We start from the raw sequence: 57,671 nt of genomic DNA, 5'->3' as shown, positions 1-57,671 counted from the left end.
GTCGATCATGTCGGGTCTCCGCCGGACTAAGGCCTTCCCGTAGGCAAGGCCGCGTCAATAACAGTCGACATTCAGGTGTAGTCGTCGGGATCGGATTGGTAGATGTCCAGAGCCCGATCGTGGCCTCGTTCGGTCGAAACCGGGATATCGTAGATCGCCTCGCGCAATACGTCGCGTTGGATCTCGGCCTGAGCCTTGCGTTTCATCGCCTCGGCGATCACCAGCGTGAGCAGGTCGGCCGACGGCGCGGCGAACAAGGGTCGCTGCCGCGCAAAGTGAAGTTGGTAGGAGAAACCGGCGCCGTGCGCCGTGGTGTGCTGGTCCAGCCGCAATGCAACCGGCTTGCTGATCGTTTTCATGACACCCCCCGCTTGATTCCGCTTGATGGGCCATTCAAGGCCGTATCCAGGTAAGCCGTGCCCGCGCTAGTGCGCGGGCACGGCGCCCGGTTCACCTCGTAGCGTGCGCCCCTCTATGGAGACTCAGGCCGTTCCTCCCCGCTTCTTCGCGCCGGCCGGTCCTTACCGTGCGCTGCCCCTTCCCTGTTTTGTACGTCGCGTGCCCGCAAATTGCCCGAGCGCGGTGCCTGTCATTCTTGCGGTCGACTTCGGCCATCCATTTCGGCCGTCGACTTCGAGTCCGTCCAATATGACGGAAAAAGTGGCGAGGTCAGTGCTTCACGTTGTCCGGTGACGAATGGCCGATACCCCGTATCGATCATTCACCCCGTTTTTTTTGACATCCGTTTTTCAGTGGCCCCGCCGCACCCTCGCAAGACACATCGGCTTCCCCGGCCGTGCTCACGAAGACTATGTTTGCCGCCGGGCTCCGGCTGCTGCTTCCCCGAGCCTCAGGAACCAGGCGGCAACGCATTTCCTTGTGAGGCTCCTATTGCAATGGCTGTGCCATGCACCTTCAATCCCTTGTCGCACCGTGATTTGTGCTGCAACGCGTCTCGCCGGACCCGGCCTTTCGTCACACTTGATTCGGATTCGACACGCGAGGGGTTCACCCTCTAACGCAGTGCGGAAGGATCTCCCTGTTTGCAGGACCGGATGCTCGCTTCTTCGGACCACGTCCGGCCGCGCTTTGCGGCGTAGCCCGGTCAAATATGCCGATGCTTCGGGCCACGAAGCACCCTTGGCAGCCGCTGCCCAATGTGTCGCAAGCTTGAGACACGCTGATTCGACGGCGCGGCATCCGTTGCACGATAACCGCTATGCGATTTGCTATTGCTATGTGGGATTCCGCACATAGTCGCGGTTGCCCCACCATTTCTGAACGGCAAGCACCCACGTCAAAGCGGGAAAAACGTTTCTGAATCCAGATTTGTTTGTATGGCGCTCGAAAGCGCTTTCGCTTATCGTTAAGCCATGCGCCACGTAGAGCGCCTCTGTCAGACCACAAGGCGAAACACGGCTTTTGTGATTCGGGGATGAAATAGTCGGGCGGTTTCAGCGTTGAACGCTGTTCTGCTAGCTGTCCGAAGTGCAGCGGCTCACGCCGCCGCATGCCCCCGCCATTGCCGCTACCGTGAAATTGTCATTGCCGGTCTGTCCAGTTCGTCGAAGAGCAGTTCTGAGAGCCGCAACAACCCGGGGGTCACATGAACACGACTTGCACGCCTGCCGACACCGAACGCACCGTTCTATACGTGGCGAACTCGCCCGATCGGGATCTGGCCAGCTTCCTTGCCGCATCCGGCTGGCAAGCGGTGCACGCCAAAAGCACGGCAATCGCCGAACGCATGATCGAGCGCGACAACATCAAGGTCGGCCTCGTCGAATTGCCCGGTGACTGCACGTCCCAGCATTTGTCCGCTCTCGCCTCCTGCATGCGTCGCGTCGAAACCAATTGGGTTGCGCAGATCGCGCCGGGCCAGTCGGACGACGAACTGGTCAGCCGCTTCATCCTCGACTATTGCTTCGATTTCGTGACCCGGCCCTGGCTGAACGAGCGGCTGGTATTCGCGCTCGGCCACGCGCACGGGCTGTCGAGCCTGCGGCATCCGCCGACCGCCCCCGAGCCTTCGCTCGGCCGGCACGGCATGGTTGGGCAATGCGAGGCAATGCAGCAGTTGTACCGGCGCATCGACAAATGCGGCGTGACCGACGCGCCAGTGTTCGTCGCCGGCGAATCGGGCACCGGCAAGGAACTGACCGCCCGTGCGATTCATGAGCGCTCGCCGCGCGCCGGCCGGGCGTTCGTCGCGATCAATTGCGCGGCCATTCCGCCGAGCCTGCTGCAAGCCGAATTGTTCGGCCACGAGCGCGGCGCCTTTACCGGTGCGTTGCAACGCAAGATCGGCCGGATCGAAAGCGCCAATGAAGGCACCCTTTTTCTGGATGAAATCGGCGACATGCCGCACGAATGCCAGGCGGTGCTGCTGCGCTTTCTGCAGGAAGGCACCATCGAACGGCTGGGCGGCAATGGGCAAATCAACGTCGACGCACGGGTGATTTCGGCGACCCACGTCGATCTGGACAAAGCCGTCGAAGACGGCCGCTTCCGCGCCGACCTGTATCACCGCCTGTGCGTGCTGCGGCTTGTCGAGCCGCCGTTGCGCGAGCGCGGCGGCGACATCAAGCTGCTCGCCAACTATGCGCTCAGCATGTACCGGCAGGACGGCGCGCGTAAATTGCGCGGGCTGTCGAGCGACGCGATCGTCGCCATGTCGAACTATCCGTGGCCGGGCAATGTACGCGAGCTGATCAACTGCGTGCGCCGGGCCGTGGTGATGAGCGAGGGCCGCTTTATCACGGCAAGCGACCTCGGCCTGCCGGAATCCGACAACGGACCGGCCGTGACGCTGGCGGAGATCCGCAGCAAGGCCGAAAAGGACGCCATCGAGCACGCGTTGCAGCGGCACGGCTACAAATTGTCCGAAGCCGCGGCCGAACTCGGCATTTCGCGGGCCACGCTGTATCGCCTGATGCATGCGAGTCGGCTGCATCAGGACCCGGCGGCCGGGCGCACGTCGAACGCCGACGGCGGTGTGGATGCCGACGACGAGGCAGAGCGGCAGGCGCCTTCGCTGGTTTGACCTCGCTGGTTTGACCTAAGGCCGCCTGGACGGGCAAACCCCGGCAAATATTGCCGCGACCGCGCCGCCTGGCGCAGCTCGGCCGGCCTTGCGTCGTAACCGCCTATCGGTTCTCCCTTGGCGTTGCTATGCTGAAAGCCGTTCATCCACCCTGGAGTGGACTTGGCCGATCAGCACGCCCCGGCGCTCGTGCGCCGCCCTTCCTCCACGCTCCCCGCCCAGGCGAGCCCGTGCGACGCGCTGACCATCCACGCTCAGCCCCTCAGCTTCGATCACCCGTGCCGGCGCAAAAAGCTCGCGCTCGCCGCGACCATTCTCGGTTCGAGCATGGCGTTCATCGACGGCTCCGTGGTCAACGTCGCGCTGCCGTCGATCCAGACCGAACTGGGCGCGAGCGTCGCGGCGATCCAGTGGGTCGTCAACGCGTATCTGCTGTTTCTCGGTGCGCTGGTGCTGGTGGGCGGTTCGCTCGGCGACAAGCTCGGCCGGCGCACCGTGTTCATCGCGGGAATCGGCTTGTTCACGCTGGCCTCGATCGGCTGCGGCCTGGCGCCTGGCGTCGGCGCGCTGATCGCGGCGCGCGCCGTGCAAGGCGTCGGCGCGGCGCTGCTGGTGCCGAGCAGTCTCGCCATCATCGGCGCGGTATTCGACGACAAGGAGCGCGGCAAGGCGATCGGCACCTGGGCCGGCGTCGGCGCGATCACGTCGGCGGTCGGACCGGTGGCGGGTGGCTGGCTCGTCGATGCGTTTTCGTGGCGGGCGATTTTCTTTCTGAACGTACCGATTGCGTGCGCAACCATCGCGCTGGCGGTCGTCGCCGTGCCGGACAGCCGGCAGGAAAAAGACCCATCGCACCTGGACCCTGCGTCCAAAGGACTAGCGCTGCCCGGGCTCGACTGGCCGGGCGCCGTCACAGCCGCCGCAGGGCTCGCCGCGTTGACCTACGGCCTGACCATCGCCTCGGCGCGCGGCTTCGGCGACCGCTGGGTGCTGGCGTCGATCCTCGGCGGCCTCCTGGTGCTGTCCGGTTTCGTCGTGCTCGAAGCGAAGACCCGCAATCCGATGATGCCGCTCGACGTGTTCCGTTCGCGTGATTTCGTCGGTGCGAATCTCGTCACGCTGCTGCTCTACTTCGGGCTGGGCGGCGCGCTGTTCTTCCTGCCGTTCACGTTGATCCGCGCGTATGGCTATAGCGCGACCGAGGCAGGCGCCGCCCTGCTGCCGGTGCCGGTCACGATCGGCCTGTTGTCGCGCTTCACCGGTGGCCTGACGAGCCGATACGGCGCACGGGCCTTGCTGGGCATCGGGCCGGTGATCGCGGCGATCGGCTTTGCGATGCTCTCGCTGCCCTGGGTTCGCGGCGAATACTTGCGTGGCTTCTTTCCGGCGCTCGTCGTGCTCGGGCTCGGCATGACGATTACCGTCGCACCGTTGACGACGACGGTGATGACATCCGTTTCCGCCGCCCGCACGGGTGTCGCCTCGGGCATCAATAACGCCGTCGCCAGGGTGGCGAGTCTGCTGGCGATCGCCGTGCTCGGGATCGTGTTCGTGTGGTCGCACGATGCGGCGCTCGACGCGCGGCTCGATGCGTCGAACGTGCCGCAAGCGGCGCGTGAGACTGCACGGTTGACGCAAGGCACGATGAATGCGAGTTCGGCGCCGCCGGGCGCAACGGACGCGACGACACGAGCCGAAGTAGCGCGCGCGCAAGCCGAGGCCCTCGGGGTTGCCTTGCGGGCGGTGGCGCTGGTATCGGCGATGTGCGCACTGGCCGGCGCGGCGCTCGCGATGTTGACGATCCACGAGGCTAGCGGAAAAACAGCCGCGCGAAGCTAAGGAGTGAGCCTCGAGACACGGCGCCGCTTGCGATCTGCGCGGGCTTTCATACCGCCATTGAACGCGGCCATTAAATGCCGCACGCGCCGCTCAACGACAGTTCAGACAGCAGTGAAACGTCGCAGTCGAGCAGTCTCCATACTGATACTCACCTGCTTCTAACAACCCCACCCGATCGGGAGCTTGCACATGACAATTACCTGCTTCATCCGCTATCAGATCGACCCATTCCAACGCGATGCCTTCAACGACTACGCTCGCAACTGGGGCCGCATTATTCCGCGCTGCGGCGGCCATCTGATCGGCTACTTTCTGCCCCACGAAGGGACCAACGACGTCGCCTGGGGATTGATCGCGTTCGACAGCCTCGCCGCGTACGAAACGTATCGGGCGCGGCTGCGCTCCGACGCCGAAGCACGGGAAAATTTCCTGTTTGCGCAGACGAAGCGCTTCATTCTGCGCGAGGAGCGCACCTTCACCGAGGTGGTCGAAGGCACGCTCGGGGTGGCGGCGAGGGATTCGGTGGAAGCAACGGAATAGGCATTGCCGGGCCTGCGCGCCCCTGTGGTGCGGAGCCAGTGTGTTTTCGCGCCAGCCCTTTTGCCGACGCAGCCCCGCGCAGGGCTGCGTCCGCGCATGGCCGCCTGTCACACGGCGCCTGCCGCCTCAAGCCGCGCGATCTTGCGCGCTACGCCGTGGACGGCGCCCCTGCCAGGCAAGCTTTCTGCTACCTGACGTTACAATTCGGACCAACTGGTCGAACCTCCGCGTGAACACCGATAGCCGCCGCAGATGGAACTTGTACGACTCAACGCGTGTCGGTCCAAGGTCACGCCGCCGCATCGACCCACGCGTCCCGGCACCGCCGTCCGCACCTGGTACCCCGCCTTACACCCTATGCGCAAAAAACTCCACGCCTGGCTTGTCATTTTTCTCCTCCTGAGCGCCTCGCCGGCCTTTGCCGCCGCGGCGCAATCCACCGCCTCCGCCTCTGCGGCATCTGGCGCCGCGCCCACCCTGACGCCCGAGCAGGCCCGCCAGGCCCTCAGCGTTCTCAATGACCCGACACGCCGCGCGCAAGTCAGCGACACGCTACAGGCGATCGCCGCAGCGGGCGCACTCAGCGCTCCACCTGCCTCGGCGGCCGCGGCTGCGTCGGCACCCACCGCGGCCAGCAGCGCCACCGCGCTCGTCCCAGCCGCCTTCCAATCCAATGGCCTCGCCTCGCAACTGGCGCGTCAGGGCGCGCATTGGGCCGTGCACCTCGGCAAGTCATTGCGCAGTTCGGTCGCCGCGCTGCTCGACGTCGCGTCGGTGCGTGCTTGGTGGCATTCGCAATCGACCAACCCGCAGGCGCGCGGCGTGCTCGGCCAGGTCGCGGGGTCGCTGCTGGCGGCACTGCTGCCCGCGCTCGCGCTTGAATGGCTCGCGCGCCGCCTGTTGCGCCGCGCGTACACCGCCCTCGCCGCGCGCCGCGAACGTGACGATGAAGACGGTGCAACGCAAGCCGACCTGCCCGCCGACGTCCTGCCGCAACCGGCCGATGCGCCGAATGCCGCGCCGCCGCTGCCCGATTCACCGGCTTCGCCCGATGCAACGGCGCAGGCGGCGAAACCCGGCGCGCCCATTACGACGCCTACGCCCGCCACCGGCACCACCGGCAAAGCCACCGAGGCCAAAGGCGAGCAGAAGGCCGTGCATCACCTGACGCTGCTGCAGCGCCTGCCGCGCGCGCTCCTGACGATGGTGCTGCGCCTGTTGCCGCTGGCGGTGTTCGTCGGCGCAGCGAGCGCGCTGATGTCGATCTTCACCGAGGACGGCACGCCGCAAGACCGCGCGCTCGATTCGCTGATCGACATCTACGTGCTGTGCCGCCTGATTGTGATAGTCAGCGGCTTCTTCCTGCAGCCGAGCGCGCCGCGCCTGCGCCTGTTGCGCATGAGCAATGCGTGGGCCGTTTTCGTGCAGCGCTGGATTGTACGGATCGTCGCCGTGGTCGGCGCCGGTTCGGCGATCGCGGAGATCGCACAGTCGCTCGGCCTGAACGACGCGGCGCATCTTGCGCTGATAAAAGTGGTCGCGCTCGCCGGCCACATCATGATCTCGATTCTGATTTTGAAATGCAGGAAGCCGGTCGGCGAATTGATCCGCAGGCGCTTTGCCGCGAGCGAATCGCTGCAAATGTTCGGCAACGCGCTCGCCGATGCGTGGGCAGGATTCGCGGCCTTCGTGGTGATGGCGCTTTGGTTCATCTGGGCGCTCGACGTGCAGAACGGCTATCGCACCCTGCTGCATCTCGGCGGCATTACGCTGGCGATTCTGGTGGGCGCGCGGGTCGTCGCGATCGTGATTTTTGGCGCCATGGCGCGGCTATTCAACGTACAGGGCGACGCGGAGAAGTCGCTCGTGCAACAGCATGCCTACCGCTATTACCCGCTGGTGCGGCGGGTCGTCGCGTGGATCATCGGCATCGTCACCGCGCTCGCGCTGCTGCAGGTTTGGGGCGTCGACGTGGGCGAACTCTTCAGGGCCGGCTCGATCGGCCATCGGCTGGCTTCGGCGCTGGTCACGATCGGGGTCGCCGCGGTGATCGCGCTGGTGGTATGGGAAGGCGCCAACGTGTCGATCGAACGGCGGCTGGACCGCTGGACCACCAGCGGTGACCTCGTGCGCGCCGCACGTCTGCGCACCCTGCTGCCGATGTTGCGCAGCGCGCTCTTTTGCGTGATCGCGCTGGTGGTGGTGCTCACCGGCCTGAGCGAACTCGGTGTGAACATCGGGCCGCTGCTGGCCGGCGCGAGTATTTTCGGCGTGGCGCTCGGCTTCGGCTCGCAAAAGCTGGTGCAGGATTTCATCACCGGCATGTTCCTGCTGATGGAAAACGCCATGCAGGTCGGCGACTGGGTCACGCTCGCGGGCGTATCCGGTACGGTTGAATATCTGTCGATCCGCACCGTACGCTTGCGCGGCAGCGACGGTTCGCTCTTCACCGTACCGTTCAGTTCGGTCACGACGGTGAACAACACCAACCGCGGACTCGGCAACGCGGCGGTGAAAGTGAATATCGTGTTCGGCGAGGACGTCGATCTGGCGATCGCCACGCTGAAGGAAATCGGCGCTGCGTTGCGCGAAGACGAGAAGTTCAAGGACGGCATCCTGTCCGACTTCAGCTTCTGGGGCGTGGATGGCGTGGATGGTTCAGCGGTCACGCTGGCCGGCCAGATCCAATGTCGCGACACCGCGCGCTGGGGCGTGCAGCGCGAATTCAACCGGCGCATTCTCGACCAGTTCAGCGCGCGCGGCATCGAGATCGCGAACCCGCAGCGGCATCTGCTGACGTGGGACCCTGAGAGCGTACCGGCCCAAGTCGAATCGAACGGCGCACCGGACGTTGGCCCCAACGCTGCAGCGAAAGGCGAACCGCCTTCAACAGCGCATGCCGGCGCCTCGCTGAAAGCGGCGGCCGGCAAGGCCGACGCGCCGGTTGAAGATCAAGTGCCGGTCGACCCTAAGCCGGCCGGTGGCCCAGGAACGCCAGCAAATCCTGGTTCAACTTCTCCGCATGAGTGAAGTACAGGCCGTGGCCGGCGCCTTCATAGACGTTCAGTGAAGCGCCTTGGATCAGCGCCGCGGTCGGCCGTCCGGTGAGCTCGAGCGGAGCAGAGGCGTCCCGGTCACCTTGCACGACCAGCGACGGCACCCGGATGCGGGCCAGCTCCGCGCGGAAATCGGTGATGGTCTGGATACGGGCGAGTTCGAGCATGGCCTGGTGCGAGGTCTGCAGCATCATGCGGATCGTCCAGTCCAGCGGCGCGCGCGACACACCTGGGCCGAAGTACGGTGCGGCATTCGCCTCGATCCAGTCGGGGAAGGAACGGCTCAGCGCGAGGCGGCCCTGCTCGAACAATGCGGCGTCGATCCCGTTCGGGTTGTCTTCGGTTTTCAGCAGATATGGCGTAGCTGCGGGCGCGATGAACGCAATCCTGGCCACGCGCTCCGAACCGTGCCGCGTCAGATAACGCACCACTTCGCCGCTCGCGATCGAATGGGCGACCAGTGTCACGTTGGTCAGATCGAGTGTGCTGAGCACGCTGTCGAGATCGTCGGCGAGCGTGTCGAAGTCGTAGCCACGCCCGGGATCGCTCGAACGGCCGTGGCCGCGGCGGTCATAAGCGATGCAGCGGCAGCCGAGGCGCGACAGCGGCTCCATCTGATAGGACCACATGTCGGAGTTCAAGGTCCAGCCGGACAGGAACACGAGCGGCGCGCCTTGCCCCCAGTCGCGGTAGAAAAGGCGCGCGTGGTCGGCGGTGCGGATGGTGTTGGGATCGTCGGTGAGATACGGTGCGGTCGCGTTCATGGAAGCCTCCTTACCTTGGGTCGGAATCGTTGTGCCGTGCCGCCACTTTGCCTGGCGGGTGTAGGCAGGTCGATTACCTGAGAGGTAAAGAGATGGGCTTGCAAGCCACCGACGAGGCGCTTATTGCAGCGGCTTATTGCAGCGGCTTATTGCATTGGCTTATTGCACCTGCCACCAGCGCGGCAACAAGCGCCGCACTTCCGGCCGCCGATACCGGTCATCGATCAGATGCACCACCCCCTGATCCTGCTCCGTGCGAATCACGCGGCCAGCGGCCTGCACGACCTTCTGCAAGCCCGGATACAGATACATGTAGTCGTAGCCGTTGCCGAACTTCGCCTCCATCGTGCGGCGCATCTGCTCGTTGACGTCGTTCATCTGCGGCAGGCCGAGCGTCGCGATGAAGGCGCCAATCAGTTGCTGCCCGACCAGATCGATACCCTCGGAGAACGCGCCCCCTAGCACCGCGAAGCCGACGCCCTGGTTCATGGTGCGAAAGCGCGCAAGGAACGCGTCGCGCGCCGCCTCGTCCATGCCCTGTTCCTGTGCCCATACCGGCAGTTCGGGATGACGCGAGCGCATCAACCCCATCACCTGTTGCAGATACTCGAAGCTGCTCAGGAACCCGAGATAATTGCCCGGCTGCGCGGCGTACTGCTTTGCGATCAGATCGACGATGGGTACGAGCGAGCGTTCGCGATCCCGCCAGCGCGTGGATACGTTGCCGGCCACCCGCACCTGCAACTGCTCGGCGCGGAACGGTCCTTCAACGTCCAGCCAGTTCGTCTGCTCCGGCAGACCCAGCGTGTCGCGATAGAAATGATGCGGATTGAGCGTGCCTGAAAACATCACTGTGGTGCGCGCGGCCGCGTAACGCCCCGCAAGAAACGGCGCCGGGATCACGTTGCGCACGCACAGCGTGCTGCTGCTTTTGTCGCGCGGCGCGTAGCGATCCGTGGTGAGCGTAATGTCGAAAATCGAATGCTCGCCGAATTGCTCCGCCAGCGCGACGAAGTGCATGGCGTCGAAGAAAAATCGCAGCGATGCTTCGTCGATCGAAAGCGGGGCTTCGGCGAGTTGATCCGTCACCGCGCCGATCAGATTCTGTGCGGCCGAAAGCAGTTTGCCGGGGACGTCGGCATAGACCTGATACGTGTCGGTCTGAGCGCGCTTGACGGCGTTCCACTCGCGCTGAAGCCGTTCAAGCGGCTTCTTCAACGTCGCAGGCGCGGTTTTGCGGGCGAGCCGGAACGCTGCCTGATCGAGCGTCGCGCTGTACATGCGCCGTGCCCGCTCGAGCAGGTTGTGCGCCTCGTCGACCAACACGCCGACGCGCCATTGATTGATCTGCGTGAGTGCGTACAGCATCGCGCTGCTGTCGTAGTAGTAGTTGTAGTCGCCGACCACCACGTCGGACCAGCGCGCCAGTTCCTGCGCGAGATAGTACGGGCAGACGTCGTGCCCGAGCGCCGCTTCGCGCACCGACGCCCGGTCGAGCCGCGGCCCGGCCAAGGCCGCGCTGCGGGCCGCGTCGAGCCGGTCGTAGAAGCCGCGCGCGAGTGGACAGGACTCGCCGTTGCAAGCCTTCTCGGGATGCTCGCAGGCCTTGTCGCGCGCAACCAGTTCAAGGGTTCTCAGCGGCAAGCGCCCAGAAGTCAACTCGGCGCTTCGATGGAGCGTTTCGATCGCATCGAGGGCAAGCGCGCGGCCCGGCGTCTTCGCGGTCAGGAAGAACACGCGGTCGATCTGATCCGACGCACACGCCTTGAGCAGCGGAAAAATCGTCGCCAGTGTTTTGCCGATGCCGGTCGGCGCCTGCGCCATCAAGGGCTTGCCGTCACGCGCCGCGCGATACACCGACACCGCAAGCTCGCGCTGACCACTGCGGAACTGGCCATGCGGAAACTGCAACGCACCGAGCGCGGCATTGCGCGCGGCGCGATGGGCCTCTTCCTGCACAGCCCAATCGAGAAAGCGCTCGCATTGCTCGACGAAGAAAATCTCCAGCTCACGCGCCGTGTGCGTTTCGGTCAGCAAGGTTTCCTTCTGACTGCCGACATCGAAATACACCAGCGCGACCGTCAATTCGGCGAGCCCGCGGGCCTGGCACAACAGGTGCCCGTACACCAGCGCCTGCGCCCAATGTAGCGTGCGGTGATTGGCGGGCATCCGTTCGAGCGCGCCACGATGGGTCTTGATCTCTTCCAGCCGGTTCGACACCGGGTCGTAACCGTCGGCGCGGCCACGCACGGTCAAACCGCGATGCGTGCCGGTCAGCGTGACCTCGGCTTCGTAGCTGCTCGCGCGCCGCCCGGCGACCGTCACATGGCCGGCCATGCCCTCCAGCGAGGTGGGCGCGGGCGTGAAGCGCAGATCCAGATCGCCGCGCCGCGCAGTGAATTCGCACATCGCCCGGACGGCGACCACGTAGGTCACGGCGTGATCTCCGTCACGACTTCCGACGCGACGATCTCTTCATCGGTCCATCGCACGTCGAGTACCCGCACCGGCATGCCGTGCTGCGCGCAGTACGCGAGCCAGCGGATCTGGTTGTCCTGCAAGCGGTCGCCGGGGCCTTTCACTTCGATCAACTCATAGCGGCGCTCGGCCGGCCAGAACCGAATCAGGTCCGGCAGGCCCGAGCGGTTGCCGCGGATGTCACGCAGCAGACGCTCGAACCATAGTTTCAGATGCGCGGCAGGCAGGCAGTCGAGCGCCAACTCGACCAGTTCCGGCGTCAGCAAGCCCCAGAATACGAACGGCGATTGCAGACCCGCCTTGCTTTGCAGATGCCGCAGAATCGTCTCGCGATAGGCATTGCTGTCGAGTTGCGCGAGACACGCGGCGAATTGTTCCGCGCGGCGCGCATGAAAATCCGGCGCATGCAGATCGGCCGGTCCGCGCTGGAACGGATGAAAAAACGCGCCGGGCAGCGCCGCGAACACCGGTTCCCAGCACAGCAAGCCGAACAGCGAGTTGATCAGCGCGTTTTCGACGTAATGAACCGGCGCCGCGTCGCAAGTCAAATGGTCGCGTGCAACGTATTCGACCGGTTGCGGCGCGTCCGGCCTCGGCAGCACCAGTGTGCTGCGCTCGACCGGCCGGGCGGCGGGCACACGCGACACCCGCTCGCCGCGCTTGCGCTGCAAACGCGGCAACATGCGCGCGACGCGCTGCGCCTCCTCTTCGCTTTCAGGTTTGGCCGCGGCTTGCGAAGCGAGGGCGAAGGCTTCGTCGAATCGCTCGCTGCGTTCCAGCACACGCAAGCGCCGATGGCGCGCGCCGGGCCATGCGCAACGCTCATAGACCGCGAGCGCGGCGGCCCAGTTCTGCTGACGCTCGCAATGCTGGCCGATACGAAACAGCAGTTTCGCGCGACGCGTTTCGAGCCAGGGATTCGAGGTTTCGATGGCGGCAATTGCGGCGACGAGTTCGTCGATCGCCTCTGACTCCGCGTCACCCGTGGGCAGCCATTCGAGCGCTTCGCGGCATGCATGTAACGCAAGATAGACGTCGACGTCCGCGCGTTGCTGGAATGCGCGCGACAACGGCGCGAATGCAACCTTCTCGTACTGGAACACGCCGAGATCGGCAAGCACGAACTCCGACCAGTCCTGCTGCAAATTGCCGAAGAACATCAGGCGCAGACGCTCGCAAAGGGGCGCGATGGCGACGTGGAAGACGCGGTCGGTGGTCTGGCCGTGCCATGTGGACAACGGATGCGCGGCGGCGCCTCGTCCGTCACATTCGCCCTCGCCTTCGCCTTCGTAAAACGGCCGCAGCGTTTCCAGCAGATCGGGTTTGCGCAAGCCTTTCGCGCCAGGAATCAACGCGATGGCGTCCGCAAAGATCAGCAGCAACTCGGGGCGCGTGGTGAGCGCGAACAGATCGTCGAGCGTCAGGCCCGGTTCAGTGTCGACCCAACCGAGCACTGCCAGGGGCGCAACCGCCTGCAAAGGACAACCAATCTCGTCGTAAGAAAGACGGCTGGAGCGGAACAACGTGCCCTTGCGCATCAGCATGCGAACCAGCAACGCGCGCGAGGGCTGCGGCAAGGCGGCGAAATCGAGCAGGAAGCCGTGTTCGTGCGCGTCCAGCAGATCGTCGTAACGCTCGGCGAGCCACGCCAGCGCACGCTCGAAGTTCAGCAGGTAATAGGGGACATCAGAACGGAGGTCTGACGGAGCATCTGTCGCCACGGGGTTTTCATGAAACCTGTATGTTTATACAGTGATGATATCAAAATCCGTGGGAGAGACGGCTGACAATGCGGCAAGGGAGCTAGATTCCTTGCGGTGCCGCCACCCACATGCCAGCCTAGCCCGCGCCCGCCGCATAGAAGCTCGCCAGGTCCCGCTTGAGCGCATGCAACGCGACATCGTCGAGATAGATCATGTGCCCGGTCGGGTAGTAGGCGATGCGCACGTTGGCGCGCAGCGGCGCATCGATGCCCAGATGCGCGAGCGCGTACTCGGTCGCATAGAACGGCGTGGCCAGGTCGAAATAGCCGTTCAGCGACATCACGCGCAGGTGCGGATTCTGCCGCATCGCTTCGGCGAGATCGCCCGCCGCATACGGCACGGACAAGTGTTCCCCCCACCACTCACGGTGTTTCCAGTCCCACTGCGTCAACGCGTCGTCGTTGAAGACGCGATAGCGGTCGGCAGGCGTGAAGTGCAGGTCCTGCGCAAAATGCTGATGAAGCGCGGCGTCGAAAGCGCTCGCCACACTGCTCACCGATGCGTCGTAATCGGGACGCTCGGACACGCCGTCGTATTCGAGTCCTTTAAAGCGTGCATCGAAACGGCCAATGCTGCGCGATTGATCGCGCAGCAATTGATTGCGAAAACGCGAGGGATAGAGACGCAGGCGGCTTCGCTTCACGTAATCGACGTCGAGCCCGGTGAACTGCGCGACGCGTGCGGCGATTTCGTCGCGCTGCGCGTCGGGCAACACGTCGCCCTGCGCGAGCGCTTGCGCATAAGGCCCGCGGGCGAACGCGCGGGCCTCGTCGAGGAAGGCCGGCAGACTGGCCGGCTTTGGCACGATCTTGTCGTGGTACCACGCGATTGCCGCGAAGCTCGGCAAGTAGCTCTCGCTCTTGAAATCGAAGCCGGGTGAAAACGCCGAGGAATCGAGCACCGACGACATCAGGATCACGCCATTCAACGCGATATTGTTTTGCCCCAGTTGATACGCGAGCATCGCGGCGCGCGCGGTGCCATACGATTCGCCGAGCAGGTACTTCGGCGAATTCCAGCGCTGGTTCACCGTCAGATAGCGGTCGATGAATTGCGAGAACGCGTCAAGGTCCTTGTCGACACCCCAGAAGTCCTTCCCCGTGCCATGGCCGACAACCCTCGACAGGCCTGCGCCGACGGCATCGATAAAGACCAGATCGGTGGTATCGAGCAGGCTATCGGGGTTGTCGTCCAGCACATACGGCGCGGGCGGCGTACTCGCGGGACTCGCCGTGCGCACCCGCCTCGGTCCGAACGAGCCGATCAGCAGGAACACGCTGCCCGCACCCGGTCCGCCGTTGAAAAGGAACGTGACGGGGCGTGTCGAGGGCGCCTTGGTCGCGACGGTGTAGGCGGTATAGAAGACGCTCGCATTGGCCTGCCCGGTTTTGTCACGCAGCAGCAGGTTGCCCGCCGTCGCGGTGTAGTCGATGTTGCGGCCGCCGAGCCGGATCGAATGCTGCGTCACGGCAGCGCTTTCCGGCGGTACAGGGATCGGCGAGGTCTCGGGTTTGACAGCGTGCGGCGGGTTGTCCTGCGTATCGTTCTGAGCGGCCGCGGAAACCCGTGGCGGATGGCCGGTACGAGACGGATTTGCGCGCGGCTCCTTGACTGGCTCGCCGTTCGCATCGACGGTCTGGCCGGCAGTCTCTGCCTGAGCGCTGGGTGCGCTCGGTACGCTTACCGAGCTAGCCGGCGCGGTGGCTGATTCCGTGTCGGCTGCCGCAGTGGCTGAGTCGTCCAGTTCGGCCGCCGCGCACATCTGACTGAACGTGGCGATGATGGCAAGAACCAGCGCCATCGCCACCAGCGCAGCCGCCATGGATCCTGCCATCAGTGATCGGCGCCACGAGAGATAGAAGCGAATGGCCATGGGGTATCCGGCTGCGAGTCGATAGGCGTCGATGTCCCGATTGTCCAGCTTAAGACGAATCAGGCGACTGATTCTTGACGCAAGCATCGAAGACGTCAATCGAAAACGGGCTCTAACGCGCGTCCCTCCCAAGCCGCATCGTTTCCTTGGGGAAAACGAAAGTAATACGAAATACTTAAGAAAGCCGCTCCGCTATCGCGGCGCCACGAGGACTTCGTCTGACGTTCGCGGCTTGGGCGGCTTTCCCTGTTCACAGCCTACGCCTTCATACGCACCGGCAATCCGCCGACGAACGCAGCAATCCGTTCGCACGCGTCGACCAGGCTTGCCTCGTCGACCACGAAACCCAGCCGCACGAAGCCATTCGCGGTCTCGCCGAAGGCGCTGGCGTCAAGCAGCGACACGCCTTGTGCGCGAAACAGTTGCCAGGTGAAATCGACCGTATCGAGGCCCGTGCCGCTGACGTCGACCATCATGAACATGCCGGCTTCCGGCAACAGGCAACGCAAGCCCGGCACGCGGTGCAAGCGCTCGAACACGACGTCGCGGCGGCGCCGGTAAATCTCGCGCATCTCGGCGACGATCGGCGCCTTGTTCTGCAGGGCCGTCAATGCAGCCTGCTGGATGAAGCCGGGCAAGCCATACAGCATCGCCAGCGCGAGCCGCCCCATATGCTCGATCAGCGTGGCAGGCCCGATCGCCCAGCCCACACGCCAACCCGCCATTGCATGTGATTTCGACAGACTGCCGAGCGTCACCGTGCGCTCCGCCATGCCCGGCAACGCGGCGATGCTCACGTGCTCGCGCTCGAACGTGAGATCCGCATAGACCTCGTCGGAGAGCACCCACAGATCGTGCTCGCACGCGATCCGCGCGATGCGTTCCAGATCGGCGCGCGGCATCACCACGCCGGTCGGGTTACAGGGGGTCGCGAAGAAAATGGCCTGGGTGAGCGACGTGATGGCCGCTTCGAGCGCATCACAGTCGAGGTGAAACGCCCGCGCCGGATCGACCGGCACCGGCACGAGCGTGGCGCCCGCCGCGCGCACGCAGGCCTCGTACGTGAGGTACATCGGCTCGGGGACGATCACTTCGTCACCCGCTTCCAGCAGGCACAGCGAGGTCGCGAACACGCCATTCTGCGCCCCCGCCGTCAGGATCACGTTGGCCGCGCTCACGGCGCAACCGGTGGTGCGCGCATGGTCTTCGGCAATCGCCGCGCGCACCGGCTCACGCCCGGACACGGCGCTGTAATGCGTATCGCCGCCGCGCAACGCCTCGACGGCGCGCTCCACGATCGGCGCGGGCGTCGCAAAGTCGGGGTCGCCGACGCTCAGCACGATCACGTCTTCGCCATTGGCGAGCGCCTGTTGAGCGACACGATGGATTTCCCACGCCGACGTACGCCTGCCCTGCAAACGCTCAACCAGATTCGAATACTTCATGGAACTCACCCCGTTTCGACTTGAGCCGCCAATGTAATGGGGCGCGTGCGAAACGTCCAGATACGAAAAAGCGCCACGCGAGTACTGAGTCTCGTGTGGCGCTTCGCTGAAGCCCTGGCCCCAAAGGGCAATGCGTTTAAACCTGGCGGCGCAATTCCGCCGGCGGCACTTTCATCAAGTGACGATATTTCGCCACGGTGCGCCGCGCCACCAGCACGCCCTGATCCGCGAGCATCCTGGCGAGTGTCACGTCCGACAGCGGATCGTGCGTGTTCTCCGCGGCGATCATTTCCTTGAGCAGCGCACGGACGGCCGCGGCCGAACAGGTGCCGCCGCTTTCCGTGCCGAGTTCACGCGGGAAGAAGTGCTTGAACTCGAAAATGCCGCGCGGCGTAGCCATATATTTGTTGCCGGTCGCACGCGAGATGGTGGACTCGTGCAGACCGAGCTCCTCGGCCACATCGCGCAGCACCATCGGCCTGAGCGCGATTTCACCGTACTGGAAGAAGGCTCGTTGATGCGCGACGATGCATTCGGCCACGCGTTGAATCGTATCGAAGCGCTGCTGCGCATTGCGGATCAACCAGCGCGCTTCCTGCAATTGCTGCGCGAGCGGCGAGCGGCTTGCACCGGCCGACTGCGCGAACAGCTCGGCGTACATACGATGGATGCGAGCGCGCGGCTGCACGGCCGGGTTGATCGTCACCGCCCATTTGTTGCGCACCTGACGCACGATCACGTCCGGCACCACGTAGTTGTCTTCGGTTCGGCCGTAGTTGTTGCCCGGCTTCGGATCGAGCTTGCGCACCAGCGCGCAGGCCACCCGCAGTTCCTCGGCGCTGCAGCCGATCTGCTTTTGCAGTTCAGCCTGTTCGCGGCGCGCGAGACGTTCCAGATGATGGTCGACGATTTGCCGCGCCACATCGCGTCCCGGCGTGTCGGCGGGCAAGGCGTTGACCTGCAGCGACAGACACTCGGACAGCGAGCGAGCGCCGAGACCGGGACGATCGAGCGATTGCACGAGCCGCAGCGCCACCAGCAATTCTTCTTCGGTCAATTCGGGTTTGAGGTCGACGCTATCCGCAAGCTCGGAGAGTTCCTGACGCAGATAGCCGTCGTCGTCGAGCGCCTCGATGATGAAGCGGGCCACCGCGCGGTCACGGTCGTCGAGTCGATACAGACGCAGCGAGTCGTGCAACTGCTCGCGCAAGGTCGGTTGGGAACGCGCCCATTCCGCAGGATCGCTACTGTCGGAGTCGCCGTTCTGGCGCGTCGAACTGCGGCTGCTGTAGTCGCCCGAAAAGTCGCCGGGTATGTCGTCCTGCCCCGCGCTTTCCATCGTGTCGCCGCTGCTGTTGTCAACCGGTGACGATTCGGGTTCGGCCGCGGCGACCGTGTCCGTGGCGGGTGTCGCGCCGGCATCATCGCCTGGCGCTGTGGTGGCAAGCGCGACGTCTTCCGTGTCTGTCGAGTCGTACTCGAGGAAGGGATTGGTGTCGAGTGCGGTGCGCAACTCCTGCTGGAACTCCAGAGACGACAACTGCAACAGGCGCACCGATTGCTGCAGACGCGGCGTGAGTGCGAGGGACTGCCTTGCGCGTAGTTCAATTGACGGCATTGTAGTGAGGTCCCGTTAATAGCTGAGAAAAGGTATCTCACCTCATTACAGCAACTGTCATACCAGCTCGCCCAACACCCTGTTTTTTCTGAGTTTTGCCTTTTCAGGCCCGCCGATTGCGCAGTGGGCGAGCGCCCTTTTTACAAGAACCCGGCAATTTCCGGTCGCGGGCCTTACGGACCATTGGACAGCACGCCACACGTGGCCGCCCCTCTATTCCTCAGCCTAAACGCATGCGCAGCAACGGCTTCTCCCGACCTCGGGCATTCGTGCGGTGTACCAGGCACACAGCTTGCGGGTCAACACTATTTATCAACACCCGAAGGAGAAACCATGAAGACCATTCAATTTCTGAAGACCGCAGGCAGCATCGCTTGCGTCGCATTCGCACTGAACGCTACGGCGCAAACCAGCGGCTCGGCCCCGTCGGCCGCATCCGAAACCATCGGCCAGCACGTCGACGACGGCACCATCACCACCAAGGCCAAGGCCGAACTGCTCAGCGCGAAGAACGTCAAATCGACCCACATCCATGTGAAGACCCGCAAGGGGGTGGTGTGGCTCACGGGCTCGGTGCCGTCGGCTGACGACAAGGCCGCAGCAGGAGAAGTCGTGAAAGGCATCGATGGCGTCTCGAGCGTGAGGAACCATCTGAAAGTCGTAGCGGAATAACGTAGCGGACTAAGCGCGGCATCTTCGCCGCTGTCCCGTTTTAGGAAACCAGCACGCCGGAATCGCGCTGAAAAATACGCGCGGCCGGCAGGCATGCGCCCGGACTACGCGGCGGTGCCGCGGACACGACGCCCCGCCGTCGACCTCGCTAGAATACGAATCCCTCGTGCTGCGACAAGCTCCTCCCCCTCCAATGACCGCTCCCGACGAATCAAGACGTGAAGCGCGGACGAACGCCGCCAATTCGCTGTTTGCTTTTCTCAAGGCGCTGCCGCTGGGCGACCGGCTGGCCGAAGGCAGTGTGATGGCCGCGCAGGCGGTGGCCGGCGGCAGCCTTGCTTTCGTGATCGGCCGTTGGCTGCATACGGAGCAAGCTTTCTGGGCCGCGATTACGGCGATCGCGGTCAGCCAGCACAGTTATATCGACACCCGCAATCTGTCGCGCGATCAGTTCATCGGCGCGATGGTCGGAGCCGTTTGCGGGCTCATCGGCGCAACCCTCGGCGGTGGCTATCTCGCCGCTTACGCCGCCACCGTTGCCGCGGCAATCGTGATTTGCTGGGTCGTGAACGTGGGCAGCGCCGCGCGTCTGGGCGGCATTACGGCGACCATCATGCTGCTGGTGCCGGGCGTCGGTTCGCCGTGGGACAAGGCCTTGCTGCGCCTCGGCGAAGTCACCTTGGGCACGGTCTGCGCACTGCTGGTGACCTTGATCATGTCGAGAATAGAGAAGCACTGGTTCGGCAGAACCGACAAAGCCTAGCCGGATTTCTGATCGTTCTCTTGCGGTTGACGCCGGTAACGCCCCGGCGTCGCGCCGACGCTCTGCTGAAACGCCTTGCCGAAGGCGGCTTCCGATTGATACCCCACTGCCTCACCGATCTCCGCGGCGCTGCGCTGCGTGCGTAGCAGCAGATCGCACGCGATCGTCATACGAATCTGCGTGAGGAAGTCCATCACCGTCATACCCGCACGCTCGTTGAAATGGCGTGCGTAAGTCGCGCGGGACATCGCCGCGCGTTCACCGAGCTCGGCAATCGTCCACGCCCGCTCGGGGGCATCCAGCATGCCCTGTACCGACGCACCCAGACGCGTATCGGCCAGCAGCGCCAGCACGCCTGCGCTCGATGCATTCTGTTCGCCATGCACGCGCAAAGCCATCGCGAAGAGCGCGTGGCTCAATGCGGTGACGATCGCGAGCGCGCCGGGCTGACGTTGTTCGGCTTCGGTTCGCATCAACGCAATCACTGTCTGCAACGCGCCGAGCGTTTGCACGCCGCCGAGCGACACATGAAATGGGTCGGGCAGCGCGTTGAGCAACAACGCGGAGGAACCGGGCGCGTAGACGAACCGGCCGCATAGAAGATCGAGATCGGCGCCGCCCTCGTGCTCGTCATTGCGCTCGTCATTGCGGCGCAACGGCAGCATGCCGTCATGACTCAACGTCAGCGGCGCGGTGGCAGCCGCTCGCCCGATATCGCGCACCCGATGCGCGGCGCCACGCGGGAACAGCATGAAATCCCCCGCCTGCAGCGCAACCTGCGCGCCACCCGCAGTCTCGACGACGCACGCTCCATCCAGCACCAGATGAAACGGTGCAATGCCCGCCTCCATCGGCGCGTGATCGATGTCGAAGCCGCCCGTGAGCAGGCAACGCAGATCGAGGCTGGCTTGCGGCCGGGCGAGGTCGATCAGTCGGCTGAGCGTATCCATGAGACGGTCGCGCTAAAAGTTGAGCGAATCGAGTATTCAGGATATCGCGGCACAGCGCAATACTTTGCCTAACGACACCGGCACCCGCCGGGGCGTGGCAAACAAAGGAGCACTGTCATGTTGAACTGGATCGATTACCGCAAGGAACTGTTCGGCCGCATCGGCGAGATCGCCAAACTGTCGCCGGATACGGTGAAGGCCTATCAAACGATGTCGAGCGCGGGCCAGAAGGCCGACCTTCTCGGTGCGAAGACGCGCGAGCTGATTTCGCTTGCGGTGGCCGTGAGCTTGCGATGCGACGGCTGTATCACCGTGCACACTGCCGAAGCGCTGAAACATGGCGCGACACGTGAAGAGATCGCCGAAGCGCTCGGCGTGGCGGTCGCCATGAACGCGGGTGCCACCATGGTGTACTCGGCACGCACGATGGACGCCGTCGCCGCTTATCAGGCGGATAGCAAGCAGGCAGATTGAGGGAAGCGGCGCCCACTACGCGCCGTTACGCCGAATGACGCGCCTCTTCAAGCTGCTTGCGGCGCACTTCGCCCTGGCGTTCCAGCATCCAGCCCGGGTACTCAGCCGGCAGCGTGCTGACCTGATCGAGCTTCGCAAGCTCGTCGGCGGTCAACGCGACGCCGGTGGCGGCAATGTTGTCGTCGAGTTGCTCGACTTTCTTCGCCCCGACGATCACCGAGCTCACCACGCGTTGATGCAGCAGCCACGCAAGCGCGATCTGCGCCACCGACACTTTCTTCGTCTCCGCGATATCGCGCATCACGTCGATACAGTCATAGGCGCGCTCGCGATTGACCGGGGGAAAATCGAAGGTCGTGCGACGGCTGCCCGCTTCGCCCTGCTGCTCGCGCCCATATTTGCCGCTCAGCAAGCCGCCCGCGAGCGGACTCCACACCATCAATCCAAGCCCTTCGCTGTGCAGCATCGGCACGAGTTCGCGTTCGAGGTCGCGGCCCGCCAGCGTGTAATACGCCTGGAGCGATTCAAAGCGCGCGAGGCCGAGGCGCTCCGCAATGCCCAGCGCCTTCACGATCTGCCACGCGGCCCAGTTCGACACCCCGACATAGCGCACATGGCCATGCTGAACCAGCGTATCGAGCGCGCGCACGGTTTCTTCGATCGGTGTGGCCGGATCGAAACCGTGGATCTGATACAGGTCGACGTGATCGAGTTGCAGGCGCTTCAGGCTCGCCTTGATCCCGTCGATGATGTGATAACGCGAGGCCCCGCGCGCGTTCGGAAACGCTGCCGTCTGGCCGAATACTTTGGTTGCGACCACAACCTTGTCGCGCGGCACTTTCAGGTTCTTCAACGCCTGGCCCGTGATCTGTTCGGACAGGCCATCGGCATAGACGTCGGCCGTGTCGATGAAATTGATGCCCGCATCGAGCGCCCGGCCGACCAGCCGCTCCGCGTCCCCCTGCTGCAGATCGCCGATCTGCTTCCAGATGCCCTCGCCACCACCGAAGGTCATCGTGCCCAGGCACGGCTCTGAAACAAACACACCGGTACGGCCTAACTGGTTGTATCGCATCGTCGAGACTCCATCGTGGATTCGTGAATCGGTGAGCCGTACAGAGTACTGCACCTGGAAAATTTCGACAGGACCCGGCGTGAGTTCTGACCAGCCATCCGGCGAACGTATGTTTCAAACCACTTACGGTTCCCGCAGTAGTTACCGCAGCTTTTTTGGCCCGGAAAAATTTCCTTCTTTGCCAAAAGCGAGGCGCCATGCGGGTCTCCGGCAAGCGTCGGCGATGCGCAACATACCCGTAATGTTATGCCGGGGGCATTTGGAAAGTTCTGGTAAGGCGTGTATAAGTCTGACCATTCCGCTCGTATGGTGCAGTGCCTTTAACAAGGACCGTGCGTATGAAGAAGAAGAAAACATTTGGAATCGGCCTCGGCAGCGTCGTGCTGCTCTCAAAGGCATTCACCCCTTCAGCGATGGCCGCGTGCAGCAATACCGCGCCGCCGAGCAACACCACAGTCACCTGCACGGGCACCGGCCTCGCCGCCGTCGTTGCGCAAACCGGCAGCACAGGCATGCGCTGGGTCTGGTAGTTTCGCGCCGTGCTGTGCGGTGCAGCGGGTGCTGTGCGGGCCGCACCCGCAGTGATTGCCGCCTTATTCCGCGCGATAGCCGCCACCCAGGCATCGGCAAAGCCGCCGAAAACCTGCCAGACTGATTGTTGATCCTTGAAACAGGCCGGCGCTTGCCGCCCTCTGGATATGGCACACCGCGTCCCCATCTATGCCAGCATGACTTCGGCCTCGACATCCGCCACCGCCCTGGACGCGCGCTCTGATTCTTCGCGCTTCGATGCGGCATTGCAGGCAACTTCAGATGCTACTTCGGGCCACGCTTCGGCCCCCGCTTCAGGCCCTTTCACGCCCGGCGCGCTGGATGATTTCCATCCGGCAGTAGCCAGTTGGCTCCTGAAGACCTTCCCCGCCCCCACCGACGCCCAGGCTGCCGCCTGGCCGCAGATTCGCAGCGGACGCTCGACCCTGGTGGCCGCGCCCACCGGTTCGGGCAAAACCCTCACCGCCTTCCTGTCCGCGCTCGACGAACTCGTCCAGCAAGGCCTGGCCAACGGCGGCGCGTTGCCGGACGAAACCCTGGTGGTCTACGTCTCGCCGTTAAAAGCGCTCTCCAACGACATCCGCATCAATCTGCAAGTGCCCTTGCAAGGCATCGCCGCGGAACTTGAGGCGCGCGGCCTGCCGCCGCTCGACATCCGCACCGCTGTACGCACGGGCGACACCACGCAGCAGGAACGCAATGCGCTGAAAAAACGCGCGCCGCATATTCTCGTGACCACGCCGGAATCGCTGTACGTCCTGCTCGGTTCGGATTCCGGCCGACGCATGCTGTCGACGGTGCGCACGGTGATCGTCGATGAAATTCACGCGCTCGCCGGCAGCAAGCGCGGGAGCCATCTGGCGCTCAGCCTCGAACGGCTCGATGCGTTGTGTCAGCGGTGCCTGCCACGGATCGGTCTGTCGGCGACGCAAAAACCGGTCAGCGCAGTCGCGCGCTTTCTGGTGGGCGGTGCGAGCATCGAAAGCGATATTCCGGCGGACTGCGCGATCATCGACGTGGGCCACATTCGCGAGCGCGATCTCGCGCTGGAGATTCCGCCCGTGCCGCTCGAAGCGGTGATGCCGAACGAAGTGTGGGAGCGCGTCTACGATCGCCTCGCCGAACTGATCGCGACGCATCGCACCACGCTGATTTTCGTCAACACGCGCCGCATGGCCGAACGCGCCGCGCGTCATCTGACCGAGCGGCTCGGCAAAGACGTAGTCGCCGCGCACCACGGCAGTCTCGCCAAGGAACATCGTTTCGACGCGGAGGAGCGCCTCAAACGCGGCGAGTTGCGGGTGCTGATCGCGACCGCTTCACTGGAACTGGGCATCGATATCGGCGACGTCGATCTGGTCTGCCAGATGGGTTCGCCGCGCGCGATCGCGCCGTTCCTGCAACGTGTGGGGCGCTCGGGCCACCACGTGGGCGGCATGCCGAAGGGCCGGCTCTTTCCGGCTTCGCGAGACGATCTGATCGAATGCGCCGCGCTGCTCGATTGCGTGCGGCGTGGCGAACTCGACGCGCTGCGGATTCCGCGCGCACCGCTCGATGTGCTTGCACAACAGATCGTCGCGGAGGTATCGAGCACCGAATGGAGCGAAGACGCGCTGTTCGAGATGCTGCGGCGCGCGGCCCCCTACGCGGGCCTCGAACGCGAGCAATACGACGCGGTGCTGCGCATGCTGGCCGTTGGCTATACCAGCCGTAACGGCCCGCGCGGCGCCTATATTCATCGCGACGTGGTGAGCGGCACCTTGCGCGGCCGGCGCGGTGGCAAACTGGTCGCCGTGACGTCAGGTGGCACGATTCCCGAGAACGCCGACTATGCGGTGGTGCTCGAACCGCAGGCGATCAATATCGGCACCGTCAACGAGGATTTCGCCGTCGAGAGTCTCGCCGGAGACGTGTTTCAACTCGGCAATGCGTCGTACCGGATTCTGCGGATCGAGAGCGGCCGCGTGCGGGTCGAGGACGCGCAAGGGCAGCCGCCGAATATTCCGTTCTGGCTCGGCGAGGCGCCAGGGCGCAGCGATGAACTGTCGTTCGGCGTCGCGCGCTTGCGTGAGCAGATCGGGCGCCTGCTCGATGGGGAAGAGCTCTTGACGGTGCGCATCCAACGCGCAACCGACTGGCTCGTCGACGCTCTCGGTCTCGACGAAGCCGCCGCGCGGCAAATTGTCGACTATCTCGCCCGCGCACGCGCCGCGCTCAGCGTGCTGCCGACGCAAAACACACTCGTGATGGAACGCTTCTTCGACGAATCCGGCGGCACGCAACTCGTGATCCATGCGCCGTTCGGCAGTCGCGTGAACCGCGCGTGGGGTCTCGCGTTGCGCAAGCGTTTTTGCCGGACCTTCAACTTCGAACTGCAAGCCGCCGCTACCGAAGACGCGATCATCCTCTCACTGACCGGCAGCCATTCCTTCGTACTCGACGAAGTATGGCGATACCTCCATTCGAACAGTGCCGAGCATCTGCTGATCCAGGCGCTGCTCGACGCGCCGCTCTTCGGCGTGCGCTGGCGCTGGAACGCGACCACCTCGCTCGGCCTGCCGCGTTATACCGGCGGGCGCAAGACGCCGCCGCAATTGCAGCGCATGCGTAGCGAAGATTTGCTGGCGAGCGTGTTTCCCGAGCAGGCCGCGTGCCTGGAAAACATCGTCGGCGAGCGCGAACTGCCGCGTCATCCCTTAGTCGACCAAACCGTCGACGATTGCCTGCACGACGCGATGGACAGCGAGAGCTGGATTGCCTTGCTGCGTCGTATCGAACAGGGCGAAGTGCAACTGATCGCCCGCGATCTGCCGGCGCCCTCGCCGCTTGCCGCCGAAATCCTCACAGCTAAGCCCTACGCCTTTCTCGACGATGCGCCGATCGAAGAGCGCCGCACGCAAGCCGTGCAGAACCGCCGCTGGACCGATCCGTCCAGCGCCGACGATCTCGGCGCGCTCGATGCCGACGCGATCGACAGCGTGCGCGACGAGGCATGGCCGCAGGCACGCACCGCCGACGAGATGCACGAAGCGCTAACGGGTCTCGCCTGCATCACCGCGGCCGAGGCGCGCAATGTCGAAGACTGGCCGGCATGGCTCGCGTTGCTTGCCGAATCCGGTCGCGCGACCCGTCTGCGGATCGCTGCCGACGACGCACTGTGGCTGCCTGCCGAGCGCCTGACCTGTTTCCAGGTGCTCTACCCTGACGCCCGGTTTGAACCGCCGCTCACCGCACCAAACGGCTACACCGATACGTGGAGCGCCGACGACGCCCTGCTCGACGTGCTGCGCGCCCGGCTGACCGGCTTCGGCCCGCTGCCGGTGCACGCGATCGCGCAGGCGCTGAGGTTGCCCGCGGCACCGGTCGAACACACACTGACGCGCCTCGAAGCGGAAGGCTACGTGATGCGCGGCCGCTTCTCGCCGGGCGCGACCGAGGAAGAATGGTGCGAGCGTCATCTGCTTGCGCGGATCCACCGTTACACGGTGAAACGCTTGCGACGCGAAATCGAACCGGTGGAACGGCACGACTTCATGCGTTTTCTGTTCGAGTGGCAGCATTTGACGCCTGACGCCCGCAGCGAGGGACGCGACGCTTTAGCCGCCGTACTCGACCAGATGGAGGGTTTTCAGGCCGCGGCAGCCGCATGGGAAGAAGACATTCTGCCCACGCGCGTGAAGGCGTACGCGAACATTTCGCTCGACGAACTATGCCGTGCCGGCAAGATCGTCTGGACGCGCCTGACCGAGCGGGCGCGCGGTGCCGCGGGACCGGTGCGCAGCACGCCGATCGTGCTTTTGCCACGCGCACAGGTACGCGTCTGGCGCGCGCTGATCGACCCGTCGAAACAACCGGAGCTATCGGCGCGCGCGCAGAGCGTCCATGACACGTTATCGCAGCATGGCGCGATGTTCTTCGACGAATTGCTGGCCGAGGTACACGGCTTGCGCATGGAACTGGAAAACGCGCTGGGCGAGCTGGTTGCCGCGGGCCTCGTGAATTCCGACAGTTTCGCCGGCTTGCGGGCGTTGTTGAAACCCGTCGCCAAACGCAGTGCGTATTCCAGTAGCCGGCGTGTCAGGTCGAGTGCATTGATCGGAGGAATGGACGACGCGGGCCGCTGGGCTCTGGTTAGCCGGCAGCCCGTTGTTGCTGCAGCCGAAGCATCGCCGGCGCGCCGTCAGCAGTTCGCCCCAGAAGTACTCGAACATGTCGCCATGACGTTGCTGCGCCGCTATGGTGTGGTGTTCTGGCGTTTGCTCCAACGCGAGGCCGAATGGTTGCCGCCGTGGCGGGACCTGTTGCGCGTGTTTCAACGGCTCGAAGCGCGCGGCGTCATTCGCGGCGGGCGGTTTGTGAATGGCCTCGCTGGCGAACAATTTGCTTTACCGGAAGCGATTCCGATCTTGCGCGAAGTTCGACGGCATGCGAACGATGGTGCTTTTGTGTGTGTCGCAGGAACCGATCCTTTGAATCTTGCCGGTACGTTGCTGGTGGGTGAACGCGTGCCTGCTATTGCCGGGAATCGGGTTCTGTATCGCGATGGAATCGTTATCGCGACGCTTGTTGCCGGGGTTTTCTGGTTTGACCCCACGGTGGAAGCGATTCCCACAGAGCGGGAGCACGCCCGAAGCGCGTTGGCCCGGCGGTTTTGAGGCAGTCCTGAGGTAATTCCACAGCAGTTTCAATGCCGTTTCGATGCGATTTCGAGGCTTCATACCAGCGCGCACGCCAAAATAAAAGCCTTAAGACGAAGGCCATCACGACCGTTAATGTTTATAGGCCCGAACGCCAGCCGCTTCGCTACAATGGGGCCAGTCTTTAAGTATGATGAAGACTGTTTGCCGCCACCCCACCTTCATGGTTGGCTCATCGGCACACTGCCCGGGGATCTCATGAACGACGACCAACACGATCAGGTGCTGTTTGCCCAGTTCGGCACAAGCAGCCCTTGCTGGCGTCTGTCGAACGACAGCAACGCGCTGGAACTCACGCCCGTCACCGGCGACGTGCCGGCTAATGTCGCCATTCCGCTGAATCCCCAACAGGCCTCGCAGATCCGCTGCCTCACCGGTGTCACCTCGCACCTCATCCTCGACGTGCGGCTGTTCGGCGAACCGCTGCGTCTGCACCTCGTCGGTAAAAAACTCGCCAGCAATACGTGGGCAGGCACCGCCTCGGCCTACGACGATACGGAATCCGTCGCACGCGACCTCGTCCACGGTCTGTCTTTCGCCGAACAGGTCGTCTCCGAAGTCAATTCGGTCGTGGTCATCGTCGACAGGCACGGTCGCATACAGCGCTTCAACCGTCTCGCCGAGGAACTCACCGGCGTCAAGGAAGAAGACATCGTCGGCCGCAATGTGTGGGCGCTGTTCATGAGCACCGAGTCCGGCGCGGCGTCGAGCCAGAACATCACAGGTTTCTTCAATCGCGGCGTCTCGTACGAAGTCGAGCGGCGCGTGAAAACCCTTCGCGGCGAACGGCTATTCCTGTTTCGCAACAAGTTCGTTCACAGCGGCAGCGGCGTCGAAGAACAGTTTCTGATCTGCTCGGGCACCGACATCACCGAAGAACGGCTCGCGCAGGAACGTCTCACCGAACTGGCGAACACCGATTCGCTCACCGGCCTCGCCAATCGCAACGCGATCCAGGACAAGATCAGTGCCGCGATCGAAGCAGCCGCGCGAGGCGAATCGGTCGGCGTGCTGTTCCTCGACCTCGACAACTTCAAGAAGGTCAACGACCACTACGGCCATGTCTTCGGCGACCGGCTGATTCGCGATGTGTCGTCGGCCATCAGCACCTGCCTGAACGAAGGCGACGTGCTCGCGCGCCTCGGCGGCGACGAGTTCATTGTGCTCGCCGCCCAAGGCACCGCCCACGATCTCGAAGCCACCGCGCAGCGCATTCTCGAACGCCTGCGCACGCCGTTCAGCCTGGGGCTCGTCGAGGTCTACACCGGCTGCTCGATCGGCATCGCGCGCTATCCGGAACACGGCAACGACCTCGAATCGCTGATCCGTTCGGCGGACACGGCGATGTACGTTGCCAAAGACGAAGGCAAGCGCACCTATCGCGTGTTCTCGCCCGAGATGAACCGCAAGGTCGCCGAGTACATGTGGCTCGACACCAACCTGCGGCGCGGTCTCGAAGAGGGCCAGTTGACGCTGCACTATCAACCCAAGATCGTGCTCGCCACCGGCGTGGTGCAGGGCGCGGAAGCGCTGGTCCGCTGGAACTCGCCGGAGCGCGGGCAGATCATGCCGACCGAGTTCATCCGCTATGCGGAAGAATCCGGGCTGATCGGCGTGCTCGGCCGCTGGGTCATGGAAACGGCCGCGAAGCAAGCGGCCAAATGGAAGGCGGACGGCTACAACCTGCGCATCGCGATCAATGTGTCGGCACGGCAACTGGTCGACACCGCCGTGGTGCGGCATTTCAGCGAAGCGCTGCAGCGCGCGAATCTCGATCCGTGTCTGATCGACCTGGAACTCACCGAAAGTTGCCTGATCGAGGACGAAGCGGCGGCCATCGATCTGATCAAGCAGTTTCGCCAACTCGGGGCGCAGGTTCATCTGGACGACTTCGGCACCGGCTATTCGTCGCTCTCGCAGTTGGGCCGCATTCCGCTCGACGTCATCAAGCTCGACCGCAGTTTCGTCCGCTCGATCAATGCCGACACCAAAGCGCAAGCACTCGTGCGCTCCATGGTGGTGGTCGCGCAGGAGCTGAATTTCAAGGTGGTCGCCGAAGGCATCGAAACCGAATCGGAAGAGGTGTTCATGAGGGGGCTGGGCGTCGAATACGTACAGGGCTTCCTGTACGGTCAGGCCATGCCGGTCGCGGAATTCGAACGCTGGTTGCAGGATAGGCAGAAGCTCAGACTGATTGCCTGAGCTTCCACGCGCCCGAAGGGCGTCCCCCGCTCCGAAGGAAGTCCCCTTGGGGGATTGGGGGGTTGGGGGACCCGCCCGCGGCGGCTCGATATCCTCGAGACCCGGGGCGATTCAGGCGAAATTGGCCGCGCTGGAGGCCGTCTGGCGCAGGTTCGAAGTACGGCGGTTCTGCAGCATCACCAGCCGCTCCATAAAGACGAGGTCCTTCTCCTCGATCGTGAAAGCGGCATTCACCCAGTCCTCGGTAATTTCCATCAGCTCGGCGCGCGAGAGTTGCAGCACCCGCTGACGCGCCCGCAGCATCGCGCGGATCCCGTTCATCTTCGGCCGGAGCGTATCGATGAAGGTGCGCGTCGCCATATAGGCGTCGCCAGGCTCGAATAGCTGATCGACCAGTCCCTTGCCGAAGTGCCACTCAGCGGTGTGCGACTCGCCCATGCCGATCAGTTCCTCGGCCAGACGCATCCCCACCTTGCGCGCGACCAGAGAATAGCCGCCCATGCCCGGGAACAGATTGAACGCGATCTCCGGAAAGCCCATGCGTGCGTCGTTCTGCGCCAGCAGGAAATGATGCGCGAGCGCCGCCTCGAACCCTCCTCCAAGCGCTGTGCCCTCCACCATCGCGATTGAAATCGCCCCCGTATCGAAACCGCGCGCCGCCGCGTGCACGCAATCGACGCAGGCGCGCGCGTACGCCATCAGCGCCTGGCGCTTGCCGGCGCGGATCGTGTCGGCGAAGAAATCGAGGTCGCCCCCAACGTTGAACATGGTCGGAATCAACGAGCCGGTCACCCAGAAATCGATCGGCAAGCCGGACTCTCGTGCTGCCTGCGCGAGACCCAGAATGTCATGCACCAGATCGAGATTGAAACAGGGACGCGGCTGCGCCCGCAGCATCATCCACATGATGTTGCGGCCTTCTTCGTAGTAGGCGGAGACTTGCGACAAATTGCCGGCCTCAAGGAACGGACGGCAGGCGTGGTGATTATGCAGGTTCATTTTGAACGGTCCTTTTAAGGTTAAACACTGGCATTGCAATGCGAGCCTAAAGCAGACCGGAATCGGATGGGAGCGGGGTAACCAACAGATGAATGCAACACGCGCGTGAAGCCTCGCCAGATGGCGCTCTGCGGGGCGGCGAACGGACGGACAAAAGATGCTGCGGACGCAAACGCTTGCGCACCGAAGAAGGGCGAAATTAGCCCGCAAATGAGCACCCGGCCGCAATCAATTAGCGAACGAACAAAGCTTGAATTTCTTGCCGGATTTGAAAGAAAAAGAAATAGTCGTCGATTAGGTAATGCAATCGAAAATATAGCTTGCGGAGGCTTGTTTTTTTATTTGTGGGCTAACAGACGGACTATTCAATTCGCATATTTAAACGCGGGCGCTCCGGAGCGCCCGCTGATTCGCCTGGAACGGTATTGCAGGAAAGCTCGAGGCAAAACGCTCGTCAAGGCGCGGCCGCGATCACCTGAGCAACCGCTGCCGTCAGCTTCTTGCCATACGGCACGTGCAGGAACTCGTTCGGTCCGTGTGCATTCGACTTCGGCCCGAGCACGCCGCACACCATGAACTGCGACTTCGGGAAGCCCGACTTCAATACGTTCATCAACGGGATCGTACCGCCCTGCCCCATGTAGGCAACGTCCGCGCCGTAGTGCGTGCGCGACGCGTCGTTAAGCGCGGTGGCGAGCCACGGTGCGAGATCGGGCGCGCTCCAGCCACTCGCCGCGCCGGCGTCCGGTTTGAAGGTGACCTTGGCGTTGTACGGCGGATCGAATTCGAGCAGCGCCTTCAGTTCGGCGACGGCCTTTTCCGCTTCGATCAGCGGCGGCAGGCGCAGCGACAGCTTGAACGCCGTGCGCGGACGCAGCACGTTGCCGGCGTCGGCAAGCGCGGGCAAGCCGGCTGCGCCGGTCACCGACAGCGACGGACGCCACGTCGAGTTGAGCAAGGCTTCCTGCGGATCGGTGGTGGTGGGCAGCACCTGACGGCCGTCCTGGCCGCAGGCCCACGGCAGCTTCTTCCAGACGTCGTCGCCGAGAATCTGCGCGGTCGCTTCCGCTTCGCGCAAACGGTCCGCCGGGATCTGAACGTGGAAACCCTTCGGCAACAAGGTACCGTTGGCGGAGTCTTCGAGACGGTCGAACAGTTGCCGCATGATGCGGAAGCTCGACGGCGCGATGCCGCCGTAACCACCCGAATGAATGCCTTCGTCGAGCACCTGGACTTCGAGGTCGCCGGCGACCAGCCCGCGCAACGACGTAGTGAGCCACAGTTGATCGTAGTTGCCCGCACCCGAATCGAGACACACCACAAGCCCGACTTTGCCGAGACGTTCACGCAACGCGTCGACGTACGGCAGCAGATCGTAGCTACCCGATTCCTCGCAGGTTTCGATCAGGCCGACGCAGCGCGGACGCTCGATGCCTTGCGCGTCCAGCGCGGCCAGTGCCGTGATGCTCGCGTAGATCGCGTAGCCGTCGTCGGCGCCGCCGCGGCCGTACAGCTTGTCGTTTTCGAGCTTGGGCGTCCAGGGGCCGAGGTCGTTGCGCCAGCCGTCAAATTCAGGCTGCTTGTCGAGGTGGCCGTACAGCACGATGGTTTCTTCGCTGCCCGATCGGGTCGCGGCCGTTTCAAAGAAAATCACCGGCGTGCGGCCCGGCAAGCGGATCACTTCGAGCTTCAGGCCACGTACGGGTTGCTGTTCGGCCCATTGCGCCGCGTCGGTAATCACGCGCTCGAGATAGCCGTGCTTGACCCACTCGGGATCGAACGCCGGACTCTTGGCCGGCACGGCAATGTAGTCCGTGAGCGCAGGAACAATCTCGTCATTCCATTTACGGTCTACGAATTCGCGTAGCGTGTCCTGATTGATGCGCTGGGTCTGCTGGGTCGTATCGTCGGAGATCATGGTGGCGGTCCGTGGCGGTTCTGTTCAGTCGAAACGTCCATCATAGTCCTGATGCGCGATGCGCTGAACCCCCTCACCGCGCATGCATGTTTCAGCGCGACGCAGCGCAAAGAAAACAATCGCGCGACAATCGGGGGATACATCACGTCCTGAGGAGCCAGGCTATGGGTGGCAACATCGTGGTACAGGCCATCGCCGCGGTGCTCGCGCTGGCGCTGTATTTTCTGCCGAGCATTCTCGCGGACCGGCGCAAGCGTCATGACGTGCTGACGCTGGCGCTCTTCAACGCGTGCCTCGGTTGGACCGGCTTTGGCTGGCTGCTCGCACTCTACTGGTCGCTACAGCCCAACCCGCCGAAGAACGTGGCCGGCGAAGTTGTAGAGACGCGCAAGATCGTGCGGATGCGCGCATTCTCATCGGCGCTTCTGGTGCGCGTGCAAAGGCGGGCCGCGTCGCGTGAGCACCCGGAAAACAAGCAACCTTGATTCGACAACAATGGTGCGCAGCAACCGCGGGCAGGCAGCTAGCGGTGCGTTTGCTGCCGCGCGTCATAGCGCTCACGCGCAGCGTCGAGTTCGGCCGCGTTTTCCTCGGCCCAATGATCGAGCGTCACCAGCGCGTCACTGAGCGTTCGCCCCAGTTCGCTGAGCCGGTATTCCACGTGCGCCACCGCGCCCGGCTGCTCCTCGCGGATCACCAGACCGTTCCGCTCGAGTTCCTTGAGCGTCTGCGTCAGCACCTTTTGGGAAATGCCGCCGATCTTGCGCAGCAAGGCGTTATTGCGCATCGCGCCGGGCAGCAGCGCCGGCATGATGAGCAGCGTCCACTTTCCTGCGATCAGTTCGAGCGCGAGGCGCGACGAACAGGCGGCGTCGAAAACGTCACCGCGATAGGGCTGTTCGGTCGAGGCGAGGGACGCGTTGGCGGACTCGGGAAATGCCATGGTTACCAGTGGGTAAGTAATGGTGAGCGCATCACTATAGCCCTAAGCTGGCCGCTCATTAACCACTCACCGATAGGGCTCACGATGGCATGGCTCATTCTGCTCGCCGCAAGCGCGGTCGAAATCCTGATGGCGTTGGCGTTGAAATATGCAAATGGATGGACACGCTTGTGGCCGAGCATCGGCGGCGTTGCGGCCGCGCTCGGCAGCGTGTTTTTACTGACGCTGGCGATGAAGCATTTGCCGGCAGGTACGGCTTACGTGGTATGGACAGGGATCGGATCGCTTGGCATCACGGTGCTCGGCGTGATGCTGTTCAACGACCCGGTTTCGGCGCCCCGCGTGATCTGCATGACCTTGATCGTGCTGTCAGTGGCGGGGTTGAAACTGATCGACGGATAAACCGGCTCGCGGGGCTAGTACGTGCGGCGGGCCGCTTCTCTCAGGCCGCCCGGCCCATTCTGCCCCACATCACCGAACCGGCGGGAATCGAGCGCGGCTCGGCCCGCACGCTCTCGTGCGCGAACATTTCGCGGCGCAGTTCGCCATGTTCGTCGAACCACTCGCAAATCAGCCAGTCGCCAGGATTGAGCGCCACCGGTCCCGCATACGTCACCGTCATGCGCGGACCGCCTTCCTTCAGCGTGACAACATTGCCGACATTGAAGCGTGCGGCTGCCGGTGTTTCGAATACGTCAATGGTAGCGGTCAGCATATTCAATCCCCTACGGAACCCGTTGAGCGGAATAAAGTCATCGCACCGTGCTTTGCAACATAGAACCCTGCCGAATGAAAACTCTAAAAGTTGGCCAAGATTAACAATCGAAATTAACCACGGCAAGCGCTTTTTATTGATACCGTTTTCATTGGCACTGGAATAGGCTTTCCACCCCGGCTATCGATGGGTAAAGCCGGGGAAAACCCTTTATAACGACGCCAGGCCACCACCCGTGCGGCATTGCACGATCGCAAAACTTACGGCGGCAAACCCGGTCCGCAAGTAGAAAATGCGCACTGGATTTGTCATATCTACACTGCCACCGACAAACCCGATTCGGGTTTATTCTGATCACTCACACGCGGAATTACCTATGAACGGGAAACTCATCGGTAAATGCAGCCACTCCAAAACCAGTTCTGTTTAAAGTGCATAATAGTTTTTAGCGACCACCGTTGAAAACGATTTCCCGTCCGCTATTTTCAAACCGGCTGGGCAGCCCGGCGCAGTGCGAGTTGTTGATGCCGCACGAGCAGCACGCTCAAACCGATACACACAAACATCAGACACGCGTTGATCGCGAGGCTGTACTGGAACGCGTGCGCATAGGCAGCCGGTGTCTCGCGGCCGCCGATCACACCGAAAAACGCACCGCTGATGGCCGCCGTGCCGAACGCCGAGCCGATCTGCAAAGTCGACGACACCACGCCCGAGGCAAGCCCGGCCTTCTCCGGCACGACTTCCAGCAGCACGATGCGCATGATCGACGGCAGGAGCAGACCGTGACCGACGCCCGCGCACACCAGTCCGCAGTAGAACAACAGATCAGGCGTAGCGGCATGGGTCGCGGACCAGCCGGTGACCGTGAAGCCGACGGTCATCATCGAGAAGCCGAGCGCCAGCACGTGACCGCCGATGCGCTTGACCACCGCCGGCGACGTCAGCGGCCCGACCACGAAGCCGATCGCGAACGGCATGATGGCCATACCCGAAGCGAGCGGCGTCCAGTGCAAACCGGTTTGCAGGAAGATCCCATAGGTCAGGAAAAACGCGCTGTTGCAATAGAACAGGAACGCGAGCACGAGGCCCAGTGCGAAGGCCGGGTTGCGGAACAATTGCAGATCCACCAGAGGATGGCCGCCGCCGCGCTCGACGCGCCGCTCGGTCGCCACGAATAGCGCGAATACGGGGACTGCCAGCGCGAACATCACGAAGGTCCACGTCGGCCAGCCGGCTTCACGGCCGTGCGTCATCGGATAGATGACCAGCAGCAGCACCATCGAGAGGAGCGCGACGCCCTTCAGGTCGATGCCGGTGTTCGTGGCCGGCTGATTTTCCGGCACGAACTTCCATGTGCCGATGAAGGCCACGATGCCGATCGGAATGTTGATCAGAAAGATGATGCGCCAGTCGAGCCCGAACGGGTGATAGGTGATCAGCGCGCCGCCGCCTAGTTGCCCGACGATCGACGAAAGCCCGAACACGAAACCATAGAGGCTCATGACCTTGGTCTGCCGATGCAGCGGCACGACCGCACGGATGGTCGCGAGCACTTGCGGCGCCATGACCGCGGCGGCGATGCCCTGCACGATCCGCGAGATCACCAGCATGTGGCCACTGGTGGCGAAGCCGCACAGCGCGGAGGCGACCACGAAGGCCGCCATGCCCGTCATGAACATGCGGCGCCGGCCAAACAGATCGCCGAGACGCCCGCCCGTGATCAGCAGCACGGCATAAGCGGATGCGTAGGCGGACACCACGAGTTGCAATTGCGCGTCGGTGGCGTTCAGGCCGGTGTGAATCGACGGCAGCGCGAGGTTGACGATGAAATAGTCGAGCGGTGCGAGGAAGGCGCCGACGAACAGCACGGCGAGCGCGAGCCCCTGGCGCTCGAAGCCGGACGCAGCCTTCCCGGCACTGGTGGCCGTCGTACCTGTGGCAACTCCGCTGGCGGCCACCGCACCGACGCCTGGGCAAGCGGCAGCGGCTCCGCCTACCGGTCCAGCAAATGCCGCCGGAGTGGACTTGATCGGGTCTCTATTCATGACCGTTCGTTCAAAAATTAGGTAAAAAAAAATTAGACGAGCGCGCGCATGGCGACGTCCACGATTCCGATCAGCGCATCTTCCTTGTGGGCGACTCGCCCCAATACGCGCAGTCCTTGCATCACGCACAGGAGGAAATCGCCGACGGCTTTTTCGTCGAGCGTGGAATTGAACGCGCCGCTCGCCTGGCCGCGAATCACCGAGGCCGCCAGCAACGTCGCCATGCGGCGTTGAATCGCCGCGACGCGGGTACGCAGTTCCTCGTCCCCGGGTTGCATCTCCAGCGTGGTGTTGGTGATGAAGCAGCTACGCTCGCCGGTCAGCGCGCACGCGACCCGGGCGTAATGCAGCAAAGCGTTGCGCAGTGCCTCTTCCGCCGACACCGGTGCGTTCAACCGTTCGGCCAACCGGGCGACCGAACCTTCCGCGTAGTGATCGAGCGCGGCGAGCATGATGCCGTGCTTGTCGCCGAATACGCCGTACAGACTGCCTCGCAACAGGCCGGTAGCCTTGCAGAGGTCGTCGATCGAGGTGGCGTGATAGCCGTGATTCCAGAAAACCTGGCTCGCGCTCGTTAAGACGGTGTCCGTGTCGAACTCGCGCGGCCGCCCGCGAGGGCAGGCCTCACCCTCTTTTTTCGCGAATTGTTTCGAATTGCCAGATTGCTTCATCCGACGGATATTATGACCAACCGTTCAAGAAAGCAAGGCGAGATTCGAAACGGGCACGACCGTCTATTTGCCCCACTTCTGCGCAGCGCTCGTGAAGAGCTGGTTGATCTCGTTGCCGCTGGCGGCCTCTGTCGTGTAGTTGAAGGTGCCGTGATCGCGCATTTCGTGCGCGGCGCGGAGAAACGCGCCCAACGCCGCGCGCGCCAGCGAACCGCCCACACTGACACGCCGCACACCCAGCGCCTGCAGGTCCTCGAAACTGAGCAGGACGCCCTGCAAGCCCATTAGCACATTGACCGGCCGGTCGAGCGAGCTGACCACGGTGGCGATCTCTTCGCGCGTCTTCAGGCCGGGCGCATAAAGCACATCCGCCCCAGCCTCCTGGTAAGCCTGCAGACGCCGGATCGTATCGTCGAGATCGGGGCGGCCCACCAGGTAGTTCTCGGCACGCGCCGTCAGCGTGAAGGGAAACGGCAGAGCACGCGCCGCGACGACTGCCGCGCGCACGCGCTCCACGGCAGCCTCGAACGGGTAGATCGGTTCGTCCGCGCGACCGGTTGCATCCTCGATCGAACCGCCGACCACGCCCGCAGCCGCGGCCTGCCTGATCGTCTCGGCGCAGTCTTCCGGGCTGTCGCCGAAACCATTTTCCAGATCGGCGCTGACCGGCAAATCGGTCGCACCCGCAATTTCCGCGAGGTGCACCATCATCTGCGCGCGGCCGATGGCGTTATCCGGCAGGCCCCGCGAAAACGCGTAGCCTGCGCTACTGGTGGCGAGCGCCTTGAAACCGGTCAGCGCGAGCAGCCGCGCGGTACCGATGTCCCAGGGGTTCGGGATGATGAAGGCTTCGCCCGCTGTGTGATAAGACTGGAATTGCCGTGCTTTTTCGGTTTGCGTTGTCATCGACGGTCCCATTGAAGACGGCGACCGGCGTTTGCGCCCACGCGCTGCCGGATCGTCGTTGTGCGTTCGTTAAATGGCAAATAAGCAGCAAATGAAGGAAATGAACGGAGAGTGGCAGCCGGCGGTCCGGCTACCCCCGCCAGCCAGCCCTTCATCTGTCCGCAATAGCCGAACCGCGCGCTCAGGTTTCGAGCTTCGCGTCCATCGTGATGGTGGCGTTCAGCACCTTGGAAACCGGGCAGCCCGCCTTGGCGTCCGCGGTCGCCTTCTCGAACGCGGCTTTGTCGCCACCGGGAATTTTCACGGCCACATCCAGATGCACCGCGGTAATCGAAAAGCCGCCGCCGTCCTTGTCGAGCGTGACGGTTGCCGTGGTGCCGATACGTTCAGGCTTGATGCCCGCCTTGCTCAGTTCGGCCGATAGCGCCATCGAGAAACAACCCGCGTGCGCAGCCGCAATCAGCTCTTCCGGATTCGTGCCGATGCCGTCCGCGAAGCGCGTGGCAAACGAGTATTGGGTGTCCTTGAGAACGCCGCTGTCGGTGGAAATCGAGCCCTTGCCGTCTTGCAGGCCGCCTTGCCAGACTGCTGATGCCTTGCGCTTCATCGCTCTCTCCTGTTTGTGCCCTGCTTCGCACCGCTCCTCAACCCTACGTGATGCCGCCCACAACGGTCCAGCCCGGGTATTCGTAGTATCGGCATCGGTCGCGAGTGCCCCAAGGGGTATGTCTTCGGGGCGTGCCGCGCGGCGCAAGAGGTGCGGGCGTGGACCGAACTTCATCATAGGCGCTTCCGCGTGCCAGTGTCGTGACGGCGCCGGGATACGGTTCGCCGATGCGCGCCGCAGTCCGTGCAGCAGACTCAGGGCACAGCCGCTACTCGGCGAACGGCAAGCTCTCCTGCCCCACTGCGCGCATGTCGAACACGTTCAGTGTCATCGCCACCAGGGCGTAGTAACCGAGCAAGCCCACCAGGTTGATCACCACCTGGTGGCCGAAGCGCCCGACCGCCTTTCTATAGGTGACATCCGACACCCGTTTGGTGTCGTACAGTTCGCTCGCGAAGTCATGGATCAATGCGTCATCGGCATCCGCGAAGGAAGGCTGATGACCCTGTCGGATTGCCTCGGCATCCGCTTCGGCTACCCCGGCATCGAGAGCGATCGGATAGTGGATATACCACTCGGCCTGCGCCTGCCAGCGCGCCGCGGTCACCAGAATCGCCAGCTCCGACAGGCGCAGCGGCAAGCCGGTGCGATAGCGGCAGAACGCGCCGAGTCGCTGCGCCTGCTGCGCCAGCTCCGGACTATGAATCCAGCCCAGAAACGGCCCGTTCAGATTGCCGCGAGGACCGGACAGAATCTCGTCGAGTACGGCCTTTTGCTCGGCTGTGGCTTCAGATAGTTCGAAGTGAGGCAAACGCTCGGTCATCGCGGATCTCGCTGAAAGGGAAAGGGTGTCAGATGGCGATCAACGCGCCTTCGATCGCATCGGTCAAGCGGCCGATGATCTCGCCGATGTCGCGCGCCGTGCAGATGAACGGCGGCGCCAGCAGCACATGATCGCCGATCTTGCCGTCGACCGTGCCACCCATCGGATACACCATCAAACCACGCACGAACGCTTCGCGCCGGATCGCCGCGTGCAGTTTCAGCTTCGCACCGATCGGTTGATAGCCGGCGCCGAGCCCCTTGGCAATCGTGAGGATGTCCGGCGCGACGCCGTCTTCTTCACACGCATACAGGTAGCCTGTGCGGCCCATTCCCGACATGATCTCGTCGAGGATCAGCAGCACGCCGTAGCGATCGCACACCGCGCGGATCTTGCGGAAGTATTCCCGCACCGGCGGCACGGCGCCGGCCGTTGCGCCCACCACCGTTTCCGCAACGAATGCCGCTACCGTGTCAGCGCCGAGTTCGAGAATCTTCTGTTCGAGTTCATCCGCGAGACGCTGCGCGAACTGCTCTTCGGTTTCGTCGATGCGCTGCTCGCGATACGCGTAACACGGGCTCACGTGATGCGCTTCGATCAGAATCGGCAGAAACGGCTCGCGCCGCCACGCATTGCCGCCGATCGCCAGCGCGCCCAGCGTGTTGCCGTGATAGCTCTGGCGACGCACGATGAAATGACGGCGCTGCGATTCGCCCTTCTCCACAAAATACTGCCGCGCCAGTTTCAGCGCCGCCTCCATCGCTTCCGAACCGCCCGACACGAAGTACACGTGTTCGAGCCCTTGCGGTGCGCTCGCCACCAGGCGGTCGGCGAGTTCCTCGGCGACCAGGGTGGTGAAGAACGACGTGTGCGCATACGGCAATTGCTGCGCATGCCGCTTGATCGCGTCGATCACACGCTGGTTGCTGTGGCCGAGGCACGAGACGGCTGCGCCGCCCGAGGCATCGATATAGCGCTTGCCGGTGGAATCGATGATCTCGATGCCGTCGCCGGCGATAGCCACCGGCAGTGGCTGCTTTGCTCCATGTATTCGGCGAACACCGGTCTGGCGAGTTCACCCAGCCGGTAACCGATGTCATACGGCTCACCGCCCATCTGAAAGATGGCTTAAATTCTGCTTCGACACCACGGCTCGCATCCATTCAACAATTGGTACGTATTTATACTTCTGAACAACATTTGTTGTAAAACAATGCGATGGTGAAGCAAACGGAGCGTCTGCGCTCCGTGACACGCTGCTGCCTGGTTCAGAGGAAAAACTTCAAGGTACGTACGCGCCCTTTTCATGCAGCGACTGCTCGGCGATGCCGAGTTGCTCGACGGCACCCGCCCCTTCCAGCGCAAGCAGATGCGCGACCAGCGATTCGGCAATCGCCGTGGCCGCCACCAGCGATGGAAAGAACGACGGGCTTTCGTGCGAAAAAATCAGCACCTTGTCGGCATTCAACGCGATCGGCGAAACCGCGCTATCCGTGATTGCAATCAGCTTGCTGCCCTTTTCTAGCGCGGCTTCGGCCACGCGTGCCGCTTCGACTGAATAGGGCGCGAAGCTGATGACGATGGTGGCGCTGTCACGCGCGACCGTTCGCAGTTGCATCTCGAGCGTGCCGGCTTCGCCGTTGAGCAGCGACACCGAAGAACGAAACAGCCGGTAGCCGTAGACAAGGCCAAACGCCACCGCATAACAGGAGCGAAAGCCTGCTACATGCACATGCGGCGCGCGCCGCAACATACGCGCCGCTTCCACTATCACGCGGCCGTTATGCGCGGCGGTGACCTCAAGATTGTGTTGTTGCGCGACCAGCAGGTCACTGGCCAGCGCATCTTTCGATTTGACGAGCGAACGGGCGCGACTGGTGAGCGGCTCGGGCCGCGTGCGCACGCGCGCGACGAACAGGTTGCGCAACTCGTTCCAGCCGGGAAAACCCAGTTGCTGCGACAGACGCACCAGCGAAGCCGGCTGCACCTGCGCGCGCTCGGCCACTTTGCGCATCGACGAGACCGCGACTTCATCGGGATGATCGAGCAGGAACCCTGCTCCCATCTGGAACTGCGGACTCAGTTCGGAGAAGCGCGCCCGGATCAGGGCGGCGAGCTGGTCAAAACTGTCTGGCATGCGATATACCGGGCGAACGGTCGATAAGAATGACAACAAATGTTACCACCCGGTGTATCGCATCCAACAGAACTTCCAGTTCGTGGTGGCTCGCAAACAATACCTGTCCTATCGCAATCAATTCTGTCCTGGCTAGCTTTTCGCAAAACAAACTGGCCCGACTGGGAGGGCTTCTCGTCCCATTCTCGCTAACGGGCTGATTTGATTGCGCAATGGCCACGCAAGCGCAACAACAAACATCCGAGCGGATGGCGTCTTCTAGGGCGTTGCAATAGTTACAATGGCAATTGGATTCAAGAGAGTCATATCTGCGCCAAATCTGACCGTTGCAAAATCAAAGGCTTAGCTCTCAGCATCGCAAACAAAGCTGGTCTGAAAAAAACCAGTTGCGAACAACATCTGGCCTAGCGACCTTACTCAATCAGTCGTACAGACGTGCCTCCTTCTCGGCCCTTGACTGCTGGGAGTCGTCAACAGAAGCGACCGCTTCGATGGCACGAATGTAGTCGGCGGGAAGACCTGCCTCCCGTGCACCGATGAGCACATGCCGCTTGTACCAGTGATACGGTGTGAGGCCGAAACGTTTTTTCGTGGCGAAGTATGTGAGCGCGTCTAAGCCGCAAACGTTGGTTTCAACATGTACTGTTTTAGGTTCATAACCGGCGCCGGCCCCTTCGAACCTGTCGAGCACGACACGGTCCCGAAAGGCCACCCCGAAAATGACGCCGTACACTCTGTCGCCAGCAACCCCAGTGTTCTCGCAATCGCATTTGCCCGACCCGTCGTTACTGATCTTGTCGAACGCGAGTCGGCATCCGCTTACGAATCCTGACGCGACGACCCTCGCGGACGGCACCCGTGCGACCAATCGGCGTGCCGACATGTTTGAGCCATATGCGAAATACGCGAATTCGTCGGTTGTGAACATGCTTGCCCCCTCAATAGAATGGCCGATGTCACAATTTCGCTAGTCGGCTTAGACGGTCGCCGTCGCTGCAAATAGTTCCGCGTAGAGGGTAAGTGAGACGACCAGCGCTTGATTGATTCCATCGTGAAGTTTTATCAATGTTCAACCGGAAATCCATAGATACTCGAGGAGACCAACGCATAATGCATCGCCTCGTGGGGTGCCAGAATCCCTCAATGTGCCTTACGATGACCAATGGAATTGAAGATCGGCACGCTCTCTAGTTAAATCAATCAAGGTCGCGTTCACTTCGTCAGTTTTCTGAACCCACTGCTCTGCTGCAGCCTGGTCCCGCCCGAAACCAATATGCCGGCTAACAAGACGCTGCCGTCGCAGGTCTGGGTCGACGTTGACATACCAAACTTCGTCGAGCAACGGTCGCGCAGCTTTCCAATGGCCATGCTCGAGAAGGAGGTAATTCCCTTCAGTGATTACAAGCGGCATATCAGGCGCCACAGGGATTGCGCCGGCGATGGGTTCTTCAATTTCCCGGCGAAATGTGGGAGCGTAAATTGTTTCGTCGTGACGCTGCTCACGCAGGCGCCTCAGAAGTGCGACATACCCCGCACTGTCAAACGTATCTTCGGCACCTTTGCGGGATGCGCGACCGAGCCGTGCGAGTTCGACATTCGCAAGATGAAACCCGTCCATCGGCACAACCACTGCCTTTCCGGGAAAAGCATCAAGGATTGCTTGCGCCAGTGTTGATTTGCCCGCACCCGGCGCACCAACCAAACCGAGGATTTGGCGCCGCCCGTCAGAAATTAACTGGTGGAGGCGACCGAGGTAGCGGTCTTCAATCGTCGACATAATCCAGGGTATTCCAAAAAAGTGGCGGTCGGCGAGCACTATTCTTATCCTCGCCGAGGCCCGATTGCCGAACCGCTCGCATCAACGTTTCTCAACGCATTGTGCTGTCGCGACACTTGCTTCACCCGGTGGGCGTCTAGTGGTGCGATTTTGCTCGCGCGGCGGCGTTGATGCCACCCGCGATGAACTCCCGCGCATGTTTCGCCAGGTCCATACCGTCGTCCCACAAGTTGCGCCAGATTGCCAACGCATTGGACAACTGCTCGTTGACGACCGTCGACGAGAAGCTCTCAAAAGTCACGACTCCCTTGTAGTCAATCATGGCGAGTGCATGGAAGAACTGAGAGAAGTCGATAGTCCCCGACCCGAGGTACCCGCGATTGCTTTCCCCGATATGAACATAGCCAAGACGCTTGCCACATTGAAGAACCGGTTGCATGAAATCGGATTCCTCAATGTTCATGTGATACGTATCGAGATGAACGACAACATTGGGCGCATCGACTTCGTCAATCATGGCAAGCGCCTGCGATGCAGTGTTCAGTAAATTGCTCTCGTAGCGATTTACCACTTCAAGCCCAAGCGTCACGTTCTTCTTCAGCGCGAAATCAGCAATGCGCTTGAGCGAATCAATCGCGTTGCGGCGGCCTTGTCTGGTAACCGGTGCGTTGTATTTTCCCATCGCGCCGTAAAGAATCCCGCCGAAGTAGCCTCCACCCAGCTCAGCCGTGACGCTGATACCTTCCTCCAGCATCGAAACCCCGCGTGCGACCGTAGCAGAATCCTCGCTGGACACGTCCGCATCAAAGGTGAGACCGCGCGAGCAACCGATATCCAGCTCATGTTCTTGCAGCAAATCCCGCGTGAGCGCCAGGTCCATGACCTTCGGACCATGCAAGGACAGTTCAGCCAGCTCGAACCCAGCGGCTTTGGTCCGGCTCAGAACCTTGCGAGTCGATTCGGGGGTGAGATCGCCAGCCCATACCAGTGCGTGTACGCCAAGCTTATTCATTGTGTCACTCCTTCAGATGCGGTCACGCGCCTGCGGACCAAAGTTTTCGAAATGCTGTTCGCCCATGCCCAACGGAAGAGCATCACGGCAAGCAAGAAGACACCCCACAACGCAGTCGCCAGGTGTTGGTTGGCACCGAGCAAATTGAGGCCTGAAGCGATAACCTGCAGAATTACCAGTGCAATCACGACCGGAACCACACGGCCAAAGCCGCCGAATGGGTCGACGCGGCCCAGGAAGCACGCAAGCACGGAGATGAGCAGAAAGGCCTCTCCATGGCCAACGCGAACCGAGTTGAACTGGGCCGCCATCACCACGCCAGCGACGCCGCACATCAGCCCCGACAGCATGTAGATTCGGGTGACGGCGCGTGTCGTCGCGATGCCGGAATATCGCGTTGCTTCCAGATTTGAACCAATCATGCGTGTGGCGAAACCTAGCCGCGACCGTGTCATGACAACGTGCCAAAGTAATGCGCAGCCGAGAAAAATCAGGAGGGGAATCGGTACGCCGAGGAAGACACCGTTGCCCATTTCGCGCACAAACGGCGGAAACCCGGAGATGTCGCCCCCACGTGTGAGGAACTCCCCTAATCCGCGCAAGAAAATCATCATCGATAAAGACACGAGGATTGGGCTTGCTCCGGTGCGCGCAATGACGGCACCCATCACCCAACCGGCTGCGGAGCCGGTGGCCAATGCAGCAGCAATGCCGAGGATGATGGCTACGGCGCCGGCGTCCGCTCCGCCGTACGTATGAAGCACCCACGCCATCGCCAACCCCGATATGTTCGCCGTGAAAGTCACCGCGAGATTGAAGCCACCGGAAATCAAGGGCATCAGCATGGCCAGCGTAAAGAACCCGATTTCCGGCAACTGGAACGCTACCGACACGAATGTGCTCGCTGAGAAAAAACGCTCAGATGCGAAGCTCAGGACTGCGATGACGAGCAGCAGAAACCCAAGCAAGCCGGCGACGTCTGCGGGTACGAGCGGCGCGGCCGCGCGTTGAGATGAGGACATTTTCATGACGAGGCCTTTACGCTTTGTGACGTGAATCGCGTTCCGACGAGCTTGGCGAAACCTCCGCTCGACAACGTAATGGCGATAAGAATGATGGCGCCGATAATCATCTTGAACGCATACGGCGAGATACCTAGCAAGTTCAGGCCGTTGGCGGTGATAGCGGTCAGGAGGATGCCAAGAATGGCGCCGAGGATTGTGCCGCGCCCACCGCCTAACCTTGCACCACCGAGCACCACAGCAGCGAGCACATCCAGTTCACGGCCATAAAACGCGTTCGGAACGACTTCCTGCACGTAGTGGGCTTGCATGAGTCCGGCAATCCCCGCCATCATGCCGAGCCAGCCAAAAGCGATGTAATGCATCGCACCTATGTTGACCCCCACGCGTCGCGCCGCCTCGGGGTTGTCGCCCATGGCGTAGAGCTGTCGACCGGTTGTCGTGCGCCGCAGCAGAAACCATGTTGCTATGACCATGACGATCATCACGGCCACAGGCAGTGCGAGATTCGCATTACCACTCGCGGTGTTGAAATTGATAATAGAGACTCTATTAGTCCACCAGTCCGGCAGGTCGTAGATGGACACCCCGCCCGTGAGAAACATCAATCCACCGAAAAACACGTTGAACGTGGCAATCGTCACGACAATCGAGACGATGCGAAATCTGTAGATAATCGTGGCGTTGATGGAGCCAAGCACGAAGCCGAAGCAGGCAGAGACAATGAAACCTAGCGCCCAGTTACCGCCACCGAGTCGCAACACTGTCAACGCAGTGAGGTACTGGACCACCGATGCGCCGACGGCGAATGAGATATCAATGCCACCGGCAATCAGCACGACCAGTAGCCCGACTGCGAAAATGATGTTGACGGAACTCTGATTAAGCAGGTCGAACAGGTTTGGAAGAGTAAGGAATGTCGAGGTTGAAAGGCTGAGGCCAATCACCATGATGGCGATAACGAGAATCAGCAGAGCCTCAATCGAACCGATTCCGAGTTTGCGAAAATCAGGCATGGACGTCTCGCTCGATTTGTTCCATCGTTGTCGTTCCCGGCACGTACTCTTTAACGATGCGGCCGTCGCGCATATGCAGAATTCGGTCGGAGTTGAAGTAAACCTCCGGAATTTCGTCCGATATCAGCAAGATGGCCATACCCTCAGCAGCGAGCTTGTGGATGATGGCAAAGATGCCGGCACGGGCGCCGACGTCGACGCCGACGGTGGGCGAATCCAGAATTAGAAGCTTCGGATTTGTTGCCAACCACTTGGCGAGCACGATGCGCTGCTGATTCCCGCCGGACAGTGTTGAGACCGCGTCGTCGGGTTTCCCGATTTTCACGGCCAGTTGCCGAATCCAGTCTTGAATCAGCGCGTTTCGTTTTTTGGAAGCGATGAGATGGGTGCCGTCCAGAAGGTTGTCCAACACCGCAGCGACTGTGTTGTCTCCGATTGATTGCGGCTGTACAAGGCCGAGTTGAAGTCGGTCTTCAGACACGTAAGCTATCCCTGCGTGGATAGCGTCACGATTTGTTCGCAGCGAAATCTCTTTTCCGTCGAGCTGGATGGAACCCGCACCGGGGCGCGTCATTCCGAAAAGCGACAATGCGACTTCCGTTCTTCCTGCGCCAAGGCGTCCCGTGACGCCGAGAATCTCGCCTCGTCGCACTTTGAACGACACGTCATGGTATTGACGGGCTCGTGACAACCCCTGTACCTCCAGCACAACCGGCGCTTTCGTCAGGTCTGTCGTGCGTACTTCATAGTCGAAAGTGCGGCCCGTCATCAATTCCGTCAGGCGGGTTTGCGTCATCCCTTCGGTGGGAAAGGTGCCGACGTACTGTCCATCGCGGAAAACGGTCACGCGAGTGCAGACGTCTAGCACTTCAGCGAGCCGATGGCTGACGAACACCACGGCAATTCCGTCCGCAGAAAGTCGCCGGACAATTTTCAGCAGAGCTTCGGTCTCAGCATGGCTGAGCGAGGCAGTCGGCTCGTCCATGAAGACAAGACGTGCGTCGCGAACAAGCGCTCTGGCGATTGCCACGACCTGGCGCTGGGCGATTGATAGCGAGCGGACAGAACGGTTGAGGTCGATGGAGACTCCGAGCCGCTCGAGAATCCGGCGTGCCGCCTCCTTCATCTTTCCGTATCTGACGATACGCGGACGAGAGCCCAGGTTCTGCTCGAAAGCAATGTTTTCCGCGACGGTCATTTCGGGGAAAAGCGCCAGGTCTTGCCAGATGACCTGAATACCGAGGTCACGGGCCCTGGCCGGGTCGAGTCCTTCGATTGACTCACCGTCCATGAGCATCACTGCGCCAGGTTCCGGCCGATAGACCCCACTGATAATCTTGATGATGGTGCTCTTGCCGCAGCCATTCTCGCCCGCAAGGCAGAGAACTTCTCCGGGCATGACGTCGAACTTCACGGCCCGCAGCGCCTTAACGCCACCGAAGATTTTGGAAATGTTCTCGAGCTTGAGCAGGGGCATGCCGCCGGTGTCGAGCGCACCCGGTGCCATGTGCGCATCACCTCGTTGAGAACGGAGGACGTTGATGGAAGCTGGTTGACTCATGGAAACGCTCCGATGGTACTTGCACGTGACTGGCTGGCGACCAGATGTGTCGTACCGTTAACTTCCGGGTAAGCGGCGCTACAACTGCGCTCACCCGTTCGGCAAAAGGATTGCGGTCAGAGGCCCATCTTTGCGAGGTCGTCAACGGTTTTGGCGTTGAGGTCCACCAGTTGGTCGACAATCAAGTTGTGACCGTCGGGATGAACAACACCCAGACCTGGGATGTTCGTGCCGTCCTTAATCGGCTGCCCCTTTACGAGCATCGTGCCCAGCGTCACAAACACTTCGCCAGCGACTTCCGGATTCCACATGTACCCGCCGCTCAACACGCCGTCGTGGACGAGCTTTCGGCCCTGTCCAGGCGAGAACGGCCCGAGAACCAGAACCTTTCCTTTCGCCTGCTGCTCCGCGACGGCGCGAGCTGCCCCAATCGGGCCCTGACTGCCGAACGCAAGGATGCCCTTCAAGTTAGGATGAGCGCGCATCAGGTCGAGCGCAGTCTTGCGCGACGCGTCCACGTCTTCAGCGACGCCGTAGCGGTCCCCGACGAGGGTCATCCCGGGATAGTTGGCCTTGATGTAGGCGATTGCCGCATCCGCCCAGGCGTTATGGAGCGGCACGGTCAGCGAACCGACGAAAACGGCGTATTCGCCCTTCCCTCCCAGCGCCTCGCCAAGGCGTTTTCCGTAGGCTTCGCCGAAACCTTTGGACGAGGCCAGTTCAAAGTCCCAGTCCACGTTCTGCTGCTTCGGGGACTCGTGGGTGATGACCTTGATACCGGCGGCTCTGGCACGCTGAAGAACGGGTTCCAAAACCTGTGCGTCGTTCGGCACGACGCCGATGACGTCTACGTGCTGCGCAATCAAGTCCTCGATTGCTCGGACCTGGAGCGCAGGGTCAGCGCTCGTCGGCCCGACCATGAATGCCTTGACGCCGAGCTGGTCAGCGCGCTTCTTGATTCCCGCTTCCATGGCGTTGAACCATGGAATGCCGCCAATCTTCACAACGACACCGATTACAGGCTTGTCAGGCGAGGCCGATGCAAAACTCGTCGTCAAAGCGAGCGCGACTGCGCCGGCACCCAAATTGCGGATGATGTTCTTGAACATGTCTCCTCCGGTAGACGCCTGGGCACGCAGACGCCCTAAATGAGTGATAAAAGGCCCGATTTCGTATTTTGCTAAAGTTGCTAAATCCATTTAGCAATTCGGGTGGGTGTATGCTGAATCTATTTAGCAGTTCGGTCGAGCCGTAAAAACCCTGGTGTTGGGTACTGTCGCGAAACGGCTACCTTTTCGGGACACAACGGCGCAATGCCCTCGGAGCAACTTGATGGCAAGCAGCAACCCAGGACGCAAGTCCACGATTTATGACGTCGCAAAGGCGACCGGCTCCTCGACGGCTACAGTCAGCATGGTGTTGAACGGCAGTTGGGTTCGCTATCGAATCAAGGAGGAAACCGCGAACCGAATACTCGAAAGCGCCCGCCAGCTTGGGTATAACGTCAACATGAAAGCTCGAGGACTCAGGCTATCGCGCTCGGGTCTAGTGGGTATGGTTCTTCCCCATTATCGGAACCGTTTTTTCGCGGGACTCGCCGAGGCCTTCGAAGAGCAGGCTCGTAGTCGTGGCCTTTGTCCGATAGTCGTGGGCACTCAGCGCGACCCTGCAGTCGAGGTGAGCGTTACTGAAACACTTCTATCGCAGCGGGTTGAGCTGCTATTTATCGCCGGCGTGCGTAACCCGACACCACTGAACACGCTCTGTTCGGCGGCAGGCGTCCCTTCCATCAATCTGGACCTGCCAGGAGACGGTGCGCCGTCGGTCGTTTCCGATAACCGCAAAGGCGCTCAAACTATTACGGATGTGCTGATTGAAAAGCTGCTGGCACGGGGCGCGGCGCCAGACGAGTTGGTCTTGCTAGGAGGTGTAGCGGATGAATATGCGACCGAGATGCGTATCGCAGGATTCAGAGACGCTTTCGAAGCTCGTCAAATGACGCCTGCTGCAGATGCAATCGAGTGTTGCGGATATAACGCCGCTGCTGCCAAACGCGTACTCTCAATTCGCTATGAAAAACTTGGACGACTTCCAGCCGGTTTGCTGATGAATTCGATTACCGCGTTTGAAGGGGTGGTTCAGTTCACATCGACGTTGTCGCCCGACGCGTGGAAGTCTGCGGTTGTTGGCTGCTTCGACTGGGACCCATTCGCGGCAAATCTACCTTTCGACGTGACCATGTTGCGGCAGGACGTGCAAGCAATCATTTCTGAAGCGTTCAAGTTGGCCGAAAACCATGACTCGACGGACCGCTCTCTGATTCTCGTGCCAACAGTTCTGGGCAAGAAGTTTGAAGAAGCCGAGCAAACGAAGGAGTTTGACCGATAACTTCGGTCTAGAAATGGTTGCGGTCACAATCATCAGTCGTAATTTCCGAAGCGAGACCGTGAAGACCACGGTCGTCGCCAGGCCGTCTGAATCGAGAAAACATGCAGACCAATTCCACGCCGCGCGCCGGCACGCTTAGCCAAATCCCACGTGGTATCTGGATGCTCGGCTTCGTCAGCATGTTCATGGACATTTCTTCGGAAATCATTCACAGCCTTTTGCCGATGTTCCTGGTGACGAGTCTGGGCGCGAGCGCGATGATGGTGGGCCTGATTGAAGGCGTCGCGGAAGCGACTGCACCCATTGTGAAAATGTTCTCCGGCGCGCTCAGCGACTACCTTGGCAACCGGAAATGGCTCGCGGTCATCGGATACGGCATGGGTGCGTTGAGCAAACCGTTGTTTGCGCTCGCGCCAACATCTGGCATCGTTCTGACGGCGCGCATCGCGGACAGAATCGGGAAAGGTGTGCGGGGTGCGCCGCGCGACGCGCTCGTAGCTGATATCACGCCCGCTCACCTGCGGGGCGCCGCCTATGGTTTGCGACAGTCGCTCGACACGGTCGGCGCGTTTCTCGGGCCGTTGCTCGCCGTCGTGTTGATGCTGCTGTGGGCAGACAACTTTCGTCTCGTATTCTGGGTGGCTGTGATTCCAGGGCTCGTTGCGGTGTCGTTGCTGGTGTTCGGCATCAAGGAACCAGCGCACCATTCGGACGCGAAGCGCGTCAACCCGATGAAGCTCGAAAGCCTGAAGAAGCTGAGCCGGCCGTACTGGTGGGTTGTATTCATTGGGGCGGTGTTCACGCTCGCACGATTCAGCGAGGCATTCCTTGTCTTGCGCGCGATGCAGGGTGGCGTCCCGGTGGCGCTGGTGCCACTCGTTATGGTTGCGATGAACCTGGTGTATTCGACGTCTGCTTATCCATCTGGCAAGCTGGCCGATTCAATGAGCCACACGAAACTGCTGGCCATCGGGCTAGTGGTACTCATTGCATCGGATGTCGTACTTGCGCATGGAAACCACTGGCCGGTCGTACTGCTGGGTGTCGCGTTGTGGGGCCTGCATATGGGGCTCACGCAGGGCTTGTTGGCGACCATGGTCGCACATGCAGCACCACCGGACCTGAAAGGCACCGCGTTCGGTTTCTTCAATTTGATGAGCGGTCTGGCGATGCTTGTGGCGAGCGTGGTCGCAGGTGAGTTGTGGGACCGCCTGGGAGCCGGCGCGACGTTCTACGCGGGAGCGGGGTTCTGTTTGCTGACCCTGTGCGCTCTGGCTATCGGCGGAGGAATACGCCGAAAGCGCGCCATCTAGTTGAAAACGGTGCCGAGAGGTGCGTCTAACCGGGCACGGGCAATGTTGTTGCGAACCCTGCGCGACATCAGATAACGATTACGCAACGATTCATTGTTCGTCATCGTCCCCGTGGTGCTTGTACCAGCCCTTGTGTTTGCCGTTGTCATGCCAATGACGTTCATCACGGTATTCGCCCTGATATCCGTAACCATATACAGGCGCCGGCGCATAGACCACTGGAGGCGGTTGATAGACAACGGGGGGCGGCACTACATATACCGGACCGGGCACGCCGAGAAAAACGTTGACGTCTGCATGTGCCGACGCTAGCCCTGAGGCGCTGGCACCACAAATTCCCAAAGCGAATAAAACCATCGCGCGTTTCATGATGCACTTCCGTTCAAGTTAGGTAGTCCGCCCAAGCGGCTCGATACATCCCCAAATTTGATGGTAGATGAGGGAACTACCGGCAGGTGAAACGTCGAGGCGACTCCTGTAACCTTTTGTAAGCTTAACGTCGAGTTGCCCGTCAATCCGAAGCGCGTTCTTTGAAGGCGGCTCTGTCAGGCCGGCCGTCGGACATCGGCTCGTCACAGGGACCGTCAGCCCCCAATTCTCTATCACTGATACGGTATGTGGCGTACCGTCAGTGATGATGACAGCTACGTGGAAATGGATTTTTTGTGTCCGTATTGAACATCAGCACATGCACTCCGCTCGAGTTGCCTTTTGATTGGGCCGGTGAGCAACCGAAGCAATTTCGGCTGACTCGCCCGCGCCCCTAGGACAGGTATCGTTTGCGAGCCGCCCGTGCGCTTCGTGCCTCGCGAAGACGCGGTTCTACAGCAGCGCGACCACCCGCACGTCGCCCTGCTCGGCTGCCGACGCGACCACCTTGTCGCCGATCCGCCGGAACGTGATCGACACAGACGAATCGCCCACCTTCAGATCGCCGACTTCGAGCCAGTCGATGCCCTCGGGCAGCATGGGCTGCTCGATCACGACTTCGCGCCGCTCCGCATCGATCGTGATACCCAGACAGGCTTCGAGCATCATGAACGGCGAGCCCGCCGCCCAGGCTTGCGGCAGACAGGCGACCGGATAGGCGGTAGGCGGCTCGCCCCGCCGCCGCGGGAAACCGCAGAACAACTCGGGCAGGCGCATGTCGAAATTGACCGCCGCCTGGAACAGCGCCTGCAACAGCCGCACGGCCGCCGCCTTGCCGCCGTAGCGTGACAGGCCGCGTGCGCAGAGCGCATTGTCATGCGGCCAGACCGAGCCGTTGTGGTACGCCATCGGGTTGAAGCGCGCCTGGCTCGCGGCAAGCGTACGCACGCCCCAGCCGGTATGAAACAGCGTGGAGTCGAGCGCGTGCACCACCGCTTCGCCGCGTTCGCGCGAGGGCAAACCGAAGGCCAGCAAGTGGCCCGCATTCGACGCCATCACGCGGCACAGTTCGCCGTGGCCGTCGAGCGCGATGCCGTAGAAGCCGGATTCTTCCATCCAGTACTTTTCTTCGACGCACTGGCGGATTTTCTTCGCGCGCTCGCTGTATTGCATTGCCTGGTCGTGCAGGCCCCGCAGCTTGGCAAAGTGAGCCATCGTATCGAAGGCGGCACTCGCATATGCCTGCACTTCGACGAGTGCAATCGGGCCGTCGGGGAAATGGCCGTCGGCGTGGAAGACCGAATCGTGGCTGTCTTTCCAGCCTTGATTGGCGAGACCGCCGTCGGACTCGCGCTGATAGTCCAGCAGACCGTAACGGTTCTTGTCGCACACGCCCGCGACCCACTGCGCCGCGCGCTCCAATGCCGGCCACAGTTCGTCGACCAGTGCGAGATCACCCGTGCGTGCCGCATAAGCGCCGGCCAGCACGATGAAGAGCGGCGTGCTGTCGACGCCGCCGTAGTACAGCGCGAACGGCACTTCGCCGGTGGCGGCCATTTCACCCTTGCGCATCTCGTGCATGATCTTTCCGGGCGCTGCGTCACGAAACGGCGAATTCTCGCGTGCCTGATGTTCGGCTAGAAAGCGCAGTACGCCCGCGGCCAGATTCGGTTGCAGCCACAGCGTCTGCAGCGACGTGATGATCGCATCGCGGCCGAACGGCGTTGAAAACCACGGGATACCGGCGTAGGGATACGGGCCGGTGGCGAGATCGGTCGTCAGCAAACCGAGGTCGGCAAGCGAACGGTCGATCCACGCGTTGAAGAGCGGATTGCTCGAACGCACGCGGGCGGTGACGCGGCGGCGCTCACGCATCACCAGGTGGGCGTCGACCAGTGCGGCGCGCACAGCAGCGCGGCCGACGCGTGGGCGCTCAGCATCGATTTGCGACAGATGGGCTTCGCTCACCGCATGCGTGGGCTGTGCGACGCCCGCGGCCGGCTTGTCGGCTTGCGCGACGACTTGCACCGAGATGGACAGATAGATCGATACGCACGCTTGCGCCGGCAGCTTGACGGTGTAGTCCGCGCGATCGGCGAAGAGCTTGTCCGGTTCCGGCAAGAAGGCGATCTGCACATTGCGCGCCACGTCGTCGAGACCGATATAGCCGAGCAGCACTTCGCGGTTCTCGACGCGCGCCGGTTCGACACGGCCCTGTTTGTCGCGCCTGAGGCCGCGCACTTCGAACATGTCGCGAAAGTCGCTGGCGAAGGAGATGGACAGTGGCACGACTGCATCGCTCGTGCCGTAGTTGGTGAGTTCGATCGCTTCGTTGAGCACGGTGCCGGAGAGCACGCGCACGCGTTCGACGTGGATCACGCCTTCCGGTGTGCTGTCGCCGCCGAGCGGCGGCAGGGGGCGGTTGGTCAGATGCGCGGTGAACGAGGTGTTGTCGCTGCTGACGCTGCCTGACAGCAGCGAGGGCGCGCGGCCGCCGAATGTAAGGCGCAGGTTCGAGAGGACGCGGGTGTCGTTGACGAACAGGCCGTCGTCGTGGCCGGTGATATCGCCGAGGGGGTCGTTGACGATAAAGGTGTCGCCAGACTTCAGCACGTGCTGGGTGGCGCTTGCGACGTTGAGGTTTTCCGTCGGGATGAATGCGCCGTCCGGCTCGGGTTCGCGGTGGTCGATTCCGCCCGAGTGGGACAGGCCGCCGAGGGCTTCTGGCTGCTGCATCAGGTCGCTCCTATGGTGTTCGGGTTCGGGTTCGCTTTCGCGTTGACTTTCGGGTTCGGATGCTGTTGAGGGCTGGCTGGTCGATTCCGATTGTAGAGGGTCTGTCCGCGTCAGACGAACTTATCACAGAGGAGTTTCTAGGTTTTGGTTTGGCATGGGATGTGCAGGGTTTTTTGCACCAAGTGCAGGTTTTTTGCCTGCGCGGCGCTTTTGTCTGTGTTCTTGGGGCTTTGGCCTTTCCTTGTTTTGTTAGTGGTCTATTAGCGTTGCCCCTGTGCGGGGCGGCACTTACTTCTCTTTGCCGGCTGCAAAGAGAAGTAAGCAAGAGAAAGCAGCTCAAACCGCTACTGCTAAGTGGGCACCGTGGTCTGCCGCGGGTAGTGGTGCATCTGGAATCTGTGTTCTCGCACATTCCGCGTTAGTGACAAAGGACTCATCCGCTCCCACTCCGCACTACGTGCGTCGCGGACGGGTCTGCATGGGAAACCACGGGCTTCGGTCGAGGTCCGTGGGGGCCGTCGGCTTCGCCTCGGCGACGCGCCTCCGCATTCACCCCGGACCCCCTCTTCAAATGATATGTCGGTGCGCGGCAATCATCGTCCCCGTCCCGATCGCAGACGCGGTTACCGTTCCAATCGGAATCGCAATGGTAATGGCGGTGCAACGACGAGCCACGACCTGTTGGCGAGGCGTGAGCGTCAAAACGTAGCGGGTGGTTTGATGAAGTACGCTTCGGCGCGCGCAGCGCCGCCGGAAGTATGACGCCCTTGTCACTGGCGTATGAGGGTGCACGAACACAGATTCCAGATGCACCACTACCCGCAGCAGACCACTGACCCCGCTTAGCATTAGCGGTTTGAGCCGCTTTCTTTTGCCTACTTTTCTTTGCGGCATGCAAAGAAAAGTAGGTGCCGCCCCGCACAGGGGCAACGCTAATCGACCACTAACAAATCAAGGAAAGGCCAAAGCCCCAGGCACACAGACAAATAAGCGCCGCAAAGGCAAAAACCCAAAACCTTTACCGCTTGGCAAGCGGCAGAGCCTCGCGCTGAGTCTCCCCCACGAACAATTGCCGCGGCCGCCCAATCTTCTGCTCCGGATCAGCAATCATCTCATTCCACTGCGCAATCCACCCAACCGTCCGCGCCATCGCGAAGATACAAGTGAACATCGCCGTAGGAATCCCCAACGCACGCTGCACAATCCCCGAATAGAAATCGACATTCGGATAAAGCTTCCGCGAAACGAAGTATTCGTCCTCAAGCGCAATCTTCTCAAGCGCCATCGCGAGCTTGAACAACGGGTCATCATGCAGACCCAGCTCTTCGAGCACTTCGTGACAGGTCTCACGCATCAGCTTCGCGCGCGGATCATAGTTCTTGTAGACGCGATGACCAAACCCCATCAGCTTCACGCCGGAGTTCTTGTCCTTCACCTTCGCAATGAACTCAGGAATGTTGTCGACCGAACCGATCTCTTCCAGCATGTTCAATGCGGCTTCATTCGCTCCACCGTGCGCCGGCCCCCATAGGCATGCAATACCCGCTGCGATACACGCGAAAGGATTGGCGCCCGACGAACCCGCGAGACGCACCGTCGACGTCGACGCATTCTGCTCGTGATCCGCATGCAGAATCAGAATGCGATCCAGCGCGCGCACCAGCACGTCGTTGACCTCGTACTCTTCCGCCGGATTGGCGAACATCATCCGCATGAAATTCGCGCTGTACGACAGGTCGTTCTTCGGATAAACGAAAGGCTGGCCCACGGTGTACTTGTACGCCATCGCCACCAGCGTCGGCAGCTTCGCAATCATGCGGATCGCGGATACGTCACGGTGTTGCTGGTTATTGATGTCGAGCGAGTCGTGATAGAAGGCCGACAATGCACCCACTGCGGCGACCAGAATCGCCATTGGGTGCGCGTCGCGGCGGAAACCGCGGAAAAAGAAATGCATCTGCTCGTGCACCATCGTGTGCTGAGTGACAGTGTTGACGAACTCTTCCTTCTGCTCCGCATTCGGCAGTTCGCCCTTCAGCAGCAGGTAGCAGGATTCGAGGAAGTCGGCGTTTTGCGCCAGATTGTCGATCGGATAACCGCGGTACAGCAGCTCGCCTTTGTCACCGTCGATATACGTGATTTCGGAATTGCATGCCGCCGTGGACATGAAACCCGGGTCGTACGTGAACTTGCCAGTCTGGCCATACAGCTTGCGAATGTCGATGACATCCGGCCCGAGCGTGCCCTGATAAATCGGCAAATCAATCGTCTGATCGCTGTCGGAAAAGCTCAGCGTTGCGTGTGTCTTCGAGTTCATCTACACGTTCCTTTTACTTTCACATCGCACACATGCCGGCATGCTCGATCGTCGGATCGCCGCGTGGCATGCTCAGGCTCCGCTTCGCATTCTACGGTCCGAAGGTGCTTTGATTGCGGCGATTGACAGCAACAATCCATCTCGGCTGGCGCAACATTCGTTGCCTGACAGATAGGCGTAATCGCCGGAAACACGCAGAAATAAGCCGAAGTACGCGGCACGAAAACGCGCTGAGTCCGCCGGGCGACGTTGCCAGCCAAATGAAAGTTAGTACGCTTGCTGCAACAATGTTTTGCGGCCGTCAGGCTGCACAAGCGACGCTGCTCTGCGATACTGAATCCGTGTTTTGCTTCCCCTGCGAACACATCGCTGTCTTTGGCCCGCCGTTCTACGGCGGGCCTTTTTAATCAGCCAGAAGAACAAGGAAGGACCAGATGAACGCCTCACTCGAAACACTGTTTCCGGATCACGTCCATACCGAAGACAACATCGTCACCGCGCTGAATCATCAGGATATCGTCGTGGCGTTGTCAGCAGCGTTGAAGACGCAAGACGTGGCGGTGCTGCATATGCTTTACCCGCGTACCGA

General features: G+C 62.1%; 46 protein-coding genes (2 of these 46 cut by a window edge). 15 read left to right on the top strand and 31 right to left on the bottom strand.

Translation table 11 applies throughout. From position 1 onward, the window contains the following. A protein-coding gene (locus P3T25_RS05010; RefSeq protein ID WP_429357630.1) for an AAA family ATPase crosses the window boundary here: on the bottom strand, nucleotides 1-9 show its 5' end (the start). Its footprint begins 1,194 nt before the window's first position; 9 of the gene's 1,203 nt are visible here — the first part of the coding sequence; it begins with the start codon at nucleotides 7-9; its stop codon lies off the left edge, out of view. A gap of 62 nt (nucleotides 10-71) precedes the next feature. Further along, a complete protein-coding gene (locus tag P3T25_RS05005; RefSeq protein WP_429357629.1) occupies nucleotides 72-359 on the bottom strand; it encodes a hypothetical protein in 288 nt (95 codons plus the stop codon). A 1,247-nt stretch (nucleotides 360-1,606) separates the two neighbouring features. Between P3T25_RS05005 and P3T25_RS05000 the strand changes: the two genes are divergently transcribed. The 4 genes from P3T25_RS05000 to P3T25_RS04985 all read left to right on the top strand — a co-directional run bounded on the left by P3T25_RS05000 (nucleotide 1,607) and on the right by P3T25_RS04985 (nucleotide 8,452). Next, entirely contained in the window at nucleotides 1,607-3,043 is a 1,437-nt protein-coding gene (locus tag P3T25_RS05000; RefSeq protein ID WP_154561829.1) for a sigma-54-dependent transcriptional regulator, read from the top strand. A 162-nt stretch (nucleotides 3,044-3,205) separates the two neighbouring features. Next, a complete protein-coding gene (locus tag P3T25_RS04995; RefSeq protein ID WP_429357628.1) occupies nucleotides 3,206-4,882 on the top strand; it encodes an MFS transporter in 1,677 nt (558 codons plus the stop codon). A gap of 189 nt (nucleotides 4,883-5,071) precedes the next feature. Then, nucleotides 5,072-5,422 (top strand): NIPSNAP family protein, encoded by a 351-nt coding sequence (locus tag P3T25_RS04990; protein WP_154561825.1) that lies wholly within the window; start codon nucleotides 5,072-5,074, stop codon nucleotides 5,420-5,422. 357 nt (nucleotides 5,423-5,779) lie between these two features. Further along, complete coding sequence (locus P3T25_RS04985; protein WP_429357627.1) at nucleotides 5,780-8,452, top strand: mechanosensitive ion channel family protein; 2,673 nt, start codon at nucleotides 5,780-5,782, stop codon at nucleotides 8,450-8,452. Here P3T25_RS04985 and P3T25_RS04980 read toward each other — a convergent pair. From P3T25_RS04980 to P3T25_RS04955, 6 genes are all read right to left on the bottom strand, one after another. Further along, nucleotides 8,391-9,242, bottom strand: a complete 852-nt coding sequence (locus P3T25_RS04980; protein WP_429357626.1) for an alpha/beta fold hydrolase — start codon at nucleotides 9,240-9,242, stop codon at nucleotides 8,391-8,393. The genes P3T25_RS04985 and P3T25_RS04980 overlap by 62 nt on opposite strands. 159 nt (nucleotides 9,243-9,401) lie before the next feature. After that, nucleotides 9,402-11,678, bottom strand: coding sequence for an ATP-dependent DNA helicase (locus P3T25_RS04975; RefSeq protein WP_429357625.1), 2,277 nt, complete (start codon nucleotides 11,676-11,678; stop codon nucleotides 9,402-9,404). Beyond that, the gene (locus P3T25_RS04970) at nucleotides 11,675-13,441 is read right to left on the bottom strand and encodes a VRR-NUC domain-containing protein (RefSeq protein ID WP_429357624.1); all 1,767 of its coding nucleotides are present in this window, start codon (nucleotides 13,439-13,441) and stop codon (nucleotides 11,675-11,677) included. Before P3T25_RS04970 ends, P3T25_RS04975 begins: the two co-directional genes overlap by 4 nt. 118 nt (nucleotides 13,442-13,559) lie before the next feature. Continuing rightward, entirely contained in the window at nucleotides 13,560-15,356 is a 1,797-nt protein-coding gene (locus P3T25_RS04965) for a S10 family peptidase (RefSeq protein ID WP_429357623.1), read from the bottom strand. 257 nt (nucleotides 15,357-15,613) lie between these two features. Continuing rightward, nucleotides 15,614-16,801: a pyridoxal phosphate-dependent aminotransferase gene (locus P3T25_RS04960; protein WP_429357622.1), complete on the bottom strand. Its 1,188-nt coding sequence runs from the start codon at nucleotides 16,799-16,801 to the stop codon at nucleotides 15,614-15,616. A 136-nt stretch (nucleotides 16,802-16,937) separates the two neighbouring features. Beyond that, nucleotides 16,938-18,419 carry an RNA polymerase factor sigma-54 gene (locus P3T25_RS04955; protein WP_429357621.1) on the bottom strand — a complete coding sequence of 494 codons (1,482 nt, stop codon included), beginning with the start codon at nucleotides 18,417-18,419 and terminating at the stop codon, nucleotides 16,938-16,940. A 333-nt stretch (nucleotides 18,420-18,752) separates the two neighbouring features. Here P3T25_RS04955 and P3T25_RS04950 point away from each other — a divergent pair, with 333 nt between their 5' ends. Both P3T25_RS04950 and P3T25_RS04945 read left to right on the top strand, forming a co-directional pair. Continuing rightward, the gene (locus tag P3T25_RS04950; RefSeq protein ID WP_154561813.1) at nucleotides 18,753-19,091 is read left to right on the top strand and encodes a BON domain-containing protein; all 339 of its coding nucleotides are present in this window, start codon (nucleotides 18,753-18,755) and stop codon (nucleotides 19,089-19,091) included. Between the two features lie 193 nt (nucleotides 19,092-19,284). Continuing rightward, nucleotides 19,285-19,854 (top strand): FUSC family protein, encoded by a 570-nt coding sequence (locus tag P3T25_RS04945; RefSeq protein ID WP_429357620.1) that lies wholly within the window; start codon nucleotides 19,285-19,287, stop codon nucleotides 19,852-19,854. Here P3T25_RS04945 and P3T25_RS04940 read toward each other — a convergent pair. After that, nucleotides 19,851-20,804, bottom strand: a complete 954-nt coding sequence (locus P3T25_RS04940) for an AraC family transcriptional regulator (RefSeq protein WP_429357619.1) — start codon at nucleotides 20,802-20,804, stop codon at nucleotides 19,851-19,853. The two genes, P3T25_RS04945 and P3T25_RS04940, sit on opposite strands and share 4 nt — an antisense overlap. A gap of 117 nt (nucleotides 20,805-20,921) precedes the next feature. On the opposite strand from P3T25_RS04940, the gene P3T25_RS04935 reads away from it, so the two are divergent. Further along, on the top strand, nucleotides 20,922-21,278 hold the full coding sequence (locus P3T25_RS04935) for a carboxymuconolactone decarboxylase family protein (protein ID WP_154561807.1): 357 nt from the start codon (nucleotides 20,922-20,924) through the stop codon (nucleotides 21,276-21,278). Nucleotides 21,279-21,303: 25 nt separating this feature from the next. Here the strand turns inward: P3T25_RS04935 and P3T25_RS04930 are convergent, their stop codons facing one another. After that, complete coding sequence (locus tag P3T25_RS04930) at nucleotides 21,304-22,353, bottom strand: aldo/keto reductase (RefSeq protein WP_429357618.1); 1,050 nt, start codon at nucleotides 22,351-22,353, stop codon at nucleotides 21,304-21,306. Nucleotides 22,354-22,691: 338 nt separating this feature from the next. Between P3T25_RS04930 and P3T25_RS04925 the strand changes: the two genes are divergently transcribed. The 3 genes from P3T25_RS04925 (at nucleotide 22,692) to pdeR (ending at nucleotide 29,804) form a co-directional block, all read left to right on the top strand. Further along, nucleotides 22,692-22,883, top strand: a complete 192-nt coding sequence (locus P3T25_RS04925) for a hypothetical protein (protein ID WP_154561803.1) — start codon at nucleotides 22,692-22,694, stop codon at nucleotides 22,881-22,883. 198 nt (nucleotides 22,884-23,081) lie between these two features. Then, entirely contained in the window at nucleotides 23,082-27,560 is a 4,479-nt protein-coding gene (locus P3T25_RS04920; RefSeq protein ID WP_429357695.1) for a DEAD/DEAH box helicase, read from the top strand. A 240-nt stretch (nucleotides 27,561-27,800) separates the two neighbouring features. Further along, nucleotides 27,801-29,804 (top strand): cyclic di-GMP phosphodiesterase, encoded by a 2,004-nt coding sequence (gene pdeR / locus P3T25_RS04915; protein WP_154561799.1) that lies wholly within the window; start codon nucleotides 27,801-27,803, stop codon nucleotides 29,802-29,804. A 111-nt stretch (nucleotides 29,805-29,915) separates the two neighbouring features. Here pdeR and P3T25_RS04910 read toward each other — a convergent pair whose 3' ends face one another. Both P3T25_RS04910 and P3T25_RS04905 read right to left on the bottom strand, forming a co-directional pair. Beyond that, complete coding sequence (locus P3T25_RS04910; RefSeq protein ID WP_154561797.1) at nucleotides 29,916-30,803, bottom strand: crotonase/enoyl-CoA hydratase family protein; 888 nt, start codon at nucleotides 30,801-30,803, stop codon at nucleotides 29,916-29,918. A 454-nt stretch (nucleotides 30,804-31,257) separates the two neighbouring features. Continuing rightward, nucleotides 31,258-32,721: a M20 family metallopeptidase gene (locus P3T25_RS04905; RefSeq protein ID WP_154561795.1), complete on the bottom strand. Its 1,464-nt coding sequence runs from the start codon at nucleotides 32,719-32,721 to the stop codon at nucleotides 31,258-31,260. Nucleotides 32,722-32,885: 164 nt separating this feature from the next. Here P3T25_RS04905 and P3T25_RS04900 point away from each other — a divergent pair, with 164 nt between their 5' ends. After that, nucleotides 32,886-33,206, top strand: a complete 321-nt coding sequence (locus P3T25_RS04900) for a superinfection immunity protein (RefSeq protein WP_154561793.1) — start codon at nucleotides 32,886-32,888, stop codon at nucleotides 33,204-33,206. 38 nt (nucleotides 33,207-33,244) lie between these two features. Here P3T25_RS04900 and P3T25_RS04895 read toward each other — a convergent pair whose 3' ends face one another. After that, on the bottom strand, nucleotides 33,245-33,664 hold the full coding sequence (locus P3T25_RS04895) for a winged helix-turn-helix transcriptional regulator (protein WP_154561791.1): 420 nt from the start codon (nucleotides 33,662-33,664) through the stop codon (nucleotides 33,245-33,247). A gap of 84 nt (nucleotides 33,665-33,748) precedes the next feature. On the opposite strand from P3T25_RS04895, the gene P3T25_RS04890 reads away from it, so the two are divergent. Beyond that, entirely contained in the window at nucleotides 33,749-34,066 is a 318-nt protein-coding gene (locus tag P3T25_RS04890; RefSeq protein ID WP_120345089.1) for a DMT family transporter, read from the top strand. Nucleotides 34,067-34,106: 40 nt separating this feature from the next. Here P3T25_RS04890 and P3T25_RS04885 read toward each other — a convergent pair whose 3' ends face one another. The 15 genes from P3T25_RS04885 to P3T25_RS04815 form a co-directional block, all read right to left on the bottom strand. After that, nucleotides 34,107-34,379, bottom strand: a complete 273-nt coding sequence (locus P3T25_RS04885) for a YodC family protein (protein ID WP_429357617.1) — start codon at nucleotides 34,377-34,379, stop codon at nucleotides 34,107-34,109. Nucleotides 34,380-34,864: 485 nt separating this feature from the next. Further along, nucleotides 34,865-36,427 carry an MFS transporter gene (locus P3T25_RS04880; RefSeq protein WP_429357616.1) on the bottom strand — a complete coding sequence of 521 codons (1,563 nt, stop codon included), beginning with the start codon at nucleotides 36,425-36,427 and terminating at the stop codon, nucleotides 34,865-34,867. 32 nt (nucleotides 36,428-36,459) lie between these two features. After that, nucleotides 36,460-37,098 (bottom strand): TetR/AcrR family transcriptional regulator, encoded by a 639-nt coding sequence (locus P3T25_RS04875; protein ID WP_154561787.1) that lies wholly within the window; start codon nucleotides 37,096-37,098, stop codon nucleotides 36,460-36,462. Nucleotides 37,099-37,161: 63 nt separating this feature from the next. Next, nucleotides 37,162-38,004, bottom strand: a complete 843-nt coding sequence (locus P3T25_RS04870) for an isocitrate lyase/PEP mutase family protein (protein ID WP_429357615.1) — start codon at nucleotides 38,002-38,004, stop codon at nucleotides 37,162-37,164. Between the two features lie 181 nt (nucleotides 38,005-38,185). Next, complete coding sequence (locus P3T25_RS04865) at nucleotides 38,186-38,611, bottom strand: OsmC family protein (protein WP_054035350.1); 426 nt, start codon at nucleotides 38,609-38,611, stop codon at nucleotides 38,186-38,188. A 268-nt stretch (nucleotides 38,612-38,879) separates the two neighbouring features. Then, on the bottom strand, nucleotides 38,880-39,434 hold the full coding sequence (locus P3T25_RS04860) for a carboxymuconolactone decarboxylase family protein (protein WP_154561783.1): 555 nt from the start codon (nucleotides 39,432-39,434) through the stop codon (nucleotides 38,880-38,882). Between the two features lie 28 nt (nucleotides 39,435-39,462). Further along, a complete protein-coding gene (locus tag P3T25_RS04855) occupies nucleotides 39,463-40,485 on the bottom strand; it encodes an aspartate aminotransferase family protein (RefSeq protein ID WP_429357694.1) in 1,023 nt (340 codons plus the stop codon). Between the two features lie 231 nt (nucleotides 40,486-40,716). Beyond that, nucleotides 40,717-41,571 (bottom strand): MurR/RpiR family transcriptional regulator, encoded by an 855-nt coding sequence (locus P3T25_RS04850; RefSeq protein ID WP_408517054.1) that lies wholly within the window; start codon nucleotides 41,569-41,571, stop codon nucleotides 40,717-40,719. Nucleotides 41,572-41,992: 421 nt separating this feature from the next. Further along, nucleotides 41,993-42,499: a gamma-glutamylcyclotransferase family protein gene (locus tag P3T25_RS04845; RefSeq protein ID WP_154561779.1), complete on the bottom strand. Its 507-nt coding sequence runs from the start codon at nucleotides 42,497-42,499 to the stop codon at nucleotides 41,993-41,995. Nucleotides 42,500-42,721: 222 nt separating this feature from the next. Next, on the bottom strand, nucleotides 42,722-43,348 hold the full coding sequence (locus P3T25_RS04840; protein ID WP_154561871.1) for a nucleoside/nucleotide kinase family protein: 627 nt from the start codon (nucleotides 43,346-43,348) through the stop codon (nucleotides 42,722-42,724). A 136-nt stretch (nucleotides 43,349-43,484) separates the two neighbouring features. Beyond that, nucleotides 43,485-44,360: a sugar phosphate isomerase/epimerase family protein gene (locus P3T25_RS04835; RefSeq protein WP_154561777.1), complete on the bottom strand. Its 876-nt coding sequence runs from the start codon at nucleotides 44,358-44,360 to the stop codon at nucleotides 43,485-43,487. Further along, on the bottom strand, nucleotides 44,357-45,382 hold the full coding sequence (locus P3T25_RS04830) for an ABC transporter permease (RefSeq protein ID WP_429357693.1): 1,026 nt from the start codon (nucleotides 45,380-45,382) through the stop codon (nucleotides 44,357-44,359). Before P3T25_RS04830 ends, P3T25_RS04835 begins: the two co-directional genes overlap by 4 nt. A 2-nt stretch (nucleotides 45,383-45,384) precedes the next feature. After that, nucleotides 45,385-46,398: an ABC transporter permease gene (locus tag P3T25_RS04825; protein WP_429357614.1), complete on the bottom strand. Its 1,014-nt coding sequence runs from the start codon at nucleotides 46,396-46,398 to the stop codon at nucleotides 45,385-45,387. Then, the gene (locus P3T25_RS04820; protein WP_429357692.1) at nucleotides 46,391-47,905 is read right to left on the bottom strand and encodes a sugar ABC transporter ATP-binding protein; all 1,515 of its coding nucleotides are present in this window, start codon (nucleotides 47,903-47,905) and stop codon (nucleotides 46,391-46,393) included. The genes P3T25_RS04825 and P3T25_RS04820 overlap by 8 nt, the downstream gene beginning before the upstream one ends. A 170-nt stretch (nucleotides 47,906-48,075) precedes the next feature. Next, entirely contained in the window at nucleotides 48,076-49,068 is a 993-nt protein-coding gene (locus P3T25_RS04815; protein ID WP_429357613.1) for a substrate-binding domain-containing protein, read from the bottom strand. 223 nt (nucleotides 49,069-49,291) lie between these two features. Here P3T25_RS04815 and P3T25_RS04810 point away from each other — a divergent pair, with 223 nt between their 5' ends. After that, nucleotides 49,292-50,347 (top strand): LacI family DNA-binding transcriptional regulator, encoded by a 1,056-nt coding sequence (locus P3T25_RS04810; RefSeq protein ID WP_429357612.1) that lies wholly within the window; start codon nucleotides 49,292-49,294, stop codon nucleotides 50,345-50,347. 101 nt (nucleotides 50,348-50,448) lie between these two features. After that, nucleotides 50,449-51,660, top strand: coding sequence for an MFS transporter (locus P3T25_RS04805; protein ID WP_154561765.1), 1,212 nt, complete (start codon nucleotides 50,449-50,451; stop codon nucleotides 51,658-51,660). A gap of 90 nt (nucleotides 51,661-51,750) precedes the next feature. On the opposite strand, the gene P3T25_RS04800 is transcribed toward P3T25_RS04805, so the two are convergent. The 3 genes from P3T25_RS04800 to gltA all read right to left on the bottom strand — a co-directional run bounded on the left by P3T25_RS04800 (nucleotide 51,751) and on the right by gltA (nucleotide 57,082). Next, on the bottom strand, nucleotides 51,751-52,029 hold the full coding sequence (locus tag P3T25_RS04800; RefSeq protein ID WP_154561763.1) for a hypothetical protein: 279 nt from the start codon (nucleotides 52,027-52,029) through the stop codon (nucleotides 51,751-51,753). Nucleotides 52,030-52,482: 453 nt separating this feature from the next. Beyond that, entirely contained in the window at nucleotides 52,483-54,765 is a 2,283-nt protein-coding gene (locus tag P3T25_RS04795; RefSeq protein WP_429357611.1) for an amylo-alpha-1,6-glucosidase, read from the bottom strand. Between the two features lie 1,018 nt (nucleotides 54,766-55,783). Next, complete coding sequence (gltA, locus tag P3T25_RS04790; RefSeq protein WP_408517060.1) at nucleotides 55,784-57,082, bottom strand: citrate synthase; 1,299 nt, start codon at nucleotides 57,080-57,082, stop codon at nucleotides 55,784-55,786. A 434-nt stretch (nucleotides 57,083-57,516) separates the two neighbouring features. Between gltA and P3T25_RS04785 the strand changes: the two genes are divergently transcribed. Next, nucleotides 57,517-57,671 carry the 5' portion of a hypothetical protein gene (locus tag P3T25_RS04785; protein ID WP_154561757.1) on the top strand. Its footprint extends 247 nt past the window's final position, so only the first 155 of its 402 coding nucleotides appear in the window; the start codon lies at nucleotides 57,517-57,519; the stop codon falls past the right edge of the window.

The sequence above is a fragment of the Paraburkholderia sp. GAS32 genome (assembly GCF_050434225.1).
Classification (GTDB): Bacteria; Pseudomonadota; Gammaproteobacteria; order Burkholderiales; family Burkholderiaceae; genus Paraburkholderia; species Paraburkholderia madseniana.
Note: the sequence above shows the minus strand (reverse complement) of the source record. Positions and strands in the feature narration are given on the sequence as shown.

What these genes read in the sequence shown, in the direction of transcription:
- P3T25_RS04920 (WP_429357695.1), top strand. Translation starts at nt 23,082, where the DNA reads ATGACTTCGGCCTCGACATCCGCCACCGCCCTGGACGCGCGCTCTGAT.
- P3T25_RS04795 (WP_429357611.1), bottom strand. Translation starts at nt 54,765, where the DNA reads ATGCAGCAGCCAGAAGCCCTCGGCGGCCTGTCCCACTCGGGCGGAATC.
- P3T25_RS04905 (WP_154561795.1), bottom strand. Translation starts at nt 32,721, where the DNA reads ATGATCTCCGACGATACGACCCAGCAGACCCAGCGCATCAATCAGGAC.
- P3T25_RS04810 (WP_429357612.1), top strand. Translation starts at nt 49,292, where the DNA reads ATGGCAAGCAGCAACCCAGGACGCAAGTCCACGATTTATGACGTCGCA.
- P3T25_RS04985 (WP_429357627.1), top strand. Translation starts at nt 5,780, where the DNA reads ATGCGCAAAAAACTCCACGCCTGGCTTGTCATTTTTCTCCTCCTGAGC.
- P3T25_RS04910 (WP_154561797.1), bottom strand. Translation starts at nt 30,803, where the DNA reads ATGAACCTGCATAATCACCACGCCTGCCGTCCGTTCCTTGAGGCCGGC.
- P3T25_RS04950 (WP_154561813.1), top strand. Translation starts at nt 18,753, where the DNA reads ATGAAGACCATTCAATTTCTGAAGACCGCAGGCAGCATCGCTTGCGTC.
- P3T25_RS04955 (WP_429357621.1), bottom strand. Translation starts at nt 18,419, where the DNA reads ATGCCGTCAATTGAACTACGCGCAAGGCAGTCCCTCGCACTCACGCCG.
- P3T25_RS04990 (WP_154561825.1), top strand. Translation starts at nt 5,072, where the DNA reads ATGACAATTACCTGCTTCATCCGCTATCAGATCGACCCATTCCAACGC.
- P3T25_RS04820 (WP_429357692.1), bottom strand. Translation starts at nt 47,905, where the DNA reads ATGGCACCGGGTGCGCTCGACACCGGCGGCATGCCCCTGCTCAAGCTC.
- P3T25_RS04840 (WP_154561871.1), bottom strand. Translation starts at nt 43,348, where the DNA reads ATGTCGACGATTGAAGACCGCTACCTCGGTCGCCTCCACCAGTTAATT.
- P3T25_RS04935 (WP_154561807.1), top strand. Translation starts at nt 20,922, where the DNA reads ATGTTGAACTGGATCGATTACCGCAAGGAACTGTTCGGCCGCATCGGC.
- P3T25_RS04940 (WP_429357619.1), bottom strand. Translation starts at nt 20,804, where the DNA reads ATGGATACGCTCAGCCGACTGATCGACCTCGCCCGGCCGCAAGCCAGC.
- P3T25_RS04860 (WP_154561783.1), bottom strand. Translation starts at nt 39,434, where the DNA reads ATGACCGAGCGTTTGCCTCACTTCGAACTATCTGAAGCCACAGCCGAG.
- P3T25_RS04825 (WP_429357614.1), bottom strand. Translation starts at nt 46,398, where the DNA reads ATGCCTGATTTTCGCAAACTCGGAATCGGTTCGATTGAGGCTCTGCTG.
- pdeR (WP_154561799.1), top strand. Translation starts at nt 27,801, where the DNA reads ATGAACGACGACCAACACGATCAGGTGCTGTTTGCCCAGTTCGGCACA.
- gltA (WP_408517060.1), bottom strand. Translation starts at nt 57,082, where the DNA reads ATGAACTCGAAGACACACGCAACGCTGAGCTTTTCCGACAGCGATCAG.
- P3T25_RS04930 (WP_429357618.1), bottom strand. Translation starts at nt 22,353, where the DNA reads ATGCGATACAACCAGTTAGGCCGTACCGGTGTGTTTGTTTCAGAGCCG.
- P3T25_RS04850 (WP_408517054.1), bottom strand. Translation starts at nt 41,571, where the DNA reads ATGCCAGACAGTTTTGACCAGCTCGCCGCCCTGATCCGGGCGCGCTTC.
- P3T25_RS04945 (WP_429357620.1), top strand. Translation starts at nt 19,285, where the DNA reads ATGACCGCTCCCGACGAATCAAGACGTGAAGCGCGGACGAACGCCGCC.
- P3T25_RS04965 (WP_429357623.1), bottom strand. Translation starts at nt 15,356, where the DNA reads ATGGCCATTCGCTTCTATCTCTCGTGGCGCCGATCACTGATGGCAGGA.
- P3T25_RS04885 (WP_429357617.1), bottom strand. Translation starts at nt 34,379, where the DNA reads ATGCTGACCGCTACCATTGACGTATTCGAAACACCGGCAGCCGCACGC.
- P3T25_RS04980 (WP_429357626.1), bottom strand. Translation starts at nt 9,242, where the DNA reads ATGAACGCGACCGCACCGTATCTCACCGACGATCCCAACACCATCCGC.
- P3T25_RS04830 (WP_429357693.1), bottom strand. Translation starts at nt 45,382, where the DNA reads ATGTCCTCATCTCAACGCGCGGCCGCGCCGCTCGTACCCGCAGACGTC.
- P3T25_RS04895 (WP_154561791.1), bottom strand. Translation starts at nt 33,664, where the DNA reads ATGGCATTTCCCGAGTCCGCCAACGCGTCCCTCGCCTCGACCGAACAG.
- P3T25_RS04805 (WP_154561765.1), top strand. Translation starts at nt 50,449, where the DNA reads ATGCAGACCAATTCCACGCCGCGCGCCGGCACGCTTAGCCAAATCCCA.
- P3T25_RS04870 (WP_429357615.1), bottom strand. Translation starts at nt 38,004, where the DNA reads ATGACAACGCAAACCGAAAAAGCACGGCAATTCCAGTCTTATCACACA.
- P3T25_RS04835 (WP_154561777.1), bottom strand. Translation starts at nt 44,360, where the DNA reads ATGAATAAGCTTGGCGTACACGCACTGGTATGGGCTGGCGATCTCACC.
- P3T25_RS04845 (WP_154561779.1), bottom strand. Translation starts at nt 42,499, where the DNA reads ATGTTCACAACCGACGAATTCGCGTATTTCGCATATGGCTCAAACATG.
- P3T25_RS04880 (WP_429357616.1), bottom strand. Translation starts at nt 36,427, where the DNA reads ATGAATAGAGACCCGATCAAGTCCACTCCGGCGGCATTTGCTGGACCG.
- P3T25_RS04925 (WP_154561803.1), top strand. Translation starts at nt 22,692, where the DNA reads ATGAAGAAGAAGAAAACATTTGGAATCGGCCTCGGCAGCGTCGTGCTG.
- P3T25_RS05000 (WP_154561829.1), top strand. Translation starts at nt 1,607, where the DNA reads ATGAACACGACTTGCACGCCTGCCGACACCGAACGCACCGTTCTATAC.
- P3T25_RS04900 (WP_154561793.1), top strand. Translation starts at nt 32,886, where the DNA reads ATGGGTGGCAACATCGTGGTACAGGCCATCGCCGCGGTGCTCGCGCTG.
- P3T25_RS04960 (WP_429357622.1), bottom strand. Translation starts at nt 16,801, where the DNA reads ATGAAGTATTCGAATCTGGTTGAGCGTTTGCAGGGCAGGCGTACGTCG.
- P3T25_RS04890 (WP_120345089.1), top strand. Translation starts at nt 33,749, where the DNA reads ATGGCATGGCTCATTCTGCTCGCCGCAAGCGCGGTCGAAATCCTGATG.
- P3T25_RS04865 (WP_054035350.1), bottom strand. Translation starts at nt 38,611, where the DNA reads ATGAAGCGCAAGGCATCAGCAGTCTGGCAAGGCGGCCTGCAAGACGGC.
- P3T25_RS04875 (WP_154561787.1), bottom strand. Translation starts at nt 37,098, where the DNA reads ATGAAGCAATCTGGCAATTCGAAACAATTCGCGAAAAAAGAGGGTGAG.
- P3T25_RS05005 (WP_429357629.1), bottom strand. Translation starts at nt 359, where the DNA reads ATGAAAACGATCAGCAAGCCGGTTGCATTGCGGCTGGACCAGCACACC.
- P3T25_RS04800 (WP_154561763.1), bottom strand. Translation starts at nt 52,029, where the DNA reads ATGAAACGCGCGATGGTTTTATTCGCTTTGGGAATTTGTGGTGCCAGC.
- P3T25_RS04815 (WP_429357613.1), bottom strand. Translation starts at nt 49,068, where the DNA reads ATGTTCAAGAACATCATCCGCAATTTGGGTGCCGGCGCAGTCGCGCTC.